42 protein-coding genes are annotated in these 48678 nt (G+C 36.0%); 2 read left to right on the top strand and 40 right to left on the bottom strand.

Translation table 11 applies throughout. The features are described 5' to 3' along the window. The 33 genes from ACGLXV_RS04390 to ACGLXV_RS04230 form a co-directional block, all read right to left on the bottom strand. On the bottom strand, positions 1-947 hold a 947-nt coding region (locus ACGLXV_RS04390; RefSeq protein WP_391557670.1), incomplete at its 3' end, for a dihydrolipoyl dehydrogenase family protein. Between the two features lie 14 nt (positions 948-961). Further along, complete coding sequence (locus ACGLXV_RS04385) at positions 962-2311, bottom strand: 2-oxo acid dehydrogenase subunit E2 (protein ID WP_391557669.1); 1350 nt, start codon at positions 2309-2311, stop codon at positions 962-964. Positions 2312-2325: 14 nt separating this feature from the next. Beyond that, complete coding sequence (locus tag ACGLXV_RS04380; RefSeq protein ID WP_391557668.1) at positions 2326-3315, bottom strand: alpha-ketoacid dehydrogenase subunit beta; 990 nt, start codon at positions 3313-3315, stop codon at positions 2326-2328. Between the two features lie 17 nt (positions 3316-3332). Further along, the gene (pdhA, locus tag ACGLXV_RS04375) at positions 3333-4316 is read right to left on the bottom strand and encodes a pyruvate dehydrogenase (acetyl-transferring) E1 component subunit alpha (protein WP_391557673.1); all 984 of its coding nucleotides are present in this window, start codon (positions 4314-4316) and stop codon (positions 3333-3335) included. A 226-nt stretch (positions 4317-4542) separates the two neighbouring features. Beyond that, positions 4543-4899: a PTS glucitol/sorbitol transporter subunit IIA gene (locus ACGLXV_RS04370; RefSeq protein ID WP_391557667.1), complete on the bottom strand. Its 357-nt coding sequence runs from the start codon at positions 4897-4899 to the stop codon at positions 4543-4545. A 30-nt stretch (positions 4900-4929) separates the two neighbouring features. After that, positions 4930-6207: an NAD(P)H-dependent oxidoreductase gene (locus tag ACGLXV_RS04365; protein WP_391557666.1), complete on the bottom strand. Its 1278-nt coding sequence runs from the start codon at positions 6205-6207 to the stop codon at positions 4930-4932. Between the two features lie 365 nt (positions 6208-6572). Then, positions 6573-7511 (bottom strand): sugar-binding transcriptional regulator, encoded by a 939-nt coding sequence (locus tag ACGLXV_RS04360; protein WP_391557665.1) that lies wholly within the window; start codon positions 7509-7511, stop codon positions 6573-6575. A gap of 47 nt (positions 7512-7558) precedes the next feature. Then, the gene (gene srlE, locus ACGLXV_RS04355) at positions 7559-8578 is read right to left on the bottom strand and encodes a PTS glucitol/sorbitol transporter subunit IIB (protein WP_119709617.1); all 1020 of its coding nucleotides are present in this window, start codon (positions 8576-8578) and stop codon (positions 7559-7561) included. A 16-nt stretch (positions 8579-8594) separates the two neighbouring features. Then, positions 8595-9125, bottom strand: a complete 531-nt coding sequence (gene srlA, locus ACGLXV_RS04350) for a PTS glucitol/sorbitol transporter subunit IIC (RefSeq protein ID WP_391557664.1) — start codon at positions 9123-9125, stop codon at positions 8595-8597. Between the two features lie 16 nt (positions 9126-9141). Next, positions 9142-9567, bottom strand: a complete 426-nt coding sequence (locus ACGLXV_RS04345; RefSeq protein ID WP_391557663.1) for a transcriptional regulator GutM — start codon at positions 9565-9567, stop codon at positions 9142-9144. Between the two features lie 1071 nt (positions 9568-10638). Further along, positions 10639-12054: a 6-phospho-beta-glucosidase gene (locus ACGLXV_RS04340; RefSeq protein ID WP_391557662.1), complete on the bottom strand. Its 1416-nt coding sequence runs from the start codon at positions 12052-12054 to the stop codon at positions 10639-10641. Positions 12055-12171: 117 nt separating this feature from the next. Next, on the bottom strand, positions 12172-13629 hold the full coding sequence (locus ACGLXV_RS04335) for a PTS transporter subunit EIIC (RefSeq protein ID WP_391557661.1): 1458 nt from the start codon (positions 13627-13629) through the stop codon (positions 12172-12174). A gap of 43 nt (positions 13630-13672) precedes the next feature. Next, the gene (locus tag ACGLXV_RS04330; RefSeq protein WP_391557660.1) at positions 13673-14152 is read right to left on the bottom strand and encodes a PTS sugar transporter subunit IIA; all 480 of its coding nucleotides are present in this window, start codon (positions 14150-14152) and stop codon (positions 13673-13675) included. Positions 14153-14458: 306 nt separating this feature from the next. Continuing rightward, positions 14459-15460 carry an ABC transporter permease gene (locus tag ACGLXV_RS04325; RefSeq protein WP_391557659.1) on the bottom strand — a complete coding sequence of 334 codons (1002 nt, stop codon included), beginning with the start codon at positions 15458-15460 and terminating at the stop codon, positions 14459-14461. Between the two features lie 16 nt (positions 15461-15476). Continuing rightward, on the bottom strand, positions 15477-16961 hold the full coding sequence (locus ACGLXV_RS04320) for a sugar ABC transporter ATP-binding protein (protein WP_391557658.1): 1485 nt from the start codon (positions 16959-16961) through the stop codon (positions 15477-15479). 115 nt (positions 16962-17076) lie between these two features. After that, positions 17077-18066 carry a sugar ABC transporter substrate-binding protein gene (locus ACGLXV_RS04315; protein ID WP_391557657.1) on the bottom strand — a complete coding sequence of 330 codons (990 nt, stop codon included), beginning with the start codon at positions 18064-18066 and terminating at the stop codon, positions 17077-17079. Between the two features lie 402 nt (positions 18067-18468). Beyond that, the gene (locus tag ACGLXV_RS04310) at positions 18469-18861 is read right to left on the bottom strand and encodes a C-glycoside deglycosidase beta subunit domain-containing protein (RefSeq protein ID WP_391557656.1); all 393 of its coding nucleotides are present in this window, start codon (positions 18859-18861) and stop codon (positions 18469-18471) included. A gap of 14 nt (positions 18862-18875) precedes the next feature. Further along, positions 18876-19868, bottom strand: a complete 993-nt coding sequence (locus tag ACGLXV_RS04305) for a sugar phosphate isomerase/epimerase family protein (RefSeq protein ID WP_391557655.1) — start codon at positions 19866-19868, stop codon at positions 18876-18878. Positions 19869-19917: 49 nt separating this feature from the next. After that, positions 19918-20823, bottom strand: coding sequence for a sugar phosphate isomerase/epimerase family protein (locus ACGLXV_RS04300; protein WP_391557654.1), 906 nt, complete (start codon positions 20821-20823; stop codon positions 19918-19920). A gap of 23 nt (positions 20824-20846) precedes the next feature. Beyond that, entirely contained in the window at positions 20847-21944 is a 1098-nt protein-coding gene (locus ACGLXV_RS04295; protein ID WP_391557653.1) for a Gfo/Idh/MocA family protein, read from the bottom strand. A 255-nt stretch (positions 21945-22199) separates the two neighbouring features. Further along, positions 22200-23249 (bottom strand): Gfo/Idh/MocA family protein, encoded by a 1050-nt coding sequence (locus ACGLXV_RS04290; RefSeq protein ID WP_391557652.1) that lies wholly within the window; start codon positions 23247-23249, stop codon positions 22200-22202. Between the two features lie 21 nt (positions 23250-23270). Beyond that, the gene (locus ACGLXV_RS04285) at positions 23271-24227 is read right to left on the bottom strand and encodes an ROK family glucokinase (protein WP_391557651.1); all 957 of its coding nucleotides are present in this window, start codon (positions 24225-24227) and stop codon (positions 23271-23273) included. Between the two features lie 21 nt (positions 24228-24248). Next, on the bottom strand, positions 24249-25334 hold the full coding sequence (locus ACGLXV_RS04280; RefSeq protein ID WP_391557650.1) for a Gfo/Idh/MocA family protein: 1086 nt from the start codon (positions 25332-25334) through the stop codon (positions 24249-24251). A gap of 23 nt (positions 25335-25357) precedes the next feature. After that, a complete protein-coding gene (locus ACGLXV_RS04275) occupies positions 25358-26146 on the bottom strand; it encodes a sugar phosphate isomerase/epimerase family protein (protein WP_391557649.1) in 789 nt (262 codons plus the stop codon). A 196-nt stretch (positions 26147-26342) separates the two neighbouring features. Continuing rightward, entirely contained in the window at positions 26343-28859 is a 2517-nt protein-coding gene (locus tag ACGLXV_RS04270; protein ID WP_391557648.1) for a GH39 family glycosyl hydrolase, read from the bottom strand. 350 nt (positions 28860-29209) lie between these two features. After that, positions 29210-30931 (bottom strand): SulP family inorganic anion transporter, encoded by a 1722-nt coding sequence (locus ACGLXV_RS04265; RefSeq protein ID WP_391557672.1) that lies wholly within the window; start codon positions 30929-30931, stop codon positions 29210-29212. A 341-nt stretch (positions 30932-31272) separates the two neighbouring features. Continuing rightward, complete coding sequence (locus ACGLXV_RS04260; RefSeq protein WP_391557647.1) at positions 31273-32016, bottom strand: DeoR/GlpR family DNA-binding transcription regulator; 744 nt, start codon at positions 32014-32016, stop codon at positions 31273-31275. Positions 32017-32093: 77 nt separating this feature from the next. Then, positions 32094-33005, bottom strand: a complete 912-nt coding sequence (locus ACGLXV_RS04255; RefSeq protein ID WP_391557646.1) for a ribokinase — start codon at positions 33003-33005, stop codon at positions 32094-32096. A 2-nt stretch (positions 33006-33007) separates the two neighbouring features. Beyond that, entirely contained in the window at positions 33008-33994 is a 987-nt protein-coding gene (locus ACGLXV_RS04250; protein WP_391557645.1) for an ABC transporter permease, read from the bottom strand. Beyond that, entirely contained in the window at positions 33981-35498 is a 1518-nt protein-coding gene (locus ACGLXV_RS04245) for a sugar ABC transporter ATP-binding protein (RefSeq protein ID WP_391557644.1), read from the bottom strand. The genes ACGLXV_RS04250 and ACGLXV_RS04245 overlap by 14 nt, the downstream gene beginning before the upstream one ends. 69 nt (positions 35499-35567) lie before the next feature. Beyond that, on the bottom strand, positions 35568-36659 hold the full coding sequence (locus tag ACGLXV_RS04240; protein WP_391557643.1) for a sugar ABC transporter substrate-binding protein: 1092 nt from the start codon (positions 36657-36659) through the stop codon (positions 35568-35570). Positions 36660-36740: 81 nt separating this feature from the next. Further along, a complete protein-coding gene (locus tag ACGLXV_RS04235) occupies positions 36741-37685 on the bottom strand; it encodes a sugar phosphate isomerase/epimerase family protein (protein WP_391557642.1) in 945 nt (314 codons plus the stop codon). Between the two features lie 248 nt (positions 37686-37933). After that, positions 37934-38851: an AraC family transcriptional regulator gene (locus ACGLXV_RS04230; RefSeq protein WP_391557641.1), complete on the bottom strand. Its 918-nt coding sequence runs from the start codon at positions 38849-38851 to the stop codon at positions 37934-37936. 176 nt (positions 38852-39027) lie between these two features. Between ACGLXV_RS04230 and ACGLXV_RS04225 the strand changes: the two genes are divergently transcribed. Together ACGLXV_RS04225 and ACGLXV_RS04220 are read left to right on the top strand one after the other, a co-directional pair. Next, positions 39028-40014 carry a glycoside hydrolase family 43 protein gene (locus ACGLXV_RS04225; protein WP_391557640.1) on the top strand — a complete coding sequence of 329 codons (987 nt, stop codon included), beginning with the start codon at positions 39028-39030 and terminating at the stop codon, positions 40012-40014. A gap of 311 nt (positions 40015-40325) precedes the next feature. After that, positions 40326-41489 carry an endo-1,4-beta-xylanase gene (locus ACGLXV_RS04220; RefSeq protein WP_391557639.1) on the top strand — a complete coding sequence of 388 codons (1164 nt, stop codon included), beginning with the start codon at positions 40326-40328 and terminating at the stop codon, positions 41487-41489. A 108-nt stretch (positions 41490-41597) separates the two neighbouring features. On the opposite strand, the gene ACGLXV_RS04215 is transcribed toward ACGLXV_RS04220, so the two are convergent. From ACGLXV_RS04215 to ACGLXV_RS04185, 7 genes are all read right to left on the bottom strand, one after another. Next, a complete protein-coding gene (locus tag ACGLXV_RS04215) occupies positions 41598-42494 on the bottom strand; it encodes a carbohydrate ABC transporter permease (RefSeq protein WP_391557638.1) in 897 nt (298 codons plus the stop codon). A gap of 17 nt (positions 42495-42511) precedes the next feature. Further along, positions 42512-43390, bottom strand: a complete 879-nt coding sequence (locus ACGLXV_RS04210; RefSeq protein ID WP_391557637.1) for a carbohydrate ABC transporter permease — start codon at positions 43388-43390, stop codon at positions 42512-42514. A gap of 96 nt (positions 43391-43486) precedes the next feature. Next, positions 43487-44773 (bottom strand): extracellular solute-binding protein, encoded by a 1287-nt coding sequence (locus tag ACGLXV_RS04205; protein ID WP_391557671.1) that lies wholly within the window; start codon positions 44771-44773, stop codon positions 43487-43489. A 136-nt stretch (positions 44774-44909) separates the two neighbouring features. Next, entirely contained in the window at positions 44910-45698 is a 789-nt protein-coding gene (locus ACGLXV_RS04200; protein WP_391557636.1) for a response regulator transcription factor, read from the bottom strand. Then, positions 45692-47434: a sensor histidine kinase gene (locus ACGLXV_RS04195; RefSeq protein WP_391557635.1), complete on the bottom strand. Its 1743-nt coding sequence runs from the start codon at positions 47432-47434 to the stop codon at positions 45692-45694. Before ACGLXV_RS04195 ends, ACGLXV_RS04200 begins: the two co-directional genes overlap by 7 nt. 165 nt (positions 47435-47599) lie before the next feature. Further along, positions 47600-48256, bottom strand: coding sequence for an SGNH/GDSL hydrolase family protein (locus ACGLXV_RS04190; protein WP_391557634.1), 657 nt, complete (start codon positions 48254-48256; stop codon positions 47600-47602). Positions 48257-48278: 22 nt separating this feature from the next. Then, the coding region (locus ACGLXV_RS04185; RefSeq protein WP_391557633.1) for a polysaccharide deacetylase family protein at positions 48279-48678 on the bottom strand (400 nt) is incomplete at its 5' end.

The following is a 48678-nucleotide window of genomic DNA, read 5'->3' as shown; positions in this document are numbered from 1 at the left end:
GCGAGCTGCCAACCGCCGATTACATCCCCAACTGCATAAACATGATCGTGAGTGGTTTCCATCTTTTCATTAACTTTAATGAAGGGGCCGTTCTGTTCTAGATTAAGTTCTGTGACTGCGGATAAATTCGGGCGGCGTCCAGTGCTTACGAGTAATGTATCTGCTTGCAGTGTAAGCTCTTTTCCCTTTGCATCCTCACAAATGACCGTTTTCACGCCTTCTGTTTCTTGAACTCTTTGCACTTTTGCACCTGTATGGATATTAATTCCCTTTTTCTTTAACATCTTTGTTAAAAATTTGGAAGCTTCCGCATCTTCTGTAGGGATGATCCGGTCAGCAGCCTCGACGATGCTTACTTGCGCTTTAAGAGATGCAAAGATAGTCGCAAATTCAACTCCAATCACTCCGCCACCAATAATGATTACCGATTTTGGAATCTCCGGAATATCAAAGATCGTATCACTTGTATCAAACTGAACCGTATCCAGCCCTGCAATTGGCGGCACAGCAGGGGTCGACCCTGTTGCGACAATAACTTTTGCAGCCTTAACAGTCTCTTCCCCATCAGATGTTTTCACCTTCACTTCTCCGCCGGGTAGAACCGATCCATATCCGTTATAAACATCAATCTTCCCCTGCTTTAGTAGAAAGGCGATGCCTCCACGTAGTCGCTGAATCACATCATCTTTTCGCTTTTTCATTTTGCTAAAAGAAAAGCTAAGGTCACCAGTTTCAATGCCCCAATCCTTCGCCTTTTCAATTTGCTCAATGACTTCAGAATGTTTCAAATAGGTCTTTGATGGGATACAGCCGCGGTTTAGACATGTTCCACCAAGGAAGTCTGCCTCGATGAGAGCAGTTTTTTTACCCAGCTCCGCAGCATGTAAGGCAGCTACATAACCTCCGGGCCCTCCTCCAACCACAACAATATCGTAGGATTTCACCATGTATTATTCACCCCCTATACCAATAACTCGTATGGACTTTCGAGTATTTGCTTTAACTCTGTTAAGAACGCAGCAGCCGGTGCTCCATCCAATGCTCGGTGGTCGAAGGATAGACTAAGCGTCATCATAGGACGAATATCAAGTGCACCATTTATAGCAACAGGCTTATCTTGAATTCGACCGACACCAAGAATGGCACTTTCAGGCTGGTTAATAATTGGAGTAAATGCATCAACTGCATACATACCCAGGTTGCTAATGGTAAATGTAGATCCCTTCATTTGATCTGGCAGTAATTTATTTTCGCGGGCACGTTTACCAATTTCTTTTGCATCTTTTGTTAACTCAGCAAGTCCCTTACTCAGAACATCTTTAATCACTGGAACCATCAATCCGTCCTGGACAGCAACAGCTAGTCCGATATTTACCTGGCTATGCTGAATAATTTCGTCACCCTCAATTGATACATTCACCTGTGGGTGACGAGCTAGTGCTGCACCTACAGCTTTTACGAGGATATCAGTAAACGACAATCGGAAGCCTGTTTGCTTTTCAACCACAGGTAGAAGTGCTACGCGAAGTTCCTTTACCTTTGACATTTCCACTTCAGTCGTTAATGTTACATGCGGTGCTGTGTAAGCACTTTGTGCCATTCTGTCAGCAATTATTTTTCTCATACCCGTCATTTTTCTGCGCTGTGCTGCTGGTACAGAATCGGCTGCTGATGGTGCTGGCTTAGAAGAGTTTGCTGTAACCACATCCGCTTTAACAATTTTCCCGTTCGCACCGCTACCAGTTACGGAGGATAAGTCTACCTGTTCGGCTAAGGCAATTTTCCTTGCAAGTGGAGTAGCTTTTGATGCTGATGCAGTAACCTCTAGATGATTAAGCACATCTTTTTTATGCACACGACCATTTGGGCCGCTGCCTTTAATAAATACCAATTCAAGTTTATTCGAGCGTGCCATTTGGCGTGCTGCCGGGGTTGCACGTGGTTTCTCACCTTTTTGAATATTACTTACTAGTACAGGTTCCTCTTGACGTTCGGAAATTACCTCTTCTATTTGTTCCTCTGCTGTTGGTTCTTCCCCAGCAATCCCTGGTGAACTGTCAGGTACTTTTTCTCCTACTTCGCCAATGTAACCAATAATTTGGTTGACCGGAACTTCAGCGTCGACATCAAAGTATTTTTTTAATAATACACCTTCATCGTAAGCCTCTACTTCGATATTGATTTTGTCTGTCATGATTTCAAAAAGCGGATCACCGATTTCAACGGTTTCCCCTTCTTCTTTAAGCCACTGAAGGAGGGTACCCACTGCCATCGTGCTGCTTAGCTTCGGCATAAATATTTCTTTTGCCATATTGCCCCTCCTCCTTACTTATTCTTAACAGTTTCTTTAACAGCTTCGATAATATCTGGAACTTGCGGAATGGCCGCTTTTTCTAATTTAGGGTTATAAGGAATCGGAACCTCTTTACCGCCGAGTCGCTTGATTGGAGCATCTAAATAGTCAAATGCTTCGCTTTCAGCAACAACACTAACGATTTCTCCGCCGAATCCTCCCCGTTGGACGGCTTCATGTACAACGATTAATCGTCCGGTCTTCTTTACTGAATTTATAATGGTTTCTTTATCAAGTGGAACAATGGTACGAGGATCCACTACTTCTACACTGATTCCTTCTTTTTCAAGTTCCGCTGCTGCTTCCAGTGCTTTATGAACCATAATTGCCGTAGCTACAATGGTTACATCTGTTCCCTCACGTTTGATGTCTGCTTTACCTAACTCAATTTTGTAGGACTCTTCAGGAACATCACCAGTTGTTTTATACAATAGTTTATGTTCGTAGAAAATAACTGGGTTATCATCGTCAATGGCTGCTTTTAACAACCCTTTTACATCATAAGCTGTGGACGGCTGAACAACTTTTAATCCTGGGATATGAGCCATCCAAGCTTCGAGACTTTGTGAATGCTGGGCAGCAGCACCTGTTCCCGAACCAGCTGGTGTCCGTAGTACCATTGGTACTTTTCCTTTGCCTCCAAACATATAACGGGTCTTCGCAGCTTGGTTCACCATTTGATCCATAGCGATGGTGATAAAATCAGAAAATTGAAGTTCTAATATAGGACGCATTCCTGTTAATGCCGATCCTATTGCTGCACCAGCAATCGCCGCTTCTGAGATGGGTGTATTACGGACACGTTCAGGTCCAAACTCTTCAATCATTCCACGTGTGACACCAAAAGCTCCTCCATAAACACCGATATCTTCACCAAGAATAAATACATCATTGTTTTCACGCATTTCTAAGCTCATTGCTTCCCTTACTGCTTCTAAATAGGTTATTTGTCTAGTAGCCATGTTTTCTACTCCTCTCTTTACGCGTAAACGTCCTCTAGTAAACTATCAAGGGATGGTTCCGGGCTGCTTTCAGCAAATTTCACAGCATTGTCGATTTCCTGGTTTGCTGCCTCCTGAAGTTGTTTGGCGGTTTCTTCTGTTAATACACCTGCTTCGATTAACGTTTCTTTAAAACGCTTGATTCCGTCTTTTTCTCTCCATTCTTTTTCTTCTTCACGGGTACGATATTTTTTCGCATCGCTCTTGGAATGTCCTTTCCAGCGATAAGTTTTCATTTCGATTAATGTTGGGCCGTTGCCACCCCGTGCATGTTCAACTGCTTCATGAACGGTATTCATGATTTCAATCATGTCAAGACCGTCAACCACATGACCAGGGATTCCGTAACCGCTAGCACGATCAGCAATATTTTCTACACGAGTCATTTCTTTAACCGGACCTGACATTCCGTATTGGTTGTTTTCACAAATAAAGACAACGGGCAGGTCCCAGATGGCTGCTAGATTCACAGATTCATGGAAACTTCCTTCATTAGATGCTCCATCACCGAAGAAACAAAGAACCACATAATCTTCTTTTTTCATTTTGGACGTTAGAGCTGCTCCTACAGCAAGAGGAAGCCCCCCACCAACAATTCCATTTGCCCCTAAATTCCCTTTTTCTACATCGGCAATATGCATGGATCCGCCTTTTCCTTTACAATACCCTGTTTCCCTGCCGAAGAGTTCTGCCATCATCTTGTTAACATCGCCTTCTTTTGAAATACAGTGTCCATGTCCTCGGTGTGTGCTTATGATCTTATCTTTTCTGCCAATCACCGCTATAGAACCGGCCGCAGATGCCTCTTGGCCAACACATAAATGTGTTGTACCGTGGATTAACCCCTTCGCAAAAAACTGGTCAACCTTTTCATCAAAATAACGGATTAACCACATTTCTTTATATAAATCTTTTAATTTCTGCTCTGTAATCATCTCAGGAAGCTTTAATGTTTTAACCATCATTATCTGTTCCTCCTTTTACATTTGTTCTATACTGTTACCTTTGTAAACATCATATATTCTATCCACATTTTAGTCAAGAAAAAAACGTTATTTTTTTGATGCTTTTTAGTGGACAAATATTGATATAACAACAATGGTAACGGTTCCAAAAATGACTGTAGATTTTAAAAAAGGGAAAAAGAGATCAAGTTTCATTAAACTAGATCCACCTTTTCCCTTTTGTTTATTTCACTGAAATTACTGTTCCTTCATTAATAGTATTAGGGAAGGAATATGGAGCTGCAAACACCGCTCCAGGCAGCACTTCTTCCATAGGCTCCTGGAAGTAAATGGAGACATGCCCTAATTCCTTAAAATTTTTGTTTGCAAGGTCACCTAATGCAGTAATGGTGAAACTCTCTTCACCAAACTGAATCGTTCCTCCCTGCTTTAGTGGCTCCTCTTCTAGATTCTCAAATTCATGAATAACAGCCATTTCTCTTAATTCCTTCGGTGCTTGTGGACCAAATAAAATTAATATTTTATCTTCTTTAAACGTTGGTACTAATACTCCAATTTCTTTTACCACTGATTTTGTCATCTTGATCCTCCCATTTGTTCGCTTGTCTCTTTATAGTGTCACAAGTGGACGTTGTTCTGTGCTTGTTGGAAAAAGCTGATCTTGAAGTGATCGTAACTTCCATACAGTTGTATTTGTATCTAACTCCACATCATCTTGAGTTAGGAATTGACCTGTCTTGATATCTTTTTTCGCAACTACTTTCCCACTGATTAAACCAATTGGTATATGGCCGTTTACCTTCATGTCCTGGTGTGTTTCAAGGACACCACGCACACTATAGCCACCAATTCCATCTAAGGTCTCACCTGCTTTAATGTCCCGTTTTGCCACGGCAACGGTTTCAGAAATCGGTGCTCCAAGTGGATGAATAGAAGAATCATGTTCTAATACTGCTTTTGCGATTGTAATTGGAGTTTCTAAACTAGCTAAGTGGTATGGACGATAAAACACATAGTGTGGTCCGTTACCCACTTTTAAGTAGCGAAGTTCTTCGTCAACTGGCTCAAGGTCACTTTTTACAATGACGAATACTCCTGGTGCTAAACCGTTTACATATTCTACAACGCCGAAGTTATCTAGTACTCCTCCATTTTCCTTTAGGTCTAGTTTATCAGCAACATCTTGAACAGTTGCAGATACACCGTGCATTCCGACTTTATCTGGGACTAAACCAATCGCATTACTTAAAAGATTCATTTCAGCCATAGTTTTTGTTCCATCTTGGAATGCAGCTAGCATATGTGCACTCATGTGCTTTGCCTTGGCTTCTGCTGCAGCTACGTCTGGGTTTGATAGCGGGTTGAATGGATTGTTTTTGCCTTTCCCAGCAACCAATACTTCTAATCCCATTGTTTTAGCAAATTCATATAATTCTAGAGTCGCAGCTGGCTCATCCCCTGCAGAGCCTGTGTATACCAATCCAGCATTCGTAAACATTTGGTACATAATTGAACCGATTGTGATATCAACCTCTACGTTAAGTAGGACAATGTGTTTTTTCGAACGTAAAGCCTCCAGTGACACGTTTGCTCCCACTTCTGGAACACCCGTTGCATCAACAATCACTTCTACATGATTTGACTGGATAACATCCCGATAGTCGTTCGATACAACCATTGGATCTTTTCTCGTAGATTGTGAGGAATAATAATCTGCAGCTCTTTGTGCCGCCTGAACATTTACATCACAAACACCTGTTACGATCATACCAGGGATTTTAGAGATTTGTGCAATCATCCCAAAACCCATTTGCCCTGCACCGATTACCCCTACTTTAATTGGTGCATTTTCACGTTCACGTTGTAAAAGCTTAGTGTAAATTGACATGAATAATTCCTCCCAAAGGTTAATTAATACGCTTACATTTTCTTTTAGAATAGAAATCTTTTAATTACATTTTTAGTCTTATACAAATGTTATTGATTGTAACAATTCATTTACTTACGTAACATTTGTTACAATGCGTATCATTTGTTCCATACCCTTAGTTTAAGTGCTTATGTAAGCCTTGTCAAGTCGTAATATTCAAATATATCAGATAAAAGAGCAAATTAATGGAGTAGTGGAGGGTTGAAAAGGTTGTTTACGATTGCTGTTTAAGTCATTTATTATATTGGGGGGAGTGTAGGCCTATTAGAACGCATGAAAGTCCAAACAAGAAAAAGCTGCACAGTAGGAGTGCAGCTCGACTATTATCCTTCTACCAGCGCATTTCCTGTTGCTTCATCTGTAATCAGTACATGAATCAAACCGCCTTCTAATGCAGCTTTGATGGCTTGAACTTTTTCTAAACCAGAAGCAACCCCTATTACTAAGGGAATCGCTTTCAATTTTTCCAGTTCAATAGCTATCACTCTTTCATTCCATGAATTGTCTACAGGTTTTCCAAATTTATTGATGAAGTTATAGCAAATATCCCCTACAATTTCGTGATCATTAGTGATTTGCTGATGATCTGAACCCATGTATGCTTTAACCATGGTAGAGTCCTCAGGACGTCCTCCAATCCCGACAACTGCGATATTGGATTGTTCTGCTAGATTTAAAGTGCAACGTATGGAAGGCTGGCGAATCAATACTTCCTTCCCTTCCTTTGTATCGACCATTACTGGAACATGGAGCAACTCATACTTGGATTGAAGTGCATTTCCCACTTTGGAAACAATACTATTGGAGTGAATATCCACTTGTTCGTTCCCCATTCCCCCCACTAAAGGGACAACCGTAGCGGATGGAAATACCTGCACTGAATTGATTGCCTTAGCAACTTCTTTTAATGTTGTACCCGAAGAAATCCCGATGATTTGACCATCCCTAATTACTCTCTGCAAATACTCAGAGGTCGCTTCACCTAATTGTTTTTTTGAAGACTCATGACCTACACTCTCAATACACACTACTTCACGTAAATTGTATAGACGCTCAATTTTCCGTTCTAGATTTCTAAACTGATGAATTTGATCATCATGAATGATGATTTCAACAATGCCTTCCTCCCTCGCCTTTGTTAACACCTTTGAAACAAGAGAGCGGCTGATTCCTATCTTTTCTGCAATTTCCGACTGAGTCGCTCCTTCGTCATAATACATTTGTGCGACTTTCACTAGAATCCTTCTATCTTGAATAACCATAGCGATCCTCTTCTTTCATAACATACTGCCCTTACAAAAACCTTAAATTAATACATTCCAAAACTAGCAAAATAGGCAATCACAACAGATACAATACCTGTGACTAAGCGGCTGTATAATACGGCAGGTACTCCGTAACGCACCGTTTCAGGTTTAGCTTCTCCAAGGGATAGACCTACAGGAATGAAATCACAACCTACTTGACCGTTAATGGCAAAGAGTGCAGGTAATGCGTATTGCGGTGGAATATTCCCTAAGGCAATTTGTGTACCAATTAAAACCCCAATAACCTGCGCAATAACGGCCCCTGGTCCTAACACTGGAGATAAGAATGGCAGAGTACAGACGATAACGATTACTAGAAGCCCCCACAGAGAACCAGCGAGTGGCGTTAGTGCCTGCGCAATCCAATCACCGACACCAGTGTAGTTGATAATCCCCATTAACATACTAACGAAAGCCATAAACGGAAGAATATTTTTAATAAGGATATCCATTGTGTCACGGCCTGCCTGATAGAAAGTTCCGGTTACGTTACCGATTCCTTTCGAAAAACGCAGCAAGAGATTATCTTTTTGCTGACTAGCTACTTCTTTTTTCAACTCGGTATAGCTTTCTTTAAACTTTTCTTTATCTTTTGTATCGAATTTTGGCTCATCCGTTACTTCTTGTGCACCGGCGGACTGACTATAGCCTTCAGCAACCGCAACCTCTTTTGGTGTAACACCTGATACAAAGATATCATCAGTAATATATTTCGAAAGTGGACCTGACGGAGAAGAAGGAAGAACATCGACTGTTAAGATACGTTTCATCGGATATACGCCAATCCTTGCTGTACCACCACAGTCAATAATGACACACGCCATTTCTTCTTCTGGATAAGATCCCTTAAACCCATCAACTGCCTCAGCACCAGTCAATTCTGCAATTCTAGCAGCAACGGGATGGATTCCGCCTCCTGTAATTGAAACAATTTTATTCTTCTTTGCATTAGGTTCGATATAAAGTCCAACACCCCAGCCACCTGATCCTTTTGATACAAATACTCCACGATATGTCGTCATCTACAACCTCTCCCTTCTATGCTAAGTCTACGCCCTCTTTTTTCGCTAAATATTTTGTAATTAATTCTGTCACGATGCCACGAATTAAGATAACAACTACACCGACGATAAAGTAGCGGACAGCTAAGTCTGCTACTGGCAGACCTAATTCTTGGATTCCGTTCGCAATTCCTAGGTATACAAACAGCTCACCGGCATTTGCATATGGGAATAACCCTGTTACCGGGTGAACGAAAGATACCGCCGAATCATAGAAAGCAGGTTTTTGCTTTTCAGGTAAGAAACGACCGAAAGTATAGGCCATCGGGTTTGTTAACATGAGAACCGAAAGGACTGGCATTAGTGTATACCGAAGGATTGTATATTTTGCAGCAAACTGAATGATTCTTGTTACTCTGTCTTCCCCGACAAACTTCATCATTGCATAAGTAAATGTTAATAGAACAACCAGCGTTGGAACAATTCCCGTTACTAATCCCATAAACGTTTCGCCACCAGCCTGGAACATCCCGATAAAATGTTCCCCTAACCATTTAATCCATTCCATTTGTTTGACCCCCTTTTTATACTCCCATTGAAACTTTGTTCTTAGATATAGTTAACAATGCATTTTCACTCGCTTGTAATAATGCCTTACGATAAGCAGGAAGTTTGTTTTTCCCTTTTTCAGGAATCATATCATTCACATCACTAACAATTTCTCCCACATGTTTGCCCTTATAGTTATCTAACGGCTTGAACTTAGTTAAAACGGACATCCCCTTTAACATGTGACACTCATGTATGATGTAGTTGCGATCAACAACCAAAATGGCAATTGCTCCCGGCTTGAACTTTCCTCGTTCCATCCCTGAGAACATAAAATAACCGTCATCACCCTTGTAAACGCTAACAATTTTATCGATATTTCTCTTGTATTGCTTAATTTGAAAGAACGATAATAGATACTGTACAATGAGAATCGTACAAAGTATGAAAGCAAGTTGCATAAAATCTCTCCTTTTCCCACTTCATAGTTTAGTAGATTCCTAGGCCTCCTCTCTTATAATAACGCTTTCATTTTACTTTAATTCGCGAACAAGGAACAAATGTTACAACTTATAACTTCAGCGAAGTTGTTTTTACATTTGTTACAGCGTTTAACATTTGTTATAAACTAAGGATAATAAAAAGTCCCTCCACTTGTCAATAATCTATAGAAATAAAATTCTAATAATTCTGGAAGTGGGGAACATTTATTAAAATTTACCATTAAAATGATTTAACGTTGTGATCTTTTTACTATTTATCCCAGAAATATTTTTAATACCCTATTTAGTAGGTAGCAAAGGTACTTAGATAACAAAACTTATGAGAATATTAATAACCCTTTAAAACACCATGGTTCAACTCCCAAATAAAAGTAAAGAGGGCAAAACTTTAACAAACAAAGGAATAACAACCTCATGTTTGTTGAAGTCCTGCCCTCATGATCAGTTAATATTATTTTTAAGAACACCAATTAAATTGTAAGAATTATTCGTTATTTCACCGTCATCTGAATCTAAAACATAATCTACAGCTTCTATATAATATTCTTAATCCACTTTTACCCTCACTGTTATTTATATAAGAACCTTTCTTTAACCATGGTTTATTATCGTTAATCTAGAATAACACCTTCAATCTGTTCTTCGTTTATAAGAATAATCTCGTCTAAACATTTAATCTCAAGGTAACCATTATTATAATCAAAAATAATTTTACATTCTAAGCCTTTATAAACCACTGTTCCCAAAATATCACCTTTTAGTATTTACTTAACTGAAGTATTCTTTACTTAATATACAAAAGAGGTTACAAATCATATTAAATTTTTTTATCTACTGATTTGTAATAAAGGGGTACTTCTCTCTAAATTTTTTTAATTTCTAATAAGGCTATTTTTTACAGGTTATAGATTTTCAGTTGGATGGAATCTTTATGGTCGATTACTCTTCCAAAGCTAGGGTTAAATAAAGACTGTCGAGATTCTCGACAGTCTTTGCTAATCCGTACCTTCCAAAACAGACCGATAATAGTTATAATTCTTCACCATTCGTAGCTATAACATTTTTATACCAATCAAAAGATTTCTTTTTATATCTCTTTCGAGTTCCATTTCCCTCATTGTCCAAGTCTACATAGATAAAACCATATCTTTTGCTCATTTCACCGTTACTTGCACTAACAATATCAATGCATCCCCATGTAGTATAACCCCAAAGCTCTACACCGTCTTCAATAGCTGCTTTCATAGCTTTTATATGTTCACGATGGTAAGCAATTCGATAGTCATCTTCTACATAAAAATTTTCATCTGGGCTATCTATTGCACCTAGGCCATTTTCTACAATAAATAAAGGTTTCTGATATCGGTCATACAACTCATTCAAGGTTATACGTAAACCCAATGGGTCAATCTGCCAACCCCATTCACTAACCTCTAAGTATTGATTCTTCATGGATGGAACAATGTTTCCATCTGTTTTGTCGTTCATTTTTGGATCTGCACTTGTTAAACGTGAAGAGTAATAACTAAGTGAAATAAAGTCAACTGTATGTTCACGTAAAACCTCTAAATCACCATCTTGGATATCCAGAGTAATATTGTTTTCTTTAAAAAATCTTTTACTATAGCTCGGGTAGTAACCTCTTACTTGTACATCTATAAAGAAGTAATCCTTCCTATCTGCATTATATGCTTTCCATACGTCCTCAGGATGGCAAGTATGTGCATATGTTTTTCCAGCACCCAGCATGCATCCTATTTTAAATTCTGGATTGATCTCATGTGCTAATTTTGTAGCCAAAGCAGACGCTAACAGTTGGTGATGGGCTGCCTGGTATTTTACTTGTTCTAGATTGCTTTCGTTCTTCAAATCAATGAATCCACCAACAATAGGAAGATGAATAATCATGTTTATTTCATTAAATGTTAACCAGTATTTTACCTTATCCTTAAATCTATTAAATACAGCCTTACAGTAGTTCAGATAGAAATCTACCAGCTTACGATTTTTCCAGCCACCATAGTTTTGATATAGGGCAAAAGGGGTATCAAAATGATTAATAGTTACTAAAGGTTCAATACCATATTTTAAACATTCATCGAAAATAGAGTCATAAAATGCCAATCCCTCTTCATTAGGCTCTTTTTCATCTCCATTAGGAAAAATTCTTGTCCAATTAATTGAGGTTCTGAATGTTTTAAAGCCCATTTCTGCAAATAAAGCAATATCTTCCTTATAATGATGGTAGAAATCAATAGCTTCATGACTTGGGTAATATTCATAAGTTGTTTCTAGTGCCTTGTTTAGATCCTTTAAAGCTTCCCATCTTCCGTGATTAGCATCAGGCAATAAATCTGTTAAGGTTAATCCCTTACCGTCTGCTAAATAGGCACCCTCACACTGGTTTGCGGCTACCGCTCCACCCCATAAGAAATCTTTATCCATAACAATTCTCCTTACTTATTACGATTTTTTTCAGTGTTATTAATTTTCACTTATACTAAATAATAAAGGAATCAGTCAATCCTAATTAAGTTCTAAATAGAATTGACTGCATTCCTATTAGTTTTTCTCTATTCCAGTAGAAGTTTGAGAGACTACTGTAGTTGATTCCTTTTCTTTGTAAAATATATAAGTTAGTATGGTAGCAAGTAAAAATGAACCTAGCATTACAATTGCTATTACTATAAGTCCTAGTGGCATTCCTGATTCATCGGTTTTAATAAAACTTGGAAGAGCGAATACACCTTGCCCACTAATTTGAAAGAGCTTCGTGCCTGTGTATCCGATAAGTCCACCGCCTACTCCGGAAATCAAACAAACTAATGCTAAGAGTTTTTTCTGCGCAAGTAGGAATCCGTAAATAGCTGGTTCAGTAACTCCCACTATTCCAGCAGAAATACCAGCAGAAATTGCCAAGCCTTTTTTCTTCTTATCCTTTGTTTTTAATGCTATAGCTACTACTACCCCTGCTGCCGCAAAGGAGTGACCTGTAATCATTGGTAAAATTACATCGTAACCCATTGTAAAGAAGTTCGCAAATGCAATTGGAACTACTGCCCCGTGTAATCCAAATATAACCAATGGAATCCACAGTGCACCTACAAGACCACTTACTAATGTCGGACTGATTTCATAAGTACCCACAATAGCTGATCCTACTGCTTGGCTTAGTAATACAGCAACTGGTCCAATAATTAAAAACGTGAAAGGAACGATAATTAGTAATGTAAACATTGGAACTCCAAAACTGGCAATTACAGTTGGTGTAATTTTCTTAATTCTTTTTTCGATTTTCGAGGCTACATATGTAGCTAAAATAGCTGGTATAATAGTTGATGAATAATTCATTAGAATCACTGGAATATCAAAAAGAGTTGTATAAACTGGTGATTCAATAATGGTTCCTTTAAAGAGTACTTTCAGCGGTTCACCACTCATCATCGTCGCGATCGTTGGATATACTAAACTCGCGCCGATAGCCATTCCAGTAAACTCATTCATTTTAAATTTCTTTGCTGCTGTATATCCCACAAAAATTGGGAAGAAGTACATCATACAATCTGCCACTGTATAAAATAACTGATAAGTTCCACCGTCTCTAGATAGCCAGTGTACTGAAAGTCCTAGTGCTAAGAAACCTTTAATAATTCCTGTTGCTGCCATGATGCCAATAAGAGGAAACATAATCCCTATAAAGGTATCTAATATTCTATTCATTACTGATTTATTTTTTTCATTTTCGTTCTCATCTGATACAGTGTTTTCTAACTTCAATCCCGCTAGTTTTACTACTACTTTATATACATCCGCTACGTGATTTCCAATGATTACCTGATACTGCCCGCCAGCTTGAACAACCGACAGAACATCATCCATATTGTTCAATCCATTAGTATCTGCAATAGACTCATCTCTTAAAGTAAACCTTAGTCTAGTTGCACAGTGAATTAAACCTAGAATATTTTCCTTTCCTCCAACTTTTTCTATAATCTCTTTGGCTAATCCTTCATATTTCATTTTTGGAACCCCCCTATTAAGAAATACAATAATTTAAAGCTTATTAATGGCTAACTTTACCGAGATACTGTCCGTTCTGAGCTAACCCTCTACTCTCAAGTAAAAACTCTTTTACGTTTTCTTTATTAGTAAAAATGATCATAATAGTAGATTCTTTTTGTTCCCTCTCAATTATGCGCAAATCCATTGTTGCTAACAATGAATTTTCATCAACAATGTCCCCAGGTTTAACAAAGAGTTTAAAAGGAGCTCCGTTTAGAGCCACAGTATCTATTCCCATATGGATTAATACTTCATCTCCAGCATTAGTAAGAATACTTATTGCATGTTTAGTAGGAAAAATACTTACTATTTCTCCTTTGACAGGTGAGAATACCTCATTTGATTCAGGGATAATTGCATATCCTTCCCCTAATATTTTTTTTGAAAAGACAGGATCGTTTACTTCTCCAATATCTACTACTTTTCCAATAGTAGGTGAAAAGAAGATCGTATCTTTCTTTTTTTTCATTAAATTAAACATTGATTTTCACCCTTCACCTTTAATTCTAGAACCTCATAAATGTTTATAAGATTAATATATATAAGGATTCTATTTATTGCTCCTCTCGTTTTTATTATTCAGCAAAAATCATATGACTACGCTTACATATATATATCTTACTCTGTTTCTTTTCCTATAACCTTTTAGATTTTAACCTACTATATTACTATTGTTACCTTCTTAATTATTACTTATAAACGCTTACAAAGTATATTAAGAATTAGCATATGATTTTTAACCTACCACTTTCCTCATTACCCAGATTGCAAGTTAAGAATTCGATTATCAATTAATACGAGCTTTTACTGTTTTTGTTTTTTGATAGGTATCTAATCCCATAGCCGCTAGTAATATTACCCCTTTTGCAATATATTGTGCATATATACCCAGCCCAATGATTTGCATACCGTTGGCAAGTACCCCAAGAATAAATACACCAATTACAACGCTCCAAATTTTGCCTATACCGCCTTGGATCGCAACACCTCCAAGAACAGCTGCGGTAATACAAGTAAACTCACTTCCAACGGCCATACTGGCATTAGCAGAACCTGTTCTTGCAACTAACAATACGGCTGCAATACCGAAGAAAATACCAGCAAGCATATAGATTTTAATCTTAGTAGAATTTACCTTTATACCAGCGAGACGCGAAGCTTCTTCATTACTACCAACTGCATAAATATGTCTTCCAAAATACGTGAAATTTAAAATAAAACTAGCTAAAGCTATTAAGATAACCATTATAATTAGAGGGATGGGTATTCCAAATAATGAGCCTTGGCCAATTACTTTAAAAGATTCAGGTAGATTGAAAATAGCTTTCTGGTCTGTAAAAATATTGGACATACCAGAAAAAATGGTCATTGTACCTAGAGTAACCATGAATGAATTAATTTTTAGTTTTATAGATAAAACTCCATTTAATAGACTCAGTAATGTACAAATAGAAACCCCAGCAAGGATAGCTAAGAATATGGGAAGATCCCACCAAACAAGACTAGCAGCCGTTACAACTGCTCCTAAACTTAAAGAGTATCCTGCTGCTAGATCCACTCCACCACTTATAATTAAGAATGTCATTCCTAATGTTGCTATTACTAAATAAGCATTCTGCCATATAATATTCTCTAAATTTACCATCGTAAAGAACCTAGGATCTAATACTCCAAAAATCACCAAGCATAAAACAAAGACAAATAATACCGCATATTTTCTTAAGAACTCATTAAATGAAGGTTTTCGACTAATATTCGTCATGTTTACTTGTTTGCTCTCAAGTTCCATTAAAGACCCCTCCTGTTTATTTATCAGATGACGCAAGTTCTAGCACTCTTTCCTGACTAAATTCAGATTTCAAAAGTTCCCCTGTAAGTTTCCCTCCAGACATTACTAAGATACGGTCACTCATTCCTAGTAATTCTTCCATATCGGATGAAACCATGATGATAGCTTTTCCTTGATTGGCAAGATCTCGCATTAAATGATAAATTTCTTCTCTTGCACCTATGTCAATTCCGCGTGTAGGTTCATCAAATATTAAAACCCCAGTCTTGGTTGCAAGAACCTTTGCTAAAACTACTTTTTGCTGATTCCCACCACTTAAGTTTTGAACTTGCTGTTCCAATGAATGAGCTTTAATTCTTATTTGGTTTTGATAGGAATTCGCTTGTTCCTTTTCAGTACTGCGCGAGACAACTCCATATTTTGATATTTTTGTTATATTAGAAATGCTTATATTCCACCTTATAGATTTTTGGAGGAAAGCCCCCTGGTGTTTTCTGTCCTCTGGAATAAGTCCGATCCCTAACTCAATAGCACGTGCTGGGGATTCTACCTTTACCTTTCTACTATTTATCCTTATCTCACCTGATACTAGTTTATCTGCTCCAAATACCACTCTCATTAATTCTGTCCGACCAGCACCAACCAAACCTGCAAATCCAAGTATCTCACCTTTTTTTACATGAAAAGAAACATCTATAACTCCATTGCCAGAAACATTAATCGCCTCTAGAGCTATTTCACCCTGTTTAATATCAGAGCTAGGATACGTATTTTTCAATTCCCTTCCAACCATTAAGCGAATTAAGTCTTGTCGATTCGTATCTTCTATATTTTTTGTGCTTATATATTTTCCATCACGAAGTATAGTTACTCTGTCTGCTAATTGAAAAATCTCATCAAAACGATGGGATATATAGATAATCGTAGTGCCATTAGCCTTTAAATCATTTATTACTTCGTACAATTTTTCTACCTCCGCAATTGTTAACGGCGCGGTAGGTTCATCCATAATAATAATCTTCGAGTTTTTATGGATAGCCTTTGAAATTTCTACTATTTGTTTATAGGCTGGTGATAGATTTTTTACTTGTTTATTTGGATTAATGTCGACATTAAACTTTTTAAATATCTCCTCTGCCTTCTTGTTCATTTCTTTATAATCCACAAATGGTTTATTTGAGATTTTTTCCCCAATAAATATATTTTCTGCTGCAGTTAGAGAATCAAATAAGTTAAACTCTTGATATATAACTGATATCCCATTTAAAATAGACTCTTGTGGTTCTAATTTTTGATAGAGTTTACCATTTACTACTATTTCTCCTGAATCTGGTTGAATTGCCCCAGCAACTATTTTAATAAGAGTGGATTTTCCAGCACCATTTTCTCCGACAATTGCATGAACTTCGCCTTTATTAAACGATACACTCACATCGTCCAGTGCCACTACACCAGGGTATGATTTTACAATATGTTTTAAAGACAAAACAGTATTCTCCATATCTCATTCTCCTAAAAAATAAAATAATAATATTCAATTTTATAGGGATTAGGAAATTATGCTTAATCTCCTAATCCCCTGTTACATTATTACTTTGTATACTTAAATAAGATATTTAATAATTATCAACATTTTCAGGGGTTATCTGAGAGAGTACTGAGTAATCGTCTTTTTCTTCTAGTGTTCCGTCGAGAGCAGCAATAGACTTGGTAACAATCGTTTCATACATTGCGTCTAACCCAGTACCTAGCATAATTGTTCCTCTCCAAACACTTTCATTATTGACTGATTTTTTAATAGAATCAGAAGCGGCAGGATTAAAGTCAACACCAAATGCTGCAAAGTTAGCCTTATCTTTAACTGGTGAATTCATTGACATAATATGTGCATCCACACCCATAGCAGTATCAGAGTTATAACAAAGAATTACCTTCACCTCTGGATTGGTTAGTAGAAGGTTTTCAGCTGCAGATTGTCCACTTTCAGTAGATGTGTCAACTCCAACAGTTTCCACAACTTTTGCCTTTGAAGTATATTTAGTAATTTGTTTTAACCCATCACTTCTTTCAGCTGCTGTCGGTTTGTCTCTATTCTCGAAAATAGCTACCTCTACACTTCCGTCAGCCGCTTCTGGAAAGTTCTTTTCAATCCAATCTGCTGCCATTTTTGCCTGTTCTTCCCCTACTTTTCCTTCGTCTGCTCCTAAAAATAGATCGTATTGAGAAGTTTTTTGACTGAATGCAACTACCTTTATTCCTTGATCAATAGCTTTCTCAATTACACCTGATAGACTTGAAGGGTCTACAGCCATAATGATAATTTCATCCACACCTAAAGAGATAAAATTTTCTATTTGCTCAATTTGTTTGGTAGGATTAAAATCAGCAGATGCAACTTCAAACTCATAACCTAGCTTCGTAAATCTTTCATCGAGTTGTTCAGCCAGCCCAGATAAAAAATCCCCATCAGTACTTAAAGTTGAAAAAACAATCTTCTGTTGATCACTATTTTCCTTTGTGTTAGTCGATGTTTCGTTATTTTGGCTACAAGCAGTTAAACCCAAAATCAGTCCAATCATTCCCAAAGCTATTAAGATCTTTTTCATTCTCTTTTCCCCCTGTACTGTTTTAGTTTATTTACTGAATATTCAAATAAATATAATCATGATAGTTCTTTTCTTCTCTGACCTCCTTTACAAAGATTTCAAAATTTTGTTAAAGCCAACTAATTTGAATACGCTTACATTTTTATGTTACTTTTTCAAAACAAGTATTACCTTACGATTCTTAACCTTCTAATAACTAATTTTGTGCAATTCCAACTCAAAAAAAGCCGAATATATTTGAGGTTAAAAATTTGTATGGGAATTTTAACTTTTTCAACAAATTTATGTTAATTAAACTGGAACCAAAAATTATATTTTAAAATAAAAGACCGTAATCAAACTCAAAATTCTCGAGCTTGTCTACAGTCTGATATGCTAGAAACATTTAGCATCTATTCACTTTTATTCTAGTTCTAGAACTTTTGTATTTGTTCCAAAGAATGGAACTGGAATATATGAAACTCGAACACCTTGAGTTAACGTGATCTCATGTGGTCCTTCTTGAAGTCCACCCGGTTGGTCAACAAAGATAATACCTTCTACACCATATTCCCATTTGTAAGTTGTAACCGTCCACATTTCATCAAGTGTAAAGTAAGTTTCACCATCAGGGGAAAATTTAATTTTTTCTCTTGGTACCACTTCACCATCTACCTTCAACTGAATATCCTCGATCATAGACAAAGGGATTCCACGGTAATAAGTAATACGGGTACGCAATTCATAGCCAATAACTTCTCCATCTATCTCCACATTTTTGAATCCTTTTTCGGATAATACATAGTTATCAAACATTTCCTATCACTCCCTTAACCTATATATTTTTTCAGCATTTTTTGGTGTGCTCGTACCTGACTGACCGCATCAATCTCTGTTCCAGGAAGAGCAAAACGTCCACCCTCGTATTCACTAGCTATATAGCCATTAAAATTATTTTCCTTTAAATAATTAATAAATTGATCGTATGCAATGGAATATTCGATCCCTTCATCAGTGATTTCCCAAAACTTCCCATGGAAGTGTTTAATATATGGTAAATATTTATCTAAGTCACTAAAAGGCGTAATTTCATATCCACCTGCAAAAATTAAATATTCCTGATCAATTTTACTTTTTATCATTGCTTGAACATGAGCTGGAGCAGTCCCAGGATGACTAATATGTAGTACATCACGACCTTCCGCAAACTCATTATCGATGAAATCTGCTAATTCCTTATTTAGTCCCTGTTGAAGAAAGAATTCAGTTGAAACTCGTGGATGCTTACGACAGAATATGCCTGTATCAACTACTAAACCTAAGTAAGGTGAATTTACTCTAAACATTATATCTGTAAACTTTTTGGTTTCTGGATGATCAAGACCCATTCCCCCATGAACTTCTAGAGCCATAACAACATCAAGTTCTTCTGCAAGTGGGAGAGCATCTTCGATAATATCCGTTGGTGTTAAAGAAACCAGGCGCACCAGTTTAAATCCTAATTTATTTGCTAAAATAAGCTCATTTTTTAGTAATTGTAAATTTTCTTTTTGAGTTAATAATCGATTTCGATATAACTTTGTATTAATGAAAATATCATTACAAGTTGGAAAAATATTATACTTATTTATTAATTCCTTCCAGTTTGCTACCTCTTCATCAGAAACGAAAGGGGCATTTTTCAGCATTTGGTCACTAATTAATTCAACCCCTTCAACACCCTGCTGAGCCAACTCCTTTAAACAATCTTCTAATGTCATTTTGCCTCTAGCAAACTCGTCTTGATAACTATATAAAGATACAGCTGTTTTAATAGTACTCAATGACTTTACCTCCTGTCTTTTTATACAAGCTTTCAGATAATTTCACTTATTAAGCGAAAAATTGTTTTAAGTAGTTTCTACTAATTTTGATAGAATCTTTCTTTGAGTTTAGTGAATCCTCAAAAGACTTGTCCTCAACCTCTATAACCGCATATCCTCGATATTGAATGTCTGTTAGTGCTGACACATATTTACCCCAATCCACATCCCCAAGTCCAGGCAGTTTAGGTGAAATATATTGAAGAGGTGTAGCCATAATCCCTACATCATTTAGGTGATCTTTATATACTTTTATATCTTTAAAGTGAATATGGAACATTCGATCCTTAAACTCATAGATAGGTTGAACATAGTCCATTTGTTGCCAAACAAAATGCGAAGGGTCAAAATTCAGTCCAAAGTTTTCATTTGGAATTAACTCAAATGCTTTTCTAAAAATGGCTGGAGTGGTCAATAGATTTTGCCCACCTGGCCATTCATCATGAGTAAATAACATCGGGCAATTCTCTATAGCAATTTTTACACCGAGTTCCTCTGCAAACTCGACTAATGGCTTCCATACTTCCACCATTCTTGTTAAATTTTCATCAACTGTCTTATGCTGATCTCTACCAATAAATGTATTTACTAAATTAACATTTAGCTTTTTGGCTGCTTCAATACATTTTTTTATATGAGCTACATAATAATTACTTTTCTCTTGATCAGAGTCGAGTGCATTCGGATAGTATGCAATTGCAGATATTTCAATTCCCTTTGACTCTGTATAACTTCTAATATAATCAACATCTAAATTGTCTACATCAATATGGGTAACCCCAGCATATTTTCTTACTGCTTTTCCTTTTGGCCAAGCACATAACTCTACACACGTAAAGCCATTTTCTGATGCGAAATCGATTACTTCTTCAAATGTACATTCATCAAGAATGGCACTATTAAATCCTAGTTTCATGGCTATCCTCCTTCTTTATCTAATTATGAAAGCTCGATAACTTTTCCTGTTTCGGCTGATTTATAAATTGCTTCTAAGATTTGTGTTACGACTAATGCTTGTTCTGGCTTAACTAAAGGTTCGGTATCATTTAAGATGCAGTCAATCCATTGCACAGCTTCTGCATCACGCTGTTCTAACGTAGCACCTGAGAATCCAAATACTCCGCCTGCATCGGATGGTTGTGTTTGCACAAGTTGGCCATGAGCTGCCTTATTGAATACTACATAGCCTTGATCCATAAAAGCTTTACCAAACATTTCAGCTCCACCTTCTGTACCACAAAGTGTCACTTGTGCTTCTTTTGGGTTGATCATGTTCAAGGCCCATGAGGCTTCTAAATAAATAGTTGCTCCATTCTCCATCTTAATAAAACCAAAAGCAGAATCTTCTGTTTCAAATGTTTCTGGATCCCAAGGTCCAAACATATTTCCTTCTGGCTTATCCTTAAGTTTTTGATAAGTTGACCCAAACACACTTTTTGGTTTGTAGTTGTCCATAAACCATAATGTTAGGTCAAGTGCATGTGTACCAATATCAATTAATGGTCCACCACCTTGTTTTTCTTTATCAGGAAATACCCCCCAAGTTGGTACACCACGACGTCTTACAGCGTGAGCCTTAGCCATGTAAATATCTCCAAGTTCGTTATTGCGGCAAGCAGAGTAAGTAGCTAATGAGTCAGCACGGAAACGATTTTGATATGCAACCGTAAGTTTCTTCCCTGTACGCTTGGCTGCATCCAACATCTTTTTTCCTTCCTCATAGTTAATGGCCATTGGTTTTTCACACATAACATGCTTACCAGCTTCTAATGAATCAATAGTAATGTAAGAGTGAGAAATATTTGGAGTTAACACATGAATGACATCGATACTTTTATCCTTCAGTAGCTCTTTATAGTCCTCACAAACAAATGCATCTTCCGTTCCATATTCTTTGGCAGCCTTTTTAGCTCTATCTAACTCTATATCACAAAAAGCGACTAGTTCTACCTTATCTTTTAACTTTGATAATGCTGGAAAGTGTTTTTGATTTGCAATACCACCACAACCGATAATACCAATTCTTAATTTACCCATTATTTTTTCCTCCTGTATATATAATCATAACACCCTATTATTTAGGTATTGATTTCGCTTACATACTTATCATATCGTGATTTATAATGTATTCCTTTTCATTATTTAACTAAGGAGATGCAGAATTTCGTCAAATTTCCGTTTATTTTTTTTAATAGGATTACTAGGTTAAAAATAACCATTAAAATTTTATCCTATTACAAATTTTCCTGAAATAAAAAGGTTAATGATCAACGACCATTAACCTTTTTGTTATTAATCAAATAATACTACCTGGTTTAATTCATCGGATAAAAATGCGGCTTCAATTACTTTCATTACCCGTAATACTTCTTCATTTTTCACAAGAATTTCTCCTTTTCCTTCGGTTACGTCAATAAAATTATGATAGAATTCACGAACATCTGTATCAAACCGAGGAATTGGATTCGTGTTAACCGTATCTAATTCTCGAGGGGCCATTGTCTTTGTTAACCCTGCACCAGCCTCAATTGGAGTGGCATCTTTATCATTAAATGTTTTCAAGGTAATTACTTGACCATTCATTTCCCAGTCTTCTATAATAGCCGTCCCAGTTGTACCGCACATATACCATTTAGGTAGAGTAATGTAGTTGCACGTCCCGACCTCTACGAAAGCCGTTTTTCCACTTTCGAAATTGATTGTTAGTCTAAATCCATCGTCCACATCATTCCCTAGTACATAACTCATTTTACATTGCAAGCTAGTAATCTTCTCTTTTATCATGATAAGTAATCTATCAATTAAATGAACACCCCAATCCAGCATCATTCCCCCACCAAATTCCTTTTGATGACGCCAATCACCAGGAATTCCTCGAGAACCTTGAACACGTGTTTCTAGATGGAAAACATCTCCTAAAATACCTTCGTCATATAATTTCTTCATTACTAAATAATCTTCATCCCAACGTCTATTCTGATGAACCACAAAAACTTTATTGTAAGTTTCAGCAGTCTCTATAATTTCCTCTAGTTGTCTACTATTTAAAGTGACGGGTTTTTCACATATTACATGTTTTCCTGCTTTTAAAGCGGCAATCGCAATATCCCTATGGCTATCATTAGGTGTAGCTATCAATACGGTATTCACTGTGCTGTCCTGTAGAATTTCTTCATAACTTTTATATACATAGAAACCTTTATCTATAGCAAATTGCTGTCTAGTTTCTAATATGTCATAAATACCAGCCACTTTTATTCGACTTATTCCGCTTAAAATTTTCCCATGCTGGCTCCCCATTCCACCAAATCCTACAATCGCAATGACATGTTCTACTGACATTTATTTACCACCCTCTCTAAATTATTGTTGTTTAACTAATGATGCTGCTCCAATTACTCCAGCGTCATTACCTAACTTCGCCAGTTTAATTTTTGTACTAGTTCTAACTTGTGGGAAAGCAAACTTCATAAAATACCCTTCAATTCCTTTAATTAATACCTCCCCAGCTGCAGATACTCCACCACCAATAACAATCGTCTCGGGATTTAATAGATTAGCAATGTTGCTACAAGCTAAACCTAAGTAATAATAAACTTTATCTAACACAGTGATGGCCAACCTATCCCCTTTTTTGGCCAGATCAAATACTGTTTTTGCAGTTACTTCTTGCCCATCGTCAATAAGCCATTTCAGCTCTGATTCACCCGCATATTTTTCTGAAAAATCTCTTGTTAAACGGACAATCCCTGTCGCGCTTGCAACTGTTTCTAAGCACCCTTGATTACCACAAGTACAGTGATATCCGTCTTCATCAACAATCATATGCCCAATTTCACCTGCCGCTCCCTTAATTCCATGAATTAACCGACCGTCTGCGATTACTCCTCCACCAACCCCAGTTCCTAATGTGACAAAAACAACATCTAATCCGCCCTCTCCAGCACCTTTCCACTGCTCTCCTAATGCGGCTACATTTGCATCATTATCAATAAAGAATGGTATATTTGTACCTGTTTCGATTAACTTTCTTACAGGTTGTAATGAACTCCAATTTAAATTGTACGCTCCGATAACGGTTCCTTCTTTACGATCAACTGTTCCTGGTGAACCCATTCCAATACCTAAAAAATCACTAGATGATAGTCCGTATAGCTGTAGTCTGTTTTTAATCGATTCTATAATACTTAGAACAATATTTTTCCCATTGTCTTGAATATCTGTTTCAATACTCCATTTTTGCTGTACTTCACCATCTTCAGTTAAGATTGCAAATTTAACTGTGGTGCCTCCTAAATCAATACCGATTAATTTTTTCATTTGTTCTCCACCTTTTAAAATTTAAGAAAGCACTAAAGTTTTTTTGTTACTTTCGTCAAACAAAACAGGTTTTTGTAGTCTCGAAGCTTCGTAGAAATGATCAATAATATCCATCATGTACACACCATGTTCAGCAGGTGGTATGAGCTCTTCATTATATAAAATGGCATGAACAAAATGCTCAAACTCATTTAGTAACTTAATATTCGAATTCAGTTTAGGTGTAATATCAATACAAGTATCAAGTATTTCAGAATAGATTTTTAATTCCCCATTGATGATGGAAGCACCACCTTTTGACCCGAGTAACTCTATATAAGTCATATCATTCTCAATATTCGATGCCCAACTAAACTCAAAATCTACTGTTGACTTATTTTCTAATCCTATAAAGCCTATAGCAGAATCTTCTACATTAAACACTCCGTTAGGATCTCCTTTATAACCGTTTCTATTACGTGTGGTTGTTTGATCAAAGTTCTGATAGGTTGATCCAGTAATATAATGAGGCTCTGGATTCCCCATTAGAAATAAAGCCAGGTCAAGATAATGGACACCTAAGTCTATCATTACTCCTCCACCAGAATATTCCTTATTGGTAAACCACGTCCCTCTTCCCGGTATCCCGCTTCTTCTTTTCCAACCTGCTTTTGCATGATAAATATCTCCAAGATGTCCTTCGTCTATAAACCTTTTTAAGAATACTGCTTCATTTGTAAATCTGTTATTTAAGCCCACCATTAGTTTTTTTCCAGACTTGTTTCTTGCTTCTACAATTCTTTTTGCCTCGTTTGCATTCATGGCTAATGGCTTTTCACAATGCACATTCACACTACTTAAAAGCGCATGAATAGATATCTCAGCGTGTAGAAAGTTCGGAGTACAAACACTGACAAGATCTAACTCTTCATTGTTTAACATCTCCATATAATTACTATAAACACCCTTTATTCCATACTTACCCGCTAGTCGCCTTGCACTCTCAATATTTATGTCGCAAATAGCAACTACCTCAACATTAGGAAGAGAAGCATAATTACTTAGATGTTTTCTCTCTGCATTACTACCTGCACCTATTAATCCATATCTTAATTTCTTTGTTGTCATATCCTTTCTCCTCCTAAAATTTCTTATGAGAACGCTAGCTTTCTCATATAATTTATTGTGTAATCAATTCCTTTTTCGCCTAATTCTCCTGTCCATATTGGTGAGTGTGGTTCGATACTTAGTCCACCTGTATACCCTTTTACTCTTAATAGGGAAATAAACGTTTTCCAATCCGTTTGATCTAGTCCTGCTGGTGGATCGTCTACTCTTTGTCCATTAACTATTAACGATCCCTTAAGATGAACATGATTAAAACGCTCACCCCAATCTAGGGTTTCCTGCAAATAATCTCCTCCGAAATATCTACTATGGGAAGGGTCAAATTTAATCCCTAATTCTTTTAAATGACCATGAACCAACTTCCATGTCTCTGGATTGTGAACAAAATTTACTTTACGACAATTGTAAGTTGATATTTTCACACCCTTTGGTTTTGCGTAATCAATAAGTAGTGAAAAAAACTTTATAGCTGCTGAGCAATTTTCAAAGTAAGATATTTCATCAACATAATTACAGCCACTAACAAAATTAGGACAATCTAGTTCACTAGCTACATCAATTAATCGATAACACCTCTCGAGTTCGTCCTCAATAATTCCCCCGTTTTTATCAATGCGAAGTGACTTCCATCTCCCAATTGACCCTATACTAATTTCATATTTATTTTTCCAATCAAGTAACTGATTCTTATTTTCATAAAATGTTTTAACGTCTTGGCCATCATTTACACATAGTTCTATAAAACCCAAACCTTTTTGCTGTGCTCGTTGAAAACTCTCCTCATTTGGTGTAGCGATAATACCTAATTGCATAAATCTCACCTATTTCCATCTCTATGTTTTGTTGTCTTCTTTTGGATTACGCTTACATTTTTATTTTACTCTTTTAAATCATTTACTTCTGTCATCCTATTAATCAACTTAGTCTATATTCTTCATGTATTTTGGTTTCCAAAGATAACAAAAAAAAAGAGGTTAAAAATCAACGTATGATTTTTAACCTCACATTTTAATCAAATAACAAGTTAATTTCAAAAAGTCTAACCTCGTGTGGTTCAAGCTGAGCTTTTAATACAATAGATTGTCCCTCTGCAACCGCATGCTCCACTTTCATATGTGGTATACAAATTTGTCTAAGATATTTAACTTCATCGGGTTTTATGTCATCAACAGCACCAAATTTCAGCCACTCGTCGAGTACACTTCCATTTGTTCTATTAAGTTTTGTCTCTTTTATACGGTATTTTCCATTCTTTATTCCTTGTATTTCTAATGAACAATCAATTACTTCTGTATCTTCAAAGATCTCATACTGATCATAAATCCCTGTACTCCCCTCAGGATATAAGTAATAGGAGTACTTAAAATGTTTATAGTTAAAACATAATATTTGATACCTGTCTCCTGATTTCTTTGTGACAATATAATTGTCCCCTTTAGAAACTAACACTTCTCCTAATTGATTTAACAACATAAACGCATGATAACTAGGTTTTTGTATTCCATTCTTGGTTACTAACCCTGCTCCACCATATAAAAAGCTTTTTGAATCTCTAAAATCACTAAAAATATCGGATGAGAGCCAATATCCAATCATATTAATTTTATTTTCGCTTATGTTGTCAACGATGTTCTTAACAATATAAGGTGCTTTAAAACAACTATCATTTAAAAAGTTTCGATTAGAAATAGAGATATTCCATTCCGTAACGTTAATTTCCAAATCTTCCATACCCATTTTTTTTAACGATTTCCTTACTTGATTTAGCTTACTCTTTACAAATTCAGGATTCCCCGAATGGAGATTCTTTATTGGTAATTGATTCTTGTTATAGACTTCTATTGGGAATAGATAGACGGAAAGAAAATCAGGTTGGTATTCTTGTTGCTTCCATTGTTGGAGTAGCAAATCAAGCCGATCTCCCTCTATATCCATACTTAACCCGCACCCTCCCACTTTTACTGAGGGGACAATTTCATTAGCAGTCCTTTTAAATCCATTAAAGATTCTAAAGTACCCTTCAAAATCTTCATGGTCTGTTTTTTTATATCTTCTTAGGTTTTCAGCAATTTCTTTATCGTTAGAAAGGTCTGCTGTAAATAAATCGGGGTGTCTCCAAATTTCGAAATACCAGGTCTCTACTTCTTCAATACCATAACGTTCCACACACTGTAATAAGAAAGATCTTGTTAGATTTCTCCATTCCGCAGATGTCTTTTTACTTATCGTATGAATTACAACTTTTTCTTCAATTGACTTAGATAATACCTTAGGTTTGGGTCCAATTTCTATAAACGGTTTTAGTTTGTTCTGAATAAGGAAATCTAATAATTTATTTGTATTTGTAAAGTTATAAGATAATTTTCCTCCAGAACGATCCTCTACTAACATGTCGTCTCCAAATATGCCCCAAAACCTTGCATAAGTAAATCCAATTTCACTTTGCAAAAATTTAATGTGCTCTTGCATATCTGAATTCAATATATCCTTTGCATAACCAATATTGATTAACTTATTCCAATACTTTGCAATTGGGTTTATCTTTTCAATCGTTATTACTTTATTTTCAGTTTTTGTTGGGTGGTCAGTTTTAGTTATCAGCGCAGGACTTTTATTTGCTGTATCTTTAAGATAATTTTGTAATTCTACTAATGCTTCACCATTTGAATCTTGGTCAATTTCTACAATTGGAATTACTTCTTTTTTATCAACTTGCATTTGTTTTCTATATTCCACCGGCTTCATCTGATATTGTTCATTGAATACCCGATTGAATGCAGTTAGATTAGGAAAGCCATTATCTAAGGCAACCCGAGTAATAGGTTTATCCGTATTCAATAATTCGTTAACAGAATGGGCCAATCTTACTTCGTTTAAGTATTGAGAAAAGGTCTTACCCGTTTGTTTTTTGAAAAACTTAGATAAATAAGGACTTGAAAGGAAATAAAGGCCTGCCACTTCATCAAGTGATAATGGCTCTCTAAAATTACTTTGAATATAATCCAAAATATCCGCTAGTCTCTCATCTTGTCCCTTTAGGGAGATGTTTTTTTCCAAGTTGTTGTTATCATTCTTCTTTAATAGTTTTGACGTTAGAAGTGAACTCACCTTGTATGCTTTTTCTAAAAATTCTATCTCGGTACCGTTGTTTTGCTTCATATATACTGTTAATAGCTCTTCTAAAGCATCCTTAAATACACTTTTAGTAGAATTTTGAATCGAACAATCCCTAGAAAAAGTTAAATTTCTTTGGGAGAGTAAGGTGGTCAATTCATCATAATTAAAATGTATAATAACAAATAAATTATCCTGGTTAGATTGAAAGGAATGAAATTCATTTGAATTTATTAGAACTAAATCTGAAGTAGTTAAATTGTATGCAGTTCCACTAATCTTCACCTGTAACTGACCTTTTATGACATAGATTAATTCGATGTCCCGGTGTGCATGTTCCAAATGAGTAGTGTGATTCAAAACAGATACTGTTACAATTTTAGAAGTGGTAGAAGATTGATAAGTTTGCATTTCATCCCTCCTTAAAAAACAAATACTACATAGGAACTTTTAACCATTACTATAGCATACAATTACTATACGTCTTGAGTTAAATTATATTTATCGATTTTTTTGTTTGATACTTTATTTTTACATTATAAGCAATGTGTGCACAGACTTAATTTCTTTAATTGATTTTAATTGATTTAGATTGTCTAAAAATATGCTTAAAAACCTTGATCGGTCAGACTTAATTGTTTTAAATATATTTTATTCAATTGTTCAATAGATTTCCCACTAAAAGTCAGGGGTTCAAGCCCCCTATGCTCCATACAATAAACCCTTGCGTAGTGTTTCTTTACACTAACTAGTATGACATCTTAAATCATATAGATAAAAGGTGTTTCTGTTTCACCTTTGCCATTAGAAGAGAATGTTATCTTCATCTCTTCAAGTAATTTTTCTATTGATACATAACCTATTTCCTTTTTATATTTTTTATCCCAGCCAGCTCTATAGGCAGTATCTCTTACAGAACCTTTCATTCCAACAAAATATAATTCGATATTACTTTGTTGTTTTAGTTGATCTTTGAACTCTTCAAGCGATTTACATGCAGTTGTATCCATATCATTAACACCTGAAAAATCTAATATTACCAAATTCACCTTTGACCTTTGGAATAGTAAATGTCCTATTTTCTCTTCAAGGTAAAATACGTTCGCAAAATGTAGGGAAGAATCTATTCTTAAAAAAATTACATCGTCAAGTGTCTTAGCCTCGGGAAATCTTTTCAAATCCCGAAACGTTTTCTCCATTTCAAGATATCCAATTTCTATAATACTTGATTTAAACATTCTACTTAATAATTGGTAGAAACTAAAAGTAGCACCAATTAAGATTCCCCATTGAATCCCTACAAAAAGCGTAGCTAGAAATGTAACTAACCAACTCCAACCATCGACGGGTTTAATTTTGATTAATTTTTTAAATTGCTTTAAATCAATTAGCTTATAAACCGCAACCATAATGATTGCGGCTAATACTGCGTTAGGTAGGTAATAAAAATAGGATGTGAAAAATAGGAGTGTAATCAGAATCAGCATTCCTGTAAAAATGGAAACCATTTGAGTAGCCCCACCACTTTGGTGGTTGACTGCACTTCTAGAAAAGCTCCCATTTATCGGTAATATTTGAAAAAACGAACCAAAGATATTTGCTAGCCCTAAAGCTTTTAATTCCCGGTTAGGATTTATTTTATACTTTTCTTTATCAGCAATAGATTTACCTATTGCAAGAGATTCCATAAATCCAAGTAACGCGACAGTGAGTGCAGGTAGAATAATTTGTTTAACAGCTGCTAATGTAATAGTAGGAAAAAGAAGTGATGGAAAACCACTTGGAACCATTCCAACAATCTTTACCCCTTCTTTGTTTAAACCAAAAGAATAAACAATAATTATAGAAAGTAGTATCAGCAATAACGCTGCAGGAACTCGTGGACTTACTTTTTTTAGTAAGACTAAAAAAGCAATGCTAGTTCCCCCAATTAATAAAGTAACCCCATGTATACCACCAATTTTATTTACCATATCGTGAATTAATAGATGAACTTGAAAGTAATTCCCTAAATCAATACCTAACAAATGCTTTAATTGACTCAATGCAATGATAATGGCAGCTGCGGACGTGTAACCTCCTAGTACAGAGGGGGAAATAAATCTAACAATAAAGCCTAATTTTAAAACACCAAATAAAAATTGAAAAATACCTACCATTAATGCTAATAAAATAACTAATGTAACATATTCAGATGTCCCTGGTTGCCCAACTGCGGAGATACCAGAAAAAACTAATAAAGATGTGATTGCTGTTGGACCAACTGAAAGATGTCGGGAAGAGGCAAAAAGTGCATATATGAGTAATGGAAGTGTCGAGGCATATAGCCCCATTACAGGTGGGAGACCTGCCAGCATGGCATAGGCCATTCCTTGAGGAACAAGCATGACAAATAGCGTAAAACCAGCCAAAAGGTCATTCATCATTAAATTACGATTGTAAGGTTCCTGCAAATTTAGTGGGATAAATTTTCTAAATACCATTTCCACTTTTCCTTCTTTTATCATTTTTTCGAAAACAAGAAAATTAAAGAAAAGAACTCCCTTCCAATGGAGAGTTGTTTATTTATATTTCAATCTTATACATATGCTTGATTTAATACTAAATCAGTTCTCCATTTGACTCAATAACTTTTATATACCAGCCAAAGTTCTACTTCTTCGAACATCATTCAAAAGAATAAATTAACTTTTATTGTTCAACAAATCCCCTCTGGTACATAGAGATCAGGATTTCGAGCGTACTACCACCAAATACGAAAAGAAAACCCTTGCGAAAATAACAAGCAAGGGTTTTCCTTTAGTCAAATTTAATTTGGTACATGTTATTCAACAACATAATATTCAGTAGTTCCATCAAGTTCAGGAATCTGCTTATTTGTAATGAGTAAACAATCTTGAATATCAAATGCCTTACATAAAGTATTTTTATTAAATTTTGAGCTGTCGGCTAGTACATAGCATTTATTTGAGTTCATTTTGACAATACTTTTCTTACTAGCTTCTCGAAAGTCGGGAGTATTTACACCCACATTTAAACCAAAACCACTAGCGCCAAGAAAAGATTTATCAAAGTTTAAGTTTCTTAAAGAAGAGTCAGTGAGAGGTCCTGAAATAGAATCCAAATTTCGATTAACCTCTCCTCCTACAATCGTAATGTTTTCTATGTGAGTACCATTAACCTCACTCAACACCTGGATATTGGAAGTAACTACTCTAATCCCTTTTGATACAATGTATTTTACAATCGCTGAGCATGTGGTTCCTGAATCAATGTATATCACATCATCGTCTTCTACTAAAGAAGCAGCAAATTTTGCAATTCTTTCTTTACTTTCTTTATTTAGTAATTTCTTTGTGCCTACTGGAATTTCATGAGAATCCAGCTTTAATTTAACTGCTCCACCTCGTAAAAGGACAATAAAATTTTCGTCTTCCAGGATTTTCAAATCTCTACGAATGGTAGATTCAGAGACCCCATCAAAAATTTTCAACAGATCTTCAATATAAAGGATTTGTTTATTTTCTAATTCATCCATTATTTTTTCTCTTCTGACATAAGGGATCATGATTTAATACCTCGATACATATTTATTAAATTTCGTTAAGTTTCATAGTTGAACTAAAGATTGTACTTCATAATTTATCACACATATTCGTTTAACTCTAATAGTGTTGGCATTGCATCTTGAGCGCCAATTTTGGTAACCGTTCTTGAACTAACTATTGAAGCCAATTCTCCTATTTTCTCAATCGGCAACTCATTCATAAGTCCGTAAGCTAATGCCCCAGTATAAGAATCTCCTGCTCCTGTTGTTTCGACTACATCTACTGTTCTGCAAGGAATGTGAATGGTTTTCTTTCCATCATATATAATACTGCCTTTTTCACCAAGAGTTATGATTAACAGATTATTAGTATATTGATAAAGCTTATCGCAAACCTTTTCAGCCTCGCTTAGCGATGACACACTCTCTCCAGCATAAAAACTAGCTTCCGTTTCGTTAACCACTAGACAATCCACCAGTTTTAAACAATCAACATCTATTTCACTTGCAGGAGCAGCATTTAATATCACATAGCAATTATACTCTTTCGCCTTTTTAATGGTATATTCCACCACTTGTTTTGGAATTTCTAATTGTAAAATAACGATTTTGCTTTTCATAAATAAGTTTTCCACCTGATCGATGTCTTCAATCGTCATACTGTAATTAGCACCTTTTGCTATGGTTGCAACCACACTTCCATCTGAAATTGCATTCACAATGCCAAGTCCAGTGTTTGTATCAGCTTGGAAAACATAGTCAGTATTCAAGCCATACTTTTTCATATTTGCAATTAATTCAGAGCCAAATTGATCATTGCCAACCTTACCTACCATATAACTTTCAAGTCCCAGCTTGGCGCACTGTACTGCTTGATTGGCTCCCTTCCCACCTCCACAGAAAGTTACACTATCTGCTGTAAAGGTCTCGCCAATTTCCGGAAGTCGTTTTTGCTTAAGGATAATGTCATAATTGATACTACCTACTATTGTAACCGCATTCTTTTCCATGGTTATTTACCTACCCCAATAGCTTTGGTATTACTTCTACCAACCCTCATTCCTTTAAGCTTCCCTTGAATCACTTCAAAATAAGCTGCTACTACAATTATAGCTCCGGTTGCAATATATTGCCAAAAACTATCTACTCCTACAACAACTAATCCAACTTTTAGTGTTGATAATAAAATTGCTCCGAGTAATGTACCGATCATATTCCCTCTTCCACCAGCCAGGCTAGCTCCACCAATAGCAGCGGCTGCAATCGCATTTAATTCATAAGTTTGCCCTGCCGCTGGCTCTCCTGACCCTAAGCGCGCTAACAACACCATACCAGCCAAAGCGGCTCCAGCTCCAGAAATGGCATAAGCAAGCATTTTACTTTTGTTAACATTTACTCCTGATAAGAGAGTAGCTTCTTCATTACCCCCTATAGCATATATATAAGTCCCAAGTTTAGTATACTTTAAGATGATATGTCCAACAGCAGCAAATGCAAGAAGTACAAGAATTGATACTGGAAATGCTCCAAAAATATCTGAGTTAAAAATTGATCTGAAATTTTCAGGAATATCCAGAACTGGCCAGCCTCCAGTTATAACATAAGCAATTCCTCTGTATGCACTCATTGTTCCTAAGGTAGCAATAAATGGCTGAAGATTTAACTTTGTAATTAATAGACCATTAAATACTCCTAAAACAAAACCTATCCCAACTCCACATATAATTGCTAATACAGGATTTAAACCACTTACAAGTAAATCACCTACAACTACAATTACAATTGCAAAGATTGATCCTACTGAAAGGTCGATTCCACCTGTAATGATTGCATAAGTAATACCTAAAGCTAATAATCCATTAATAACACTTTGGTCCATAATATCAAGTAAATTACTTCCACTTAAATAGACTGGTTCAATAATAGAAAATACAATAACCATAATTATGATCGCTGCTACTAAGCTTAGTTCTCTACTATATTCCTTAGTTTTTAACATCTTTGTGTACCCCCATCGCATATTGAAGGATATCTTCTTCAGTAAGATTCTGATTTTTAAACTCTTTCACTTTTTGTCCCTCACGCATGACAATTATCCGATCACTTAGGCCTAACACTTCAGGCAACTCGGAGGAAACGACGATTATAGATTTTCCCTTTTCAAGTAATTCTTCTAGGACTCTATAAATCTCTGCTTTCGCTCCAACATCGACTCCTTTTGTCGGTTCATCTAAAATTAAAATCTCAGCATCTGAGGAAAGCCATTTAGAAATCACTACTTTTTGCTGATTTCCTCCGCTCAAATTAGTCGTCATATAATGAGGGTTACTAGGTTTTAAGTTGATTTCATCGATATAATAATTACAGTTCTCCGTTTTCTTTCTATGATTCACGAAGCCGTACTTAGAGAATTTCTCCATTTTAGTAAGACCTACATTGTTTGCATTATTAAAAAATTTGATAAACCCTTGTGTTTTTCGATTCTCTGGAATGAGTCCAATCCCCATTAGAACACCTTGGCGAGGATTTTTAATATTCACTGGAACTCCCTTTATTTTAATGGTGCCACCTGACTTTTCCTCTGCACCAAAAATCGTTCTAACTACATCCGTCCTTTTGGAGCCAACTAAACCTGCAAAGCCTAATATTTCACCTTTATGAAGGTGGAAATTAATGTTTTTAAAGACTCCATTCACACTTAGGTTTTCTACTTCCAATACCTTTTCATCAGTCTTTGGAGACGGTTTGGTTCTTACCGCATAAGCTGAAACATCCCTGCCTACCATTTTTTTTATTAGTTGCTCTCTTGTAACATCTTTTAATTGAAACGTATCTATATGCTTTCCATCACGAAGGACTGTCGCACTGTCGCAAATCTCGAAAACTTCATCTAGACGGTGACTGACATATAAAATCGTTATTCCATTTTTTCGTAAGTCGTTAATAATAGAGAAGAGTGTTTGCACTTCTTGATTTGTTAGTGAAGCTGATGGTTCATCAAATGATATGAGTTTCGCATTATGATACAATCCTTTGGCGATTGCTACCATTTGCATTTCTCCTGTACTTAACGTACTCGCTAAATCTTCGCTTTTAAAGTTACACTTCATTTTAGTAAGGATTTCATTCGCATCATGATGAAGCTTTTTGTAGTCAATAAACATTCCTTTTCTTGGTTCATGACCTAAAGTAATATTTTGGCCCACAGTTAAATCTGGAATTAGACTAACTTCTTGATGAATTTTTACAATTCCATCCTGAATGGCCTCATTGGCATTTTTATATGAAACTATTTGTCCTTGAATTTCTACCGTTCCTTCATATTCATTATTGACTCCATGGAGTGTATTCAATAATGTTGACTTTCCTGCCCCATTCTCACCCAATAGAGCATGGATCTCACCTTTTTTTATATCAAAACTCACCCTATCTAGGGCCTTTACTCCCGGAAAAACTTTTGAAATATTCTGAAATCTAATGATACTTTCTGTTTGCTTTTCCATTTCGATTCCCCTTTTCATACCTATAGTCGAACACAATCAATCCGACTATAGGTATAAACTAGTATATTGTTACTTTGCTATTGTTGGGTCTACCCATTTAATAATCTCTTCAGCTGGTGTATCTACATTTGTTTCATCAATTAACGCTTGAGGAGTCCAAATTACTCTAGGTACTTCCTGTCCGCCCAATTGACGAATGGTCATTTCAACTGCAATTTGCCCTTTATATTTCGGGAAAGAATCGATAGTAGCGTCCAATTCACCTTTACGAATAGATTCATATGCCTCACCGATTCCATCTACTCCGACTACTAATATATCTTTCCCTGATTCATTTACTGCCTCTTGTGCACCTAAAGCCATCGTGTCATTATTTGCAAAAATAGCAGCTAGATCCCCATGCTTTTTAATCCATGTTGCAGCAATATCCTTTGCCTTTGCACGATCCCAATCCGCATTTTGTTTTTCAGCAATATCAATGTTTGGTGCATTATCCTTCATCCAATTCTCAAATCCTAACGTACGTTGTCTAGCAGCGAATGCTTTTGGCATTCCTACTATAATCGCAACCTTACCTTCTCCATTTAATTTTTCTGAGATCCATTCTGCAGCTGATTCCCCGTTTAAATCTGCTTTTGGTCCGACAAAATTTGGAGCTTCCTTGATAATGCCGTCGTTAACGTTCATTACTGGGATATCCTTTTCGAGGGCACTTTCAACCCCAGGAACAAGATTGCTGTCTGAAATCGGAGAAAGTAACAAAGCACTATACTTTTTGTTGATCATATCTTTTACAATGGCAAGCTGTCCTTCTTCATCCGCTTCACCTTGTGGGGATTTGACATCAATTGTTAGGTTCATCCCTTTATCACTAAACTTTTGAGCCCCTGTTTCCATTCCTTCTTTCAATGTTCTCCAATATTCATTTTCAAACGCTTTTGCTACAGCACCTAATTTTATTTCTTCAGATAATTTAGGTACTTCCCCTAAGCTTGATCTTACTTCTTCATATGTTTGACCATCAGCATTATCTGGATTAAAAGCACCTGTATCTTTATCTGGAGATGTACTTCCACTACTGCTATTGCTACTACAAGCTGTCAATCCTAAAGAAATTGCTAAAACACCAGTTACGAATAAATTTTTTTTAGATTTTTTCATTTTTTTATCCCCCTAGAATTTATTAGTAATCGCTTTCAGAACTTATGAAAAAAATTTGTGTGCTTATATTTCAGTTAAAAATTATTTATTAACTTTTAACTCAAACATTGAAAAGAACATCTTGTTTACTGAAATTGCGTCGTTTTTCTCAATCGTTTTTTCAATTTCTGCTAACCCAAGCTGGTCTATTAAGCTACTAATAATATGAATCGCTTTTACATTTTGCTTAATTTCTGCAACTGGTTCCTCTCTAATAGGGAATGTATCAAAATAGATAGCTCCATCATAATTATACTTTTTCAAATAATACATGAATTCTAGTGTCTGCATTAATGATACCGTCCCAACCATTAAGCCGTCATCGTGAGTTCCATAGCCATCATTGATATGAACACCGAATAATTTCCCTTTATCTGCTGCAAGGCTTAAGCCATATGCAGGATTTTCTCGTTTCATGAGCATATGACAGTAATCAACTGTAACTCCAACGTTTTCACGATTGATTTCATTTACCATTAACAACGTTAGTCCAATACTATCAATTAATGCATATGATCTTTCTTGATATGGCTTATATTCAATACTGATTTGTAAGTCTGGTGCATAATCAGCAAGTGCAGTTACATATTCCCTAACTTGACTCCAGGCTTTTTGATAATCAACTTGGAATGGATAGTCAAACCCGTCAAAGCCTAGCCATAGAGTTAAAACTTTCCCACCTAATACTCTACAGGTATCTGCAGCCTCTTTACACAAAGTAAACGCGTCTTCAGCAATCAGCTTATTGTTGTTCCCAAATTCACCATTTATAAAATGATTTCTAAACCTTAAAGCTAATCCATTTGCATGAATGTTTAAATCTTTTAGGGTTTTATTTATCTCATCTACAGAGTAATTTGAAAAATGTTCAGGATAATTTAAGTCTACACATGTAATTCCATCAATCTCTGAAACTTTTTCTAAAGCTTTAATAATATCTCCATCGACCTTGGGCATAATTGAATTTATCCTCGTAGCTAATTTCATTGTGAGCCTCCGATTTTTGTTTAATCTTCTTGTAATGATTTCTTGAATTAAATTTAACACCATAATAAAGCGATTTCAATAATTTTTTTCATATTTTTTCATATTTTTTAACTTTTTTTCATATTTTTTAATATTTTTTCACACACCTATGTGCTCAGTTATTTAATGGATCCAAAATTTCTTTCTACTTTTAACACAAAAAAACACTCAAAAATGTTGATATACAACATAATTGAGTGTTAACTCCACTATAAAAGTTTGTATAGTTCATGGTAATCCTCTTCCTCAGTAAATTCATACCCTCTAATCTCACTTAATTCAACAGGACGAATCGAAGTGTTGTTTTTCATTTGTTTTTTTCGGTATTGGTGAGGTGTTGTGTGAAACGTGTCTTTAAAAAGTTTATGAAAGGAATTTAAATTTGGAAATCCACACTCTAACGCGATTTGAATGATGGGTCGATCGGTTTCTAGCAAATATCGAACCGCATGTTCCAAGCGTATCCCATTTATATATTTGATAAATGACTGTCCCATATGATGTTGAAAATATCTGGATAGATAGGGAGCCGTAAGTTCCTCTGTATCAGCCAACTCTTGAAGTGTGATAGGATTCATATAGTGCTGCTGTATGTAATTGGTTAACCGATTCATCCGTTCAATATCTTTTTCTGTGTTGATAATGACATTCTTCTTTTCCACCTTAAAATGGGTAACCAGTTGATACACCACATCTAATAATAGAGAGTGCACTTTAATTTCATAATTTTCTTCTTTCCTTTTTACAGCTAACAGTAGTTCAGCAAGCAGAGGCCTAATTTTGTTATAGGATTGCTGGTCAATACTCTGAAAGGACTGACAATGGAAGGATTCGTTTTCGATATTACTGTAAAATCTTTTAATAAATGTTATTGGAATTTGAATAAGTAATAGTTTATTCTCTTGATTGGATTCAACACCATGTACTTCATTACTGTTAATGAGCAAAAGGTCATTTTCCTCAAGCACATACTCTTCTCTTCCCACATACACATGTATTTGTCCTTTTAACACTAATAATAATTCAATTCTGTCGTGCCAATGCATGGCCACATACTTTACACTCGTCATTAATGCGAAAACTGGAACCTCTTCTTTAATTACAGCGCTTTCATATGGATATTTCATAAAAGGCAAGGCCTCCTACTTTTCTTGTTATATACTTATATACTCATTTTTTTGTAGAAATCCTTTTTTATAATTTTTTTCACTATTAAAAAACTTAGTTTTTCGAATATACAAAGTTATTCAACTTCGGTTATACTATATTTGTAAGCGATTAAATTATGTACGGGGGAGCTATTATGGGGAAAAATTCAAAACCTAACGAGCCTATAGTTACGCATATTTTTACAGCAGATCCTTCTGCACATGTCTTTGAAGGAAAGCTTTATATCTATCCTTCTCATGATCTGGATCATGATGGGCCTTCAAACGATAACGGTGATCAATATGCGATGGAAGATTACCATGTGTTATCCATGGATGATGTAAACGAACCATGTGTAGACCACGGGGAAGCGCTTCACTTGAGAGATATTCCTTGGGCAAGTAAACAGCTTTGGGCGCCAGATGCTGCTTACAAGAACAACACGTATTATTTATATTTTCCAGCTAGAGATAAAGAGGGAATTTTTAGAATTGGGGTTGCCACAAGCACGACCCCTGCAGGACCATTTACACCAGAAGAAAATTACATACCAGGTAGCTTCAGTATTGATCCAGCCGTATTCGTCGATGAAGATGACAAAGCATATGTTTATTTTGGGGGGCTTTGGGGAGGACAGTTGGAAAAATGGCAGGAAGGAACATTTAATCTTAATGCTGAAGGACCAATGCTAACAGAACCAGCATTAGGGCCAAGAGTCGCAGAATTAAGTGACGATATGCTAACCTTTAAAGGTGAACCACGAGAAATATCAATAGTCGATGAAAATGGAAATCCAATTCTTGCGGGTGATGAAGAACGAAGATATTTTGAAGGTCCATGGATTCATAAATACAAAGATCTATACTATCTATCATATTCTACAGGTACCACCCACAAAATTGTTTATGCGGTAAGCAAAAACCCACTTGGACCCTTTGAATTTAAAGGTACGATACTTACTCCCGTCATCGGCTGGACCACCCATCATTCGATTGTCCAGTTTAAAGAAAAGTGGTATCTTTTCTATCATGATTGCTCCTTATCAGATGGGGTAGATCATAAACGTTCGGTAAAATACGCTGAATTAACCTATAATGATGATGGAACGATTGTAACAATAGACCCTTATGGAGATAAATAACAAAGAACAGCTGGCTTTTACTGATAAAGGTCAGCTGTTTTTCTATTTTGGAGTCATGAAAACTTATCATAGTAATATATCACTATTACTCTATAACTATTTTTCGAAATTTACAAAACACTTAGTTTATTTACTATACAAACTAAGTGTAGGAAAGGTATAATAAACTCAAGACAGAATGACATGTTACATAGCTTTCACTAAAATGAAAGCCCTTTCTTCCCTCTGTCTAATTCTTACCTAAAAGGAGGTTTAGTTATCAATATATAAGAACCACCTTACCAAATTCTATTAAAAAAGGAGAATCTCACATGCTTAAAGTATTACGTAAACCTCTCATTACAGGATTAGCTTTAGCCTTATTATTACCTGTTGGAATGAATCCTGCCGCTGCTGAAACGACAAATGAACCGTCTACTAGTGCTTTATCGGTACCCTCTATAGCTGAAAGGTACAAGAATTCCTTCACTATTGGTGCAGCAGTGGAGCCTTATCAATTACAGGGCACAGAAGCAGAAGTATTAAAACGACATTATAATAGTATTGTTGCTGAAAATGTAATGAAACCGATCAATATTCAACCAGAGGAAGGTAAATTTGACTTTACCGAGGCTGATAAAATTGTTAAGTTTGCAAAAGAAAATGGCATGGACATCCGTTTTCATAACCTCGTTTGGCATAGCCAGGTGCCTGAATGGTTCTTCATAGACGAAGAAGGAAACAATATGGTTGATGAGCAAGATCCAAAACAGCGTGAGAAAAACAAAAAACTTCTATTAAAACGTTTAGAAACCCATATTAAAACGATTGTAAAACGCTATAAGGACGACGTGAAGTCTTGGGACGTTGTGAATGAGGTGATTGATGATTCACCTCAAAATGAAAGAGGGCTGCGTGAATCGGCTTGGTACAAGATTACGGGGGATGAATATATTAAAGTAGCCTTTGAAACAGCCAATAGATATGCAGCAAAAGATGCGAAGCTGTACATTAATGATTACAATACAGAAGTTACACCAAAGAGAACGTATTTATATAATCTTGTAAAAGATTTGCTTGAACAAGGAGTTCCAATTGATGGTGTAGGGCATCAAGCTCATATTCAAATTGGTTGGCCTTCTAACCAGGACATTGAAGATTCTATTAATATGTTTGCTGACCTTGGGTTAGACAATCAAATAACAGAGCTAGATGTTAGCCTATATGGTTGGCCACCTAGACCAGCGTATCCAACTTATGCTGATATTCCAACTGATAGTCTGGTAGCTCAAGCAGACCGCTACAATGCTATTTTTGAAATATATGAACGACTAGGAGACAAAATCAGCAATGTTACTTTCTGGGGAATAGCTGATAATCATACTTGGTTAGATGATCGAGCAATGCAATACAACGATGGTGTAGGAAAAGATGCACCTTTCGTGTTTGATCCTGAATATAACGTAAAACCGGCTTATTGGGCGATTATGGACTAAGAACATACGAAGCTAGTAGAACAGCTCCCATTCCAGGAGCTGTTTTTTCATACTGATTTGAGTAAGTAAAAAGGCTAACTCTATGAAATGAGTTAGCCCTTTATCCTTCTATCCTTTAACAGATCCTGCCGCAATACCTTCAACGATTCGGTCACTCAGAAGGAAGTATGCGATTAATACGGGGATAATACTGATCATCAAGGTTGCACCTATAGCTCCCCAATCGGTTAAATACTGCCCAACAAAGTTATTTACACCTACCGTAATTGTTTTCCACTTGTCCGAACTCAAGAAGGTATTTACAAATACAAATTCATTCCAGTTATAAATCATGTTAATGATGACAGTTGTTGAAAGTACCGGAACGGTCATCGGCAATGTAATTTGAAAGAATATCCTATGAACGGAACAACCATCCATAACTGCTGCTTCTTCAATCTCCCTTGGTATGGTTCTATAAAATCCAGTTAGAATCATAATCGTGATAGGCAAATTAAACGCAACGTAAGACAAAATAATAGAAATGGGATTATCTATTAAATTGACTGATTTAAAAATATTAAATAGTGGAATTAATGTTGAATGAAGTGGAATCATATACCCTGCCATAAACAATCCAAGAACTACTCCACTTAGTTTCCAATACATCCTTGTAATGGCAAATGTTACAAAGCTTGCAAGGATAACCGTAAGTACAACGGCTACAACGGTGTATAAGACACTATTAAAAAAGTAAACATCAATATGCCCTGCTGTCCATGCCTTTACGTAATTTCCCCATTGAGGATCTTGTGGAAATGCGAATGGGGACATACCGAATACCTCTTGATTCGTCTTCAATGAAAAAAGAAATAACCACACCAGCGGGTACACTTGGACAATGGCAATCAATCCTAGGATAAAATAAAGGATTCCGTATCCTATTCTTGTTCCGAGTGTTTTACTAGTTTTATATGGTGCCGCTAGAGTCGCATTTGTTTCTGTTCCATACGCAACCTTACTCATCGGTTTCACTCCCTCTCTTAAAATTGCACATCATCTTTAGAAGATAATAATTTTTGAATGAGCCAAGTCATAATGAGACAGATGACCAATAAACCGAATCCTATCGCACTTCCGTATCCGAAGTTGTATTTACTAAATGCCTCTGTATACATATAAGAAGCCATTACCTCACTCGCACCGTTTGGTCCGCCACCAGTTAATACAAAAATTAAATCAAAATACTTTAAGGAACCAACAATCGCTAGAATGACCATAACTTTTATCACACCAGTGATTAGAGGAATCTTTATTTTATAGGCTATTTGAATAGGGTTTGCACCATCTATTTTTGCCGCTTCAATCAATTCCTCTGGAACATTCTTCAACGCAGCATAAAAAATGATGATATAAAAACCTGCATACTGCCAAACAATTGGAATGAAAAGAGCAAATAATACGATGTTAGAATCAGCTAGCCAAAGTGGTGGGTTATCAACACCCAACATTATTAACAACCTGTTAATCATTCCATTAGTAGGATCGAATATCTTAGCCCAAAGTTGTCCGATCGCAACGGATGATAACAACATAGGAATTAAGTATATCTTTCTTAAAAAATTGGCTCCTTTAATTTTACTAGCTAATATAAGCGATAAAATAAGATAACCAACCAAGCTTACAGTTGAGAAAATACCAAGTAAAAGAGAATGCCACGTACTTTGCCAAAACTTTTTGTCTTGGACTAACTCGATATAGTTTTCTAATCCGATAAACTTCATCTTCCCGATTCCGTTCCAGTCCATTAAACCATAATAGCCAGTTAATACGATTGGGATATAAATTAAAAGCAGAATTAATATTAACGCAGGCAGGACATAAAGAGTGATTATGAATTTGTTTGACATGACACTTTTCATTTTCTGAACTCCCTTCTACTTTGAAAAGCGTTCCTATAAAATGATAGAGGGCATATGCTATATGCCCTCTACTCTTTAAAGATGAATTACGCCATATTACTCTTGTTCTTCGGCAAGTTCGTCCGCATGTTGTTTCACAAAATCCTGCGGTGTCACTTGTTTTCCAAATAGAGCCGTTACTAAATCATGGTGTAATTCGGATACAGCTGGGCTGGATTGAGTATCAAAATAAGTAGTAACGTTTGATGCTTCACTCAAATCTTTTAAAATTTCAATGTACATTGGAGCAAGATCCAAATTAGCTGTGTCTACTTTAGTAGCAGGAATAACACCAGCATCTGTAACTGATTTTTCTCCCCATCTTTTTACAAGGTATGCTGAGAAGTCTTTTGCTTCGTTCTGAACTTTAGAATCCTTTGCTACGAATAATCCAACACCAGGTCCACCAACATAACTGTTGATATCTGTACCTTTACCGCCTTCATAAGTTGGGAACTTGAAATAGCCAATCTTGTCTTTAAATTCCTGCGCTACATCAGGACTTGTAGTATAGTTTGGTAACTCCCAAGTAGCTGTTAGAAACATGGCTGCTTGTTCATTCATAAAGTAACCTTTTGCATCATCATTTGATAACGCACTAGACCCTTTTACAAACCCACCCATATCCACAAGGTTTTGTACTTCTTCCGCTGCTTTCACAATTGCTGGGTCGTCCATCTTTGCTTTTCCATGAATAACATCTGTTAAGATAGTAGAACCACCAATACGATCTGCTAGATACATAAACCAGAAAGAAGCAGGCCATCCATCTTTAGCACCTACAGTAGCCGGAACCACTCCATTATCTGCTAATGTTTTGACAACGTTCTTATATTCTTCAAATGTTTGAGGAACTTCAAGGTTGTACTTTTCAAATATTTCTTTGTTATAGAAAACATAAGAAATGTTCAATTCCAATGGTAAACCATACGTTTCCCCATCTACAGCATAGGATTCTTTTACGCCAGGAATAAAAGCATCTTTTAAATTTGCATCAACAATATCATCTAAAGGAGCTAACATATCTCCTTCAACATAAGGCTTAATGAATCCGTCTGACCATGTCATTCCAATATCCGGTAACTCATTAGAAGAGGCTAGGACTTTAAGTTTTTCTCTGTACTGATCAGGATTTAAGATTTCTGTTTCCACTTTTATATCTGTATGCTCTTTTTCATATTCTTCAATGATGTCTTTTACGATTGAAAACTGTGCATTTGAGCTACCTTCTGGCCATAAATGCATGAACTTGATTACTTTTTTACCATCGGCACTGCTTTCTTCCGTGGAACTAGAAGACGAACAACCTACTAATGCTAGAGAGACAAGCATAATTAAAGACATTAAAACTGAAACCGTTTTCTTTTTTAACAACGAAATTCCCCCCTATGACCTTTTACTAGATTTCCTTACATTTATAATTTAACATTCAGATCATTCTGAAAATAGGTCACAACGATTAGGAAAAATACTACTATTTTTAGAAAACCCTTTCATTGTTGTTTTTTCTGTAGGCACTCGGTGTCATACCCTCTAATTCTCTGAATATCTTAATAAAGTATTTTGCTGTTTTGTACCCTGACTCTTCAGCAATTTCATTTATGGGGAGACTCGTGGAGATTAATAATTCCTTGGCAAGTTGAATTCTTCTCCTAGTGACATACTCACTGAAAGTTAATTTGACATGCTCCTTAAATAGGACACTCAGATAACTCGGATTTAAATGCACATGTTCTGCTACTTCCTTTTGAGTCAATTCATTTTTTAAATTATGGTTAATGTAATCAATCGCTTCCCGGATTGGTATACGATCAGAGGGATGCTGAGTGCTGGCATTAACAAGTTTGTTATCAACAACCTTTTCAATCATACCTGCTCTCTCTTGCTTTTCAACTGCTGAAATCGCCTCTTCAACAGCCTCAATTAACACCTTTTTGCTTATTGGTTTTAGTAAATAATTAATAACACCAAAACGAAGCGCTTCCTGGGCGTATTGAAATTCTGAGTAAGCGGAAATAACAATGATCACAGGGAAGATATTTTGTTCTTTTACGGTTCGCAATAATTGTAGGCCTGTTATTTCCGGCATATTAATGTCTGTAATGAGGATATGAACTTTTTGATTTTGCATGAAATCAATTGCCTCTTCCCCGTTAGAGGCGATGAATATTTGATGCTCCCCATTTGCCCATGAGTCCAAAGTTTTCTTTAGCCCTTGACGTGTTCTTGGCTCATCATCTACAACCAAAATGGTCTTCGTATTCAACATTGTTCTTCCTCCCCGTTAACAGGTATCACAAAAGAAACCTTTGTCCCCATATTTCCTTCACTAACAATCGTAAGTCCCCTTCTTAAACGATCCTGATAGTATAGTTCAAGTCGCTTATGTACATTGGAAATAGCCATACCATTCCCTTTTTTAGAGTTTATTCCTCCGGATTGCAGGGCCTGTTTAATAGATTCCAATTTTTCTTGTGTGATTCCGGGACCATCATCTTCTACAAGAATTTGCAAACATTGGGTGTCTGTCGTAGGTTGAATAGATACCGAAATCGTGCATGGATTCAGCTTATTTCCAGCTCCATGCAAAACGGCATTTTCCACTAACGGTTGTATTAACAGTTTTGGAATTTTCACCTTTTCATACTCTGTTGGAAGGGTAAGATTCCATTTAAGGTGATCTCCGAACCGCATTTTAATAATCTCCATATAGTTTTCGATATGGTGAATTTCTTCTTTAATCGTTACCCAATCATCATCCGTTTGTTTCGTAATCGTATATCGGAACAGTTCAGACATAGCAACGACAAACTCGGCTAAATCTTCCTCATCCTTATCCTCAAGGGACCATCTTAGCGCGTCTAACGTATTAAAAAGAAAGTGAGGATTAATTTGTGCTTGAAGTGCTTTTAGCTCACTTCGACTTCGGGTGATCTCCTTCTGATAGACCATATTAATTAAATGATTTGTTTCCTTAACAAGCTGGTTATAGGTACTATTTAATTCGTTTATTTCATTTATCGTTGTTACACTAGGATTCATATATAAAGAACCTGCACTCGCTTGCTGCATGGTTTCTGTCAGTTTGATAATAGGCTTTGTAATATAAGTTGAAAGAAATAATGAGCTGGTAAAAAAAATGATAAACCCAATAATTCCAGAGAGGATAATCCCCGTACGTAATACACTTATCCCTTCTGTGAGAGCCTTAATTGGCGTTAAAATGATAAGTGTCCATTCGGTTTCATTTGAAGTTTGTTTTGTGACCATATACTCTTGGTTATCTAATAAAATGGTTGGATCTTCATTTTTTAAGATTGGTACAAGGGACTTATCGTAATTGGAAAGAATAGGCTTTACATCTTTATCAATTAAAATAGAATACTGATTGGACTCATCGTGGTTTGGAAACTGAAGATAACTTCTATAAATACTAATAAGTAGATAACCACCGTTAGCGTAATCTCGCCCCATTAAGTTCACTCGTCTCAAAGCAAGAATATTATCTGAGTTACTAGGATCATCTCCTATCCAGACCAGCCGACCATTTGCCTGATTAGCACGATGAATCCACTTTTCATCTATTCTAGTCATTAAACTTTTATCATCTAACGGTAATAATCGTTTCAGATTACTTGTGTATAGTTCAAAGGAAAAAATCCCTTCAGAGTTTGCTTGAATAATATTTACGATTCCTTCTAGTTGTTGCCGCTCTGAAAAACCTACTTCTTGTCCCTCGTAGGCGTCCGTTAACACTCTTTGTATATTTCCATTAGTCATGACTAGTTTAGAAGCAGTACTGATTTGTTTGTATAAAGACTCCAACCTCCCATTTGCTTCAACAGCTGTTTGATGAATTTGTCTATTCGCATTATTTTTTAATATGGTGGAAACTTGATTATACGTTAATATACTGACAATCAGTAAAACGATAGCCATTACAGCCAGAAAAACGACTAGTATTTGATTTCGTAATGTGTTCCATTTATGTAATCTAGAGAACATATCATTTCGCCCTTCTAAATATAGATAGTTTTAATTTACTATAACGCACAATCTTGAAACCGTTAACATTTTTTCTTTTCTTCTAAAGACGAGACTATCAAATGATAGTCTCGTCTTTAGATTATTTCTAATATGACAACTATTCTTTATCAATATTGAATCACATTAACTATGGTTCCAATCAAAGCCTATTTCTTTTAGAAATACTCGTGCGAGAATCATATGACCTGCAGCGGATGGATGAACACGGTCCCAAGCTAGTGTAGAAGAATGTAGTTCCTTTAATACAACATTAAAAGCTGCTTGGGTATCTATAAATAAACACCCTTCTTCTTCTGCTATTTTCTTTACCACTAGCCCGTACTGATCCATGGACTGCCGCATTTGGTCTAGTTCATTGCTTTCTATATAAAAAGGCGTCATAAGAACCATACCCTTCACAAAAGGTTTGGTCTCCTTTACAAGCTTCCTAAGGGTATCCTCGTATTCTTCTAAATACACATGCCATTCTTTTATAAAAGGAGTATCATATTGTCGCCAAACATCGTTTATCCCAATCATAATAGATAGCCAATCTGGCTTTTGGTTCATCACATCTTCCTGCCACCTGTTTTTTAAATCGCGAACAGTATTTCCGTTGATCCCTTTATTAACCACTCTTATCCCAAGATCCGGATAAACCGCTTGCAAAAGAGCATCAACATAAGATACATAACCCTTGCCTAAAGCCTGAAACAACCCTTCCCCTTCTGGTTTTACTCGCTCACAGTCTGTAACAGAATCTCCAATGAATAATAGTTTTTGAGACGGCTCAATGATCATTTCTATTCCTCCAGAAAATAGATTAGTAACCTGTTTCTATCATTCTAACAAAATCATCTATTGTATGGTTCTGAAGGATCATAATTCGAGGAATTTCATATCGGTTACTTTGATCCGTACTTAGACCCCCACCTACTTTGAATGCTCCTTTAAACCCAAGATCTTTTAGTAAAGAAATCGTATCTGAATTATAGTTCCCATACGGATAGGCAAACGCAAAAGTGGTTCTTCCCGTTAAGTCCTTAAGTGCTTCAGTAGCGTTATGCATCTCTAAGTATTGTTGCTCTTTACTTAGATTAGCCAAAAATGGATGGGTTACCGTATGATTTTGAATATCTACGCCATTTTCCATTACCGTTAAAATTTCACTTGCCGTCATATTCCAGCTTCCATTCACCCAATTAGAAACGGTAAATTGTGTC

Source organism: Robertmurraya sp., from assembly GCF_036676585.1.
Classification (GTDB): domain Bacteria; phylum Bacillota; class Bacilli; order Bacillales; family Cytobacillaceae; genus Robertmurraya_A.
This window is presented reverse-complemented; position numbering and strand designations above follow the sequence as displayed.

Excerpts from the sequence above, each read along its gene's own strand:
- ACGLXV_RS04210 (WP_391557637.1), bottom strand. The coding sequence starts at position 43,390 with ATGAAAAGTGTCATGTCAAACAAATTCATAATCACTCTTTATGTCCTG.
- ACGLXV_RS04260 (WP_391557647.1), bottom strand. The coding sequence starts at position 32,016 with ATGATCCCTTATGTCAGAAGAGAAAAAATAATGGATGAATTAGAAAAT.
- ACGLXV_RS04285 (WP_391557651.1), bottom strand. The coding sequence starts at position 24,227 with ATGAAAAAATTAATCGGTATTGATTTAGGAGGCACCACAGTTAAATTT.
- ACGLXV_RS04330 (WP_391557660.1), bottom strand. The coding sequence starts at position 14,152 with ATGTTTAATTTAATGAAAAAAAAGAAAGATACGATCTTCTTTTCACCT.
- ACGLXV_RS04245 (WP_391557644.1), bottom strand. The coding sequence starts at position 35,498 with ATGGAAAAGCAAACAGAAAGTATCATTAGATTTCAGAATATTTCAAAA.
- srlE (WP_119709617.1), bottom strand. The coding sequence starts at position 8,578 with ATGACGACATATCGTGGAGTATTTGTATCAAAAGGATCAGGTGGCTGG.
- ACGLXV_RS04300 (WP_391557654.1), bottom strand. The coding sequence starts at position 20,823 with ATGAAACTAGGATTTAATAGTGCCATTCTTGATGAATGTACATTTGAA.
- ACGLXV_RS04320 (WP_391557658.1), bottom strand. The coding sequence starts at position 16,961 with ATGGAGAATACTGTTTTGTCTTTAAAACATATTGTAAAATCATACCCT.
- ACGLXV_RS04290 (WP_391557652.1), bottom strand. The coding sequence starts at position 23,249 with ATGTCAGTAGAACATGTCATTGCGATTGTAGGATTTGGTGGAATGGGG.
- ACGLXV_RS04220 (WP_391557639.1), top strand. The coding sequence starts at position 40,326 with ATGCTTAAAGTATTACGTAAACCTCTCATTACAGGATTAGCTTTAGCC.
- ACGLXV_RS04205 (WP_391557671.1), bottom strand. The coding sequence starts at position 44,773 with ATGTCTTTAATTATGCTTGTCTCTCTAGCATTAGTAGGTTGTTCGTCT.
- ACGLXV_RS04235 (WP_391557642.1), bottom strand. The coding sequence starts at position 37,685 with ATGAAATTAGCTACGAGGATAAATTCAATTATGCCCAAGGTCGATGGA.
- ACGLXV_RS04275 (WP_391557649.1), bottom strand. The coding sequence starts at position 26,146 with ATGCAATTAGGTATTATCGCTACACCAAATGAGGAGAGTTTTCAACGA.
- ACGLXV_RS04295 (WP_391557653.1), bottom strand. The coding sequence starts at position 21,944 with ATGGGTAAATTAAGAATTGGTATTATCGGTTGTGGTGGTATTGCAAAT.
- ACGLXV_RS04340 (WP_391557662.1), bottom strand. The coding sequence starts at position 12,054 with ATGGATAAAGATTTCTTATGGGGTGGAGCGGTAGCCGCAAACCAGTGT.
- ACGLXV_RS04365 (WP_391557666.1), bottom strand. The coding sequence starts at position 6,207 with ATGTCAATTTACACTAAGCTTTTACAACGTGAACGTGAAAATGCACCA.
- ACGLXV_RS04280 (WP_391557650.1), bottom strand. The coding sequence starts at position 25,334 with ATGACAACAAAGAAATTAAGATATGGATTAATAGGTGCAGGTAGTAAT.
- ACGLXV_RS04200 (WP_391557636.1), bottom strand. The coding sequence starts at position 45,698 with ATGTTGAATACGAAGACCATTTTGGTTGTAGATGATGAGCCAAGAACA.
- ACGLXV_RS04345 (WP_391557663.1), bottom strand. The coding sequence starts at position 9,567 with ATGCAACTTGCTTTCATACTTTGTACGATTCTCATTGTACAGTATCTA.
- ACGLXV_RS04270 (WP_391557648.1), bottom strand. The coding sequence starts at position 28,859 with ATGCAAACTTATCAATCTTCTACCACTTCTAAAATTGTAACAGTATCT.
- ACGLXV_RS04190 (WP_391557634.1), bottom strand. The coding sequence starts at position 48,256 with ATGATCATTGAGCCGTCTCAAAAACTATTATTCATTGGAGATTCTGTT.
- ACGLXV_RS04380 (WP_391557668.1), bottom strand. The coding sequence starts at position 3,315 with ATGGCTACTAGACAAATAACCTATTTAGAAGCAGTAAGGGAAGCAATG.
- ACGLXV_RS04385 (WP_391557669.1), bottom strand. The coding sequence starts at position 2,311 with ATGGCAAAAGAAATATTTATGCCGAAGCTAAGCAGCACGATGGCAGTG.
- ACGLXV_RS04310 (WP_391557656.1), bottom strand. The coding sequence starts at position 18,861 with ATGTTTGATAACTATGTATTATCCGAAAAAGGATTCAAAAATGTGGAG.
- ACGLXV_RS04230 (WP_391557641.1), bottom strand. The coding sequence starts at position 38,851 with ATGAAATATCCATATGAAAGCGCTGTAATTAAAGAAGAGGTTCCAGTT.
- ACGLXV_RS04195 (WP_391557635.1), bottom strand. The coding sequence starts at position 47,434 with ATGTTCTCTAGATTACATAAATGGAACACATTACGAAATCAAATACTA.
- ACGLXV_RS04240 (WP_391557643.1), bottom strand. The coding sequence starts at position 36,659 with ATGAAAAAATCTAAAAAAAATTTATTCGTAACTGGTGTTTTAGCAATT.
- ACGLXV_RS04315 (WP_391557657.1), bottom strand. The coding sequence starts at position 18,066 with ATGAAAAAGATCTTAATAGCTTTGGGAATGATTGGACTGATTTTGGGT.
- ACGLXV_RS04370 (WP_391557667.1), bottom strand. The coding sequence starts at position 4,899 with ATGACAAAATCAGTGGTAAAAGAAATTGGAGTATTAGTACCAACGTTT.
- ACGLXV_RS04215 (WP_391557638.1), bottom strand. The coding sequence starts at position 42,494 with ATGAGTAAGGTTGCGTATGGAACAGAAACAAATGCGACTCTAGCGGCA.
- srlA (WP_391557664.1), bottom strand. The coding sequence starts at position 9,125 with ATGGAATGGATTAAATGGTTAGGGGAACATTTTATCGGGATGTTCCAG.
- ACGLXV_RS04255 (WP_391557646.1), bottom strand. The coding sequence starts at position 33,005 with ATGGAAAAGAATGCGGTTACAATAGTAGGTAGTATCAATTATGACATT.
- pdhA (WP_391557673.1), bottom strand. The coding sequence starts at position 4,316 with ATGGTTAAAACATTAAAGCTTCCTGAGATGATTACAGAGCAGAAATTA.
- ACGLXV_RS04265 (WP_391557672.1), bottom strand. The coding sequence starts at position 30,931 with ATGGTATTTAGAAAATTTATCCCACTAAATTTGCAGGAACCTTACAAT.
- ACGLXV_RS04360 (WP_391557665.1), bottom strand. The coding sequence starts at position 7,511 with ATGGTTATTCAAGATAGAAGGATTCTAGTGAAAGTCGCACAAATGTAT.
- ACGLXV_RS04250 (WP_391557645.1), bottom strand. The coding sequence starts at position 33,994 with ATGTTAAAAACTAAGGAATATAGTAGAGAACTAAGCTTAGTAGCAGCG.
- ACGLXV_RS04335 (WP_391557661.1), bottom strand. The coding sequence starts at position 13,629 with ATGAAATATGAAGGATTAGCCAAAGAGATTATAGAAAAAGTTGGAGGA.
- ACGLXV_RS04325 (WP_391557659.1), bottom strand. The coding sequence starts at position 15,460 with ATGGAACTTGAGAGCAAACAAGTAAACATGACGAATATTAGTCGAAAA.
- ACGLXV_RS04225 (WP_391557640.1), top strand. The coding sequence starts at position 39,028 with ATGGGGAAAAATTCAAAACCTAACGAGCCTATAGTTACGCATATTTTT.